Source organism: Geodermatophilus sp. SYSU D00965 (assembly GCF_054050075.1).
In genome coordinates this window covers 56,069-113,739 of sequence record NZ_JBJGYQ010000017.1, presented here as the reverse complement: position 1 = coordinate 113,739, position 57,671 = coordinate 56,069, and the positions used below count along the sequence as shown (strand labels likewise).

The 57,671-nt window shown below is 75.9% G+C and carries 46 protein-coding genes (2 of these 46 running past the window's edge); 20 read left to right on the top strand and 26 right to left on the bottom strand.

Features of this window, described 5'->3' with window-relative positions; all coding sequences use genetic code 11:
• The 6 genes in view from ACI789_RS16965 to ACI789_RS16940 are tightly spaced (at most 50 nt apart) and all read left to right on the top strand, a layout consistent with a single transcriptional unit that may run on beyond the window.
• Positions 1 to 794: the 3' portion of a 3-oxoacyl-ACP reductase family protein gene (locus ACI789_RS16965; protein ID WP_457010543.1), read on the top strand. Its footprint begins 22 nt before the window's first position; 794 of the gene's 816 nt are visible here — the last part of the coding sequence; its start codon lies off the left edge, out of view; its stop codon occupies positions 792 to 794.
• Between the two features lie 50 nt (positions 795 to 844).
• Entirely contained in the window at positions 845 to 6,346 is a 5,502-nt protein-coding gene (locus ACI789_RS16960; RefSeq protein ID WP_457010542.1) for an ATP-binding protein, read from the top strand.
• Between the two features lie 28 nt (positions 6,347 to 6,374).
• The gene (locus ACI789_RS16955; RefSeq protein ID WP_457010541.1) at positions 6,375 to 8,333 is read left to right on the top strand and encodes a 3-oxoacyl-ACP synthase III family protein; all 1,959 of its coding nucleotides are present in this window, start codon (positions 6,375 to 6,377) and stop codon (positions 8,331 to 8,333) included.
• Positions 8,334 to 8,364: 31 nt separating this feature from the next.
• Entirely contained in the window at positions 8,365 to 9,858 is a 1,494-nt protein-coding gene (locus ACI789_RS16950; RefSeq protein WP_457010540.1) for an MFS transporter, read from the top strand.
• 24 nt (positions 9,859 to 9,882) lie between these two features.
• On the top strand, positions 9,883 to 11,151 hold the full coding sequence (locus ACI789_RS16945) for an aromatic ring-hydroxylating dioxygenase subunit alpha (protein WP_457010539.1): 1,269 nt from the start codon (positions 9,883 to 9,885) through the stop codon (positions 11,149 to 11,151).
• Between the two features lie 14 nt (positions 11,152 to 11,165).
• Positions 11,166 to 12,176, top strand: coding sequence for a PDR/VanB family oxidoreductase (locus tag ACI789_RS16940; RefSeq protein WP_457010538.1), 1,011 nt, complete (start codon positions 11,166 to 11,168; stop codon positions 12,174 to 12,176).
• A 22-nt stretch (positions 12,177 to 12,198) separates the two neighbouring features.
• Here ACI789_RS16940 and ACI789_RS16935 read toward each other — a convergent pair whose 3' ends face one another.
• From ACI789_RS16935 to ACI789_RS16915, 5 genes are all read right to left on the bottom strand, one after another.
• Entirely contained in the window at positions 12,199 to 13,944 is a 1,746-nt protein-coding gene (locus tag ACI789_RS16935; RefSeq protein WP_457010537.1) for a PHA/PHB synthase family protein, read from the bottom strand.
• A gap of 142 nt (positions 13,945 to 14,086) precedes the next feature.
• A complete protein-coding gene (locus ACI789_RS16930; protein ID WP_457010536.1) occupies positions 14,087 to 14,284 on the bottom strand; it encodes a DUF6186 family protein in 198 nt (65 codons plus the stop codon).
• The gene (locus ACI789_RS16925) at positions 14,281 to 14,661 is read right to left on the bottom strand and encodes a hypothetical protein (protein ID WP_457010535.1); all 381 of its coding nucleotides are present in this window, start codon (positions 14,659 to 14,661) and stop codon (positions 14,281 to 14,283) included. Before ACI789_RS16925 ends, ACI789_RS16930 begins: the two co-directional genes overlap by 4 nt.
• A gap of 33 nt (positions 14,662 to 14,694) precedes the next feature.
• Complete coding sequence (locus ACI789_RS16920) at positions 14,695 to 14,952, bottom strand: hypothetical protein (RefSeq protein ID WP_457010534.1); 258 nt, start codon at positions 14,950 to 14,952, stop codon at positions 14,695 to 14,697.
• 26 nt (positions 14,953 to 14,978) lie between these two features.
• On the bottom strand, positions 14,979 to 15,554 hold the full coding sequence (locus tag ACI789_RS16915) for an FAD-dependent oxidoreductase (RefSeq protein ID WP_457010558.1): 576 nt from the start codon (positions 15,552 to 15,554) through the stop codon (positions 14,979 to 14,981).
• Between the two features lie 22 nt (positions 15,555 to 15,576).
• Between ACI789_RS16915 and ACI789_RS16910 the strand changes: the two genes are divergently transcribed.
• Genes ACI789_RS16910 through ACI789_RS16900 form a run of 3 tightly spaced genes read left to right on the top strand, consistent with a single transcriptional unit; the run spans position 15,577 to position 19,031 of the window.
• A complete protein-coding gene (locus tag ACI789_RS16910; protein WP_457010560.1) occupies positions 15,577 to 15,792 on the top strand; it encodes a hypothetical protein in 216 nt (71 codons plus the stop codon).
• An 11-nt stretch (positions 15,793 to 15,803) separates the two neighbouring features.
• The gene (locus ACI789_RS16905; RefSeq protein ID WP_457010533.1) at positions 15,804 to 17,759 is read left to right on the top strand and encodes a DUF7846 domain-containing protein; all 1,956 of its coding nucleotides are present in this window, start codon (positions 15,804 to 15,806) and stop codon (positions 17,757 to 17,759) included.
• A 39-nt stretch (positions 17,760 to 17,798) separates the two neighbouring features.
• Positions 17,799 to 19,031: a cation:proton antiporter gene (locus ACI789_RS16900; protein WP_457010532.1), complete on the top strand. Its 1,233-nt coding sequence runs from the start codon at positions 17,799 to 17,801 to the stop codon at positions 19,029 to 19,031.
• On the opposite strand, the gene ACI789_RS16895 is transcribed toward ACI789_RS16900, so the two are convergent.
• From ACI789_RS16895 to ACI789_RS16885, 3 genes are all read right to left on the bottom strand, one after another.
• Entirely contained in the window at positions 18,953 to 19,561 is a 609-nt protein-coding gene (locus tag ACI789_RS16895; RefSeq protein ID WP_457010531.1) for a TMEM175 family protein, read from the bottom strand. The two genes, ACI789_RS16900 and ACI789_RS16895, sit on opposite strands and share 79 nt — an antisense overlap.
• A gap of 36 nt (positions 19,562 to 19,597) precedes the next feature.
• Entirely contained in the window at positions 19,598 to 20,785 is a 1,188-nt protein-coding gene (locus tag ACI789_RS16890; RefSeq protein ID WP_457010530.1) for an alpha/beta hydrolase family protein, read from the bottom strand.
• 91 nt (positions 20,786 to 20,876) lie between these two features.
• Positions 20,877 to 21,371: a hypothetical protein gene (locus ACI789_RS16885; protein ID WP_457010529.1), complete on the bottom strand. Its 495-nt coding sequence runs from the start codon at positions 21,369 to 21,371 to the stop codon at positions 20,877 to 20,879.
• Positions 21,372 to 21,453: 82 nt separating this feature from the next.
• Between ACI789_RS16885 and ACI789_RS16880 the strand changes: the two genes are divergently transcribed.
• A complete protein-coding gene (locus tag ACI789_RS16880) occupies positions 21,454 to 22,320 on the top strand; it encodes a DMT family transporter (protein WP_457010528.1) in 867 nt (288 codons plus the stop codon).
• Positions 22,321 to 22,324: 4 nt separating this feature from the next.
• Here the strand turns inward: ACI789_RS16880 and ACI789_RS16875 are convergent, their stop codons facing one another.
• The 4 genes from ACI789_RS16875 to ACI789_RS16860 all read right to left on the bottom strand — a co-directional run bounded on the left by ACI789_RS16875 (position 22,325) and on the right by ACI789_RS16860 (position 28,518).
• The gene (locus tag ACI789_RS16875) at positions 22,325 to 23,734 is read right to left on the bottom strand and encodes an APC family permease (RefSeq protein ID WP_457010527.1); all 1,410 of its coding nucleotides are present in this window, start codon (positions 23,732 to 23,734) and stop codon (positions 22,325 to 22,327) included.
• Entirely contained in the window at positions 23,731 to 24,177 is a 447-nt protein-coding gene (locus tag ACI789_RS16870) for a hypothetical protein (protein WP_457010526.1), read from the bottom strand. The genes ACI789_RS16875 and ACI789_RS16870 overlap by 4 nt, the downstream gene beginning before the upstream one ends.
• Positions 24,178 to 24,245: 68 nt before the next feature.
• The gene (gene lysS / locus ACI789_RS16865) at positions 24,246 to 27,656 is read right to left on the bottom strand and encodes a lysine--tRNA ligase (protein ID WP_457010525.1); all 3,411 of its coding nucleotides are present in this window, start codon (positions 27,654 to 27,656) and stop codon (positions 24,246 to 24,248) included.
• 103 nt (positions 27,657 to 27,759) lie between these two features.
• Entirely contained in the window at positions 27,760 to 28,518 is a 759-nt protein-coding gene (locus ACI789_RS16860) for a hypothetical protein (protein WP_457010524.1), read from the bottom strand.
• A 154-nt stretch (positions 28,519 to 28,672) separates the two neighbouring features.
• On the opposite strand from ACI789_RS16860, the gene ACI789_RS16855 reads away from it, so the two are divergent.
• Positions 28,673 to 29,179 (top strand): copper chaperone PCu(A)C, encoded by a 507-nt coding sequence (locus ACI789_RS16855; RefSeq protein WP_457010523.1) that lies wholly within the window; start codon positions 28,673 to 28,675, stop codon positions 29,177 to 29,179.
• Here the strand turns inward: ACI789_RS16855 and ACI789_RS16850 are convergent.
• Together ACI789_RS16850 and ACI789_RS16845 are read right to left on the bottom strand one after the other, a co-directional pair.
• Positions 29,176 to 30,195, bottom strand: a complete 1,020-nt coding sequence (locus ACI789_RS16850; protein ID WP_457010522.1) for an LLM class flavin-dependent oxidoreductase — start codon at positions 30,193 to 30,195, stop codon at positions 29,176 to 29,178. The two genes, ACI789_RS16855 and ACI789_RS16850, sit on opposite strands and share 4 nt — an antisense overlap.
• Before the next feature lie 44 nt (positions 30,196 to 30,239).
• Positions 30,240 to 31,124, bottom strand: a complete 885-nt coding sequence (locus ACI789_RS16845) for a polysaccharide deacetylase family protein (protein WP_457010520.1) — start codon at positions 31,122 to 31,124, stop codon at positions 30,240 to 30,242.
• Between the two features lie 527 nt (positions 31,125 to 31,651).
• On the opposite strand from ACI789_RS16845, the gene ACI789_RS16840 reads away from it, so the two are divergent.
• Positions 31,652 to 33,046: a ferredoxin reductase family protein gene (locus ACI789_RS16840; protein ID WP_457010519.1), complete on the top strand. Its 1,395-nt coding sequence runs from the start codon at positions 31,652 to 31,654 to the stop codon at positions 33,044 to 33,046.
• Positions 33,047 to 33,249: 203 nt separating this feature from the next.
• Entirely contained in the window at positions 33,250 to 35,049 is a 1,800-nt protein-coding gene (gene ggt / locus ACI789_RS16835; protein WP_457010518.1) for a gamma-glutamyltransferase, read from the top strand.
• Between the two features lie 40 nt (positions 35,050 to 35,089).
• Here ggt and ACI789_RS16830 read toward each other — a convergent pair whose 3' ends face one another.
• The 5 genes from ACI789_RS16830 to ACI789_RS16810 form a co-directional block, all read right to left on the bottom strand.
• A complete protein-coding gene (locus ACI789_RS16830; RefSeq protein WP_457010517.1) occupies positions 35,090 to 35,557 on the bottom strand; it encodes a universal stress protein in 468 nt (155 codons plus the stop codon).
• Positions 35,550 to 36,371, bottom strand: a complete 822-nt coding sequence (locus tag ACI789_RS16825) for a hypothetical protein (protein WP_457010516.1) — start codon at positions 36,369 to 36,371, stop codon at positions 35,550 to 35,552. Before ACI789_RS16825 ends, ACI789_RS16830 begins: the two co-directional genes overlap by 8 nt.
• 21 nt (positions 36,372 to 36,392) lie before the next feature.
• Entirely contained in the window at positions 36,393 to 38,801 is a 2,409-nt protein-coding gene (locus ACI789_RS16820; RefSeq protein WP_457010515.1) for an MFS transporter, read from the bottom strand.
• A gap of 398 nt (positions 38,802 to 39,199) precedes the next feature.
• On the bottom strand, positions 39,200 to 40,807 hold the full coding sequence (locus ACI789_RS16815; protein ID WP_457010514.1) for a DUF222 domain-containing protein: 1,608 nt from the start codon (positions 40,805 to 40,807) through the stop codon (positions 39,200 to 39,202).
• A gap of 9 nt (positions 40,808 to 40,816) precedes the next feature.
• Positions 40,817 to 41,422 (bottom strand): hypothetical protein, encoded by a 606-nt coding sequence (locus ACI789_RS16810; RefSeq protein ID WP_457010513.1) that lies wholly within the window; start codon positions 41,420 to 41,422, stop codon positions 40,817 to 40,819.
• A 148-nt stretch (positions 41,423 to 41,570) separates the two neighbouring features.
• Here ACI789_RS16810 and ACI789_RS16805 point away from each other — a divergent pair, with 148 nt between their 5' ends.
• On the top strand, positions 41,571 to 41,975 hold the full coding sequence (locus tag ACI789_RS16805; protein WP_457010512.1) for a DUF6221 family protein: 405 nt from the start codon (positions 41,571 to 41,573) through the stop codon (positions 41,973 to 41,975).
• Positions 41,976 to 42,219: 244 nt separating this feature from the next.
• Positions 42,220 to 44,337 (top strand): lytic murein transglycosylase, encoded by a 2,118-nt coding sequence (locus ACI789_RS16800; RefSeq protein ID WP_457010511.1) that lies wholly within the window; start codon positions 42,220 to 42,222, stop codon positions 44,335 to 44,337.
• Between the two features lie 6 nt (positions 44,338 to 44,343).
• On the opposite strand, the gene ACI789_RS16795 is transcribed toward ACI789_RS16800, so the two are convergent.
• Positions 44,344 to 45,750 (bottom strand): amidase, encoded by a 1,407-nt coding sequence (locus tag ACI789_RS16795; RefSeq protein ID WP_457010510.1) that lies wholly within the window; start codon positions 45,748 to 45,750, stop codon positions 44,344 to 44,346.
• A gap of 56 nt (positions 45,751 to 45,806) precedes the next feature.
• Positions 45,807 to 46,553, bottom strand: coding sequence for an SDR family oxidoreductase (locus tag ACI789_RS16790; RefSeq protein ID WP_457010509.1), 747 nt, complete (start codon positions 46,551 to 46,553; stop codon positions 45,807 to 45,809).
• 103 nt (positions 46,554 to 46,656) lie between these two features.
• Here ACI789_RS16790 and ACI789_RS16785 point away from each other — a divergent pair, with 103 nt between their 5' ends.
• The gene (locus ACI789_RS16785) at positions 46,657 to 49,374 is read left to right on the top strand and encodes a PEP/pyruvate-binding domain-containing protein (protein WP_457010508.1); all 2,718 of its coding nucleotides are present in this window, start codon (positions 46,657 to 46,659) and stop codon (positions 49,372 to 49,374) included.
• Here ACI789_RS16785 and ACI789_RS16780 read toward each other — a convergent pair.
• Together ACI789_RS16780 and ACI789_RS16775 are read right to left on the bottom strand one after the other, a co-directional pair.
• Positions 49,343 to 49,582, bottom strand: a complete 240-nt coding sequence (locus ACI789_RS16780) for a hypothetical protein (protein WP_457010507.1) — start codon at positions 49,580 to 49,582, stop codon at positions 49,343 to 49,345. The genes ACI789_RS16785 and ACI789_RS16780 overlap by 32 nt on opposite strands.
• The gene (locus tag ACI789_RS16775) at positions 49,579 to 50,532 is read right to left on the bottom strand and encodes an NAD-dependent epimerase/dehydratase family protein (protein ID WP_457010506.1); all 954 of its coding nucleotides are present in this window, start codon (positions 50,530 to 50,532) and stop codon (positions 49,579 to 49,581) included. Before ACI789_RS16775 ends, ACI789_RS16780 begins: the two co-directional genes overlap by 4 nt.
• 327 nt (positions 50,533 to 50,859) lie before the next feature.
• Here ACI789_RS16775 and ACI789_RS16770 point away from each other — a divergent pair, with 327 nt between their 5' ends.
• Positions 50,860 to 53,427 carry a LuxR C-terminal-related transcriptional regulator gene (locus ACI789_RS16770; protein ID WP_457010505.1) on the top strand — a complete coding sequence of 856 codons (2,568 nt, stop codon included), beginning with the start codon at positions 50,860 to 50,862 and terminating at the stop codon, positions 53,425 to 53,427.
• A 95-nt stretch (positions 53,428 to 53,522) separates the two neighbouring features.
• On the opposite strand, the gene ACI789_RS16765 is transcribed toward ACI789_RS16770, so the two are convergent.
• Positions 53,523 to 54,755: a cytochrome P450 family protein gene (locus tag ACI789_RS16765; RefSeq protein WP_457010504.1), complete on the bottom strand. Its 1,233-nt coding sequence runs from the start codon at positions 54,753 to 54,755 to the stop codon at positions 53,523 to 53,525.
• Positions 54,748 to 55,215, bottom strand: coding sequence for a DUF5709 domain-containing protein (locus ACI789_RS16760; RefSeq protein WP_457010503.1), 468 nt, complete (start codon positions 55,213 to 55,215; stop codon positions 54,748 to 54,750). Before ACI789_RS16760 ends, ACI789_RS16765 begins: the two co-directional genes overlap by 8 nt.
• A 210-nt stretch (positions 55,216 to 55,425) precedes the next feature.
• Here ACI789_RS16760 and ACI789_RS16755 point away from each other — a divergent pair, with 210 nt between their 5' ends.
• Both ACI789_RS16755 and ACI789_RS16750 read left to right on the top strand, forming a co-directional pair.
• Positions 55,426 to 55,800 (top strand): cupin domain-containing protein, encoded by a 375-nt coding sequence (locus tag ACI789_RS16755; RefSeq protein WP_456916654.1) that lies wholly within the window; start codon positions 55,426 to 55,428, stop codon positions 55,798 to 55,800.
• A 128-nt stretch (positions 55,801 to 55,928) separates the two neighbouring features.
• Positions 55,929 to 57,077 (top strand): hypothetical protein, encoded by a 1,149-nt coding sequence (locus ACI789_RS16750; RefSeq protein WP_457010502.1) that lies wholly within the window; start codon positions 55,929 to 55,931, stop codon positions 57,075 to 57,077.
• A 16-nt stretch (positions 57,078 to 57,093) separates the two neighbouring features.
• Here ACI789_RS16750 and ACI789_RS16745 read toward each other — a convergent pair whose 3' ends face one another.
• A complete protein-coding gene (locus ACI789_RS16745) occupies positions 57,094 to 57,258 on the bottom strand; it encodes a hypothetical protein (RefSeq protein ID WP_457010501.1) in 165 nt (54 codons plus the stop codon).
• Positions 57,259 to 57,582: 324 nt separating this feature from the next.
• Here ACI789_RS16745 and ACI789_RS16740 point away from each other — a divergent pair, with 324 nt between their 5' ends.
• Positions 57,583 to 57,671, top strand: the start of a protein-coding gene (locus tag ACI789_RS16740; RefSeq protein WP_457010500.1) for a right-handed parallel beta-helix repeat-containing protein. Its footprint extends 1,465 nt past the window's final position; the window shows 89 of its 1,554 coding nt (coding positions 1-89); it begins with the start codon at positions 57,583 to 57,585; the stop codon falls past the right edge of the window.

Genomic DNA, 57,671 nt, shown 5'->3' with positions numbered 1-57,671 from the left:
CGGCGAAGACCGGCGAGAAGCTGCAGGGCCGCGTGGCCTTCGTGACCGGCGGCACCCGGGGCATCGGCGCGGCGATCTGCCGCAGCCTGGCCGCCCAGGGCGCCGACGTCGCGGCCGGCTACAGCGGCAACACCGAGCGGGCGGAGATGTTCGCCCAGGACTTCGCCGGGGCCTTCCCGGACAGCCACATGAGCGTCCACCGCGGCGACATCGGCAACCCCGACGACTGCCGCCGCACCATCGACGAGGTCATCGAGCGGCACGGCCGGCTCGACATCCTGGTGAACAACGCCGGGATCACCGCCGACCGGACGGTCATGAAGATGACCGACGACGACTGGCGGCGGGTCATCGACGTCAACCTGTCCGGGGCGTTCTACCTGTCCCAGGCGGCGCTCAAGCACATGCTCGAGCGCGGCAGCGGGCGGATCGTGATGATCTCCTCGGTCATCGGCGAGACGGGTGGCATCGGGCAGGTCAACTACGCGGCGGCCAAGTCCGGCCTGTTCGGCCTCACCAAGACCCTCGCCAGGGAGGCTGCGATGCAGCTGCAGCGCTCCGGCCGCGCCGACGGGATCGGTGTCACCGTCAACGCCGTCACCCCGGGCTACATCGCCACCGAGATGCTCGAGACGGTCCCCGAGAAGGTGCTCGACGGCCTGAAGGCCAAGATCCCGCTCGGCCGGCTCGGGCAGCCGGAGGAGATCGCCCGCGTCGTCCACTTCCTGTCCGCCGACGGGTCCGGCTACATCACCGGGCAGGTCTGGGCCGTCAACGGCGGCCTGGACATGTAGACCGACCGCCGACCCCGCAGGGCACCACCTAGACACAGGAGAGGGCTCGGGTGTTCAACCGCATCGCCGTGGTCAACCGGGGGGAGCCGGCCGTCCGGCTCATCCGCGCCGTCCGGGAGCTGGACGCCGAACACGGTTCGCGGACCTGCGTCATCGCACTGCACACCGAGGCCGAGCGGCGGGCGACGTTCGTGCGCGCCGCCGACGAGGCCGTGCAGCTGCGGGAGACGGGAAGCGGGTCCCCGTACCTCGACCACGACGAGCTCGCCCGGGCCCTGCGGGTCAGCCGCGCCGACGCCGCCTGGGTCGGGTGGGGGTTCGTGGCCGAGGACCCGGCCTTCGCCGAGCTGTGTGCCGACCTCGGCGTCGTCTTCATCGGCCCGCCGCCGGAGGCGATGCGGCTGCTCGGCGCGAAGATCGAGGCCAAGGTCCTCGCCGAGAAGGCCGGCGTCCCCGTCGCGCCGTGGAGCCGCGGCCCGGTCGAGGGCCTCGAGGACGGGCGCCGGCACGCCGACGCGATCGGCTACCCGCTGATCGTCAAGGCGCGCAGCGGCGGCGGGGGCCGCGGCATCCGCGTCGTCCGCTCCGACGCCGACCTCGCCGAGGCGCTCGAGCGGACCCGGGTCGAGGCGGAGCGCACCTTCGGCGACCCGATCGTGTTCATGGAGCGGCTGGTCGAGGGCGGCCGGCACGTCGAGGTGCAGGTCATCGCCGACAAGCACGGCACGGTGTGGGCACCGGGCGTCCGGGACTGCTCGGTGCAGCGGCGCAACCAGAAGATCATCGAGGAGTCCAGCTCCCCGGCGCTGGGCCCCGGGCAGGACACCGCCCTGCGCGAGGCGGCGATCGCGTTGGTCAAGGCGGCCGGCTACGTCGGCGCCGGCACGGTGGAGTTCCTGTACCAGCCCGAGGAGCAGCTCACCACGTTCCTCGAGGTGAACACCCGGCTGCAGGTCGAGCACCCGGTGACCGAGCTGACCACCGGCCTGGACCTGGTGAAGCTGCAGCTGCACGTCGCCGCCGGCGGCCGCCTCGACGGGCGGCCGCCCGAGGCCTTCGGGCACGCCATCGAGGCACGGCTGAACGCCGAGGACGCCGAGCAGGGGTTCGCTCCCGCGCCCGGCCGGGTCGAGCTGATGCGCCTGGCCGCCGGCCCCGGCGTCCGCGTCGACACCGGGATGAGCGTCGGCGACGTCATCCCGCCGCAGTACGACTCCATGATCGCCAAGGTGATCGCGTGGGGCCGGGACCGGCCCGAGGCGCTGGCCCGGCTGCGCTGCGCCCTGCGGGAGACCACCGTCGTCCTGCGCGGCGGGACGACGACCAAGTCCTTCCTGCTCGACCTGCTCGACCGGCCCGAGGTCGTGGCCGGCACCGCCGACACCGGCTGGCTGGACCGCACCGGCCTCGGCGGCGGGCCCCGGCCGGTGGGCAACGCGTGGGTGGCGCTGGTCCAGGTCGCCGTCGACCTGGCCGAGGCCGAGGAGGCGCGGGAGCGGCTGGCCTTCCTCGCCTCCGCCCGCGGCGGCCGCCCGCGCGCCCCGCACGAGGTCGGGCGCACCTTCGAGCTCGGCTACCAGGGGCAGGTCTACCGGCCCACGGTCGCCACGGTCGACCGCGGCCGCTACCGGGTGGACCTCGACGGCGCGGTCGTCGACGTCGAGGTCGACCGGCTCGGCCCGCTGGAGAGCCGGCTCACCGCGGCCGGCAGGCGGTTCTCGGTGGTGGCCGTGGAGGGCCCCGGCTCCGCCCTGGTCGAGGTCGACGGGGAGACCCACCGGATCGGCCGGGACGTCGGCGGGGTGGTGCGCGCGCCGGCCCCGGCGGTCGTCGTCGCCATCCGCGCGGGGGTGGGGGAGGAGGTCGAGGCCGGCCAGGCGATCGTCGTCCTGGAGAGCATGAAGATGGAGACGGCGGTGCGCGCGCCGTTCGCCGGGCGGGTGCGCGAGGTGCGCGCCGCGGTGAACGCCCAGGTGGACGCCGGCGCCCCGCTGCTGAGCCTCGAGCGGACCGGCGGCGAGGTGGAAGAGGCCACCGGCGAGCGCGTGGTGCTGCCCACCCGGGCGGAGGCCCCCGGCGGCGAGCCGCGCGAGCGGGCGCGAGCCCTGCTGCGCGCACTGCGGGCGCTGATCACCGGCTACGACGTCAGCGCCGCCCACGCCCGGCAGCTGGTGGCCGGGTACGGCGAGGCCCGCGACGCGCTGCCGATGGACGACGACGAGCTGCTGCACGGTGAGCTCGCCCTCCTCACCACCTTCGCCGACCTCGCCGAGCTGTCCCGCAACCGGCCGGCCAGCGAGGAGGAGGAGGCCGACACCCAGGTCCACAGCCCTCGCGAGTACTTCCACGCCTACCTGCACTCGCTGGACGTGGCGCGGGAGGGGCTGCCTGACAGCTTCCAGGACCGCCTGCGCCGGGCGCTGCTGCACTACGACGTGGACGACCTCGAGCCGACGCCCGCCCTGCAGGAGGCGGTGCACCGCATCTTCCTGGCCCAGCAGCGCGTCGCCGAGCAGCTGCCCGCCGTGCAGGCCCTGCTCGACCGCTGGCTGCGGGCCGGCCGCATCCCCGACGGCGACTCGCGTGCCGAGGTCGGGGAGGTGCTCGACCGGCTGGTCGTCGCCACCCAGCTGCGCTACCCGTCGGTGGGCGACCTGGCCCGCGCCGTCCGCTACCGGTACTTCGAGGAGCCGGTCGTCCAGGCGGCCCGGCAGGAGGTCCTGGACTCGGCCGCCCGGCTGCTCGACGAGCTCGACGAGGCCGCGGCGCGGGGCGACACGGGCGAGACCATGCGGCGGATGGAGGCGCTGGTCGCCAGCCCCGAGCCGCTGATCCGGCTGCTCGCCCGGCGGTTCGACCGGCCGACCGCGGTGCCCGACCCGGTCCTGGAGGTGCTCACCCGGCGCTACTACCGCAGCCGCAACCTCGAGGGCGTGCGCTCGACCCTGCTCGACGGGCGCACCTCGGTGTGGGCCGACTACGACCTCCAGGGCTCCCGGCTGCACCTGGTCGCGCTCATGGCGGAGATGGCCGACCTGCCGGCCGCCCTGTCGTCGCTGGCCGGTGCGCTGGCCGACGTCCCGGACCCCAGCCAGCTGGTCGTCGACCTCTACGTCTCCTGGCCGGACCGGCCCGACGACGACGAGGCGGTCGCCGAGCGGGTGCACGAGCTGGTCGCCGCGGTCCCGGCGCTGCACACCGGGCGCCGGGTGACGGTGACCGTGTGCACCCCCGCCGGCGAGGTCGAGACGGTGACCTTCCGCCGGTCCCCGGACGGCGGCGCGCCGGCCGAGGAGCGGATCATCCGGGGCCTGCACCCGCTGACCGCGCAGCGGTTCCAGATCTGGCGGCTCAAGGAGTTCGACGGCGAGCGCGTCCCGTCGGCCGAGGACACCTACCTGCTGCACGTCTTCGGCAAGGAGAACCCGACCGACGAGCGCTTCATCGCGATGGCCGAGGTGCGCGACCTGACCCCGGTGCGCGACGAGTCCGGCCAGGTCGTCGGCTTCCCGACGGTGGAGCGGCAGCTGACCTCCTGCCTGGACAGCCTGCGGCGGGCCCAGTCGCGGCGGCGCTCGCGGCGGCCGCTGGAGCACAACCGCGTCTACCTCTACGCCTGGCCGTCGATCGAGGTGCCGCTGGCCGAGGTGGCCGCGTTCGCCCGCAACTCCGCGCCGGTGACCGTCGGCGCCGGCCTGGACCAGATCGTGCTGCTGGCCCGCCTGCAGGAGGAGGAGGGACGCCCGCCGCGGGACGTGGCGCTGCGGTTCGCCTACCGGCCGGGCACCGGCGTGCGCATGGAGGTCACCGAGCGCCCGACCGAGCCCATGCGCCCACTCGACGCCTACACCGAGAAGGTGCTCAGCTCCCGGGCCCGCGGCGCGGTCTACCCCTACGAACTCAGCGGCCTGCTCGCCGGCCGGGACGGCTCCTGGGTCGAGCACGACCTCGACGAGAACGGCCGGCTGGTCCCGGTGGAGCGCCCGCCCGGCCAGAACCGGGCCGGGCTCGTCGTCGGCCTGATCAGCACCCCCACCCGCCGGTACCCGGAGGGCATGACGCGGGTGCTGCTGATGGGCGACCCGACCAAGCAGCTGGGCACCGTCTCCGAGCCCGAGTGCGCGCGAGTGGTCGCCGCCCTGGACCTGGCCGAGGAGCGCGGGCTGCCGGTCGAGTGGTTCGCGCTCTCCTCCGGTGCGCGCATCTCCATGGACAGCGGCACCGAGAACATGGACTGGGTGTCCCGGGCGCTGCGCCGGATCATCGAGTTCACCCAGGCCGGCGGCGAGATCAACGTCGTCGTCGCGGGGATCAACGTCGGCGCCCAGCCGTACTGGAACGCCGAGGCCACCATGCTCATGCACACCAAGGGCATCCTGGTCATGACCCCGGACAGCGCGATGGTGCTCACCGGCAAGCACTCGCTGGACTACTCCGGCGGCGTCTCGGCCGAGGACAACTTCGGCATCGGCGGCTACGACCGCGTCATGGGTCCCAACGGGCAGGCGCAGTACTGGGCGCCGAACCTGACCGCCGCGGTCGACGTGCTCTACCAGCACTACGAGTACGCCTACCACGCGCCGGGCGAGCGCTGGGCCCGGCCGGTGGAGACCACCGACCCGCGCGACCGCGACGTGCGCGCCTTCCCGCACTCGCACCCGTCGAGCGAGTTCACCACCGTCGGCGACGTCTTCTCGGCCGAGACCAACCCCGAGCGCAAGAAGGCCTTCGACATCCGCACGGTGATGCGGGCGGTCACCGACGCCGACCACCCGGTCCTGGAGCGATGGGCGGGCATGGCCGAGGCCGACACCTCCGTCGTCCTCGACGCCTACCTCGGCGGCCACCCGGTCACCGTCCTGGGCATCGAGTCCCGGCCGATCCCCCGGCGCGGGGCCTACCCGGCCGACGGCCCCGACCAGTGGACCGCCGGGACGCTGTTCCCGCGTTCGTCGAAGAAGACCGCCCGCGCGATCAACGCCGCCAGCGGCAACCGGCCCCTGGTGGTGCTGGCCAACCTCTCCGGCTTCGACGGCTCCCCGGAGTCCCTGCGCAACTGGCAGCTGGAGTTCGGCGCCGAGATCGGCCGGGCGATCGTCAACTTCGACGGCCCGATCGTCTTCTGCGTCGTCTCCCGCTACCACGGCGGCGCCTACGTCGTGTTCTCCGGCGTCCTCAACGAGAACATGGAGGTGTTCGCCGTCGAGGGGTCCTATGCCTCGGTGCTCGGCGGCGCCCCGGCCGCCGCGGTCGTGTTCACGCGTGAGGTGGACAAGCGGACCGCCGCCGATCCGCGGGTGCGCGAGCTCGAGGCGGCGATCACGTCGGCCGACGCCGTCGAGCAGGCCCGTCTGCGCGCCGAGCTGGCCGGCGTCCGCAGCGCGGTGCGCTCGGAGAAGCTCGGCGAGGTCGCCGCCGAGTTCGAGTCGGTGCACGACATCGAGCGCGCCCGCCGCGTGGGCTCGGTGCACGCGATCATCCCCGCCGCCGAGCTGCGGCCCCGCCTCATCGCCGCCGTGGAGCGGGGCATGGAACGCGCGAACCAGAGCTGAACGGCCCCGTCCGACAGAGAGGACCCCCATGAACGCCTTCGTCCTGAACCGGCACGGCCGGATGGTCTTCCCCTCGAACGTCATGCCCGAGCTGGACCTGTCGACCGTGGACACGCTGGAGCAGCTCGACAGCGTCATCCGGCGGGACTTCGAGACGAAGGCCCCGAGCGGCACCGAGATCATGGAACGGGTCCGGACCGGGGGCTACGGCGACCGGTACGAGCTCATGCGCGACGTCGCGCTCAACCTGTTCTGGGCCAACCGCTTCTCGATCACCATGTACGACAAGCGGCCGACCCGCTGGGCCGACGTCCCCCGGACCCGCGCCGACGTGTTCCTGCCGGTGCTCCAGCCGTGGGAGGACGGCGAGGAGAAGGTGCGCGCCGTCGAGGAGGCCTACCCGTCGCTGCCGGCGAAGTGGGACGACGCCTGCGAGGACCGGATCTTCGGCATCCTCTTCGACGTCTTCGCCAACCGGAAGCACCACGCGACCACGCTGCCGGCGATCAAGCCGACCGTCAGCGAGTTCCTCGAGCAGTCGGGCAACCTCACCTTCCGGCTGCCCAACTACGACCCCGACTACCCGGTCTACGACTACGACGACATCCTCGACGTCGACGAGGACGTGCCCGAGCTCGAGGCGCTGCACCGGTGGGCGATGGTGCTGCACAACCAGTACCCGTGGGAGCGCGCGCAGCTGGAGCTGGCCGAGGCCGGTCAGCTCAAGGACGACGACTACGTGGTCGCCTTCCACCCGCGGGACAAGGAGGTGCGGGCGTTCCTGCGCCGGCTGCGCACCCCCGCCCCCGCCCGGTCGGTGGCGCCGCCGCGGGAGTCGCGGCCGCCGGTGCGGCCCTACCCGGCGATCGACGTGCGCGCCGCGTTCCGGGTGATGCCGCGCCTGGAGGCGATGGCGGCCGTGCACGGCGACCAGGTCTGCAGCAACGACGACCTGATCCGCAACACCGCCTACAACTGGTCGCCGATGAGCGCCGAGGAGATCTCCGCCAAGACCGGGATCGAGGAGCGCCGGTACAGCTCCCTGCCGCTGGAGGACCTCGCGCTGCAGGCGGCCGAGGCGGCGCTGGCCAAGGCCGGGCGCGAGCCCGAGGAGATCGGCGGCGTGCTGGTCTGCACCTGCACGAGCTCGCGGCTGATCCCGTCGCTGGCGACCTACCTGTGCGGCCAGCTCGGGATGCACCAGGTGTACGCCGCGTACGACCTCATCGCGGCCTGCGCGGGGATGCCCTACGGCCTGGCCGAGGCGGCCCGCATCCTGCAGGAGGTCGAGCGGCCGGTGCTGGTCGTCTGCGTCGAGAAGTTCTCCGACAAGATCGGCAACGTCCGCACCTCGCGGATGATCTTCGGGGACGGCGCGGCGGCGATGGTGGTGGGCCCGGCGCCAGAGGGCGCGGCACCGGACTTCGACTTCATGAAGACCTACGCCAGCGGGCCGGCCAGCGAGGTCAACTCGATCCTGTGGCCCAACCCCGAGTTCGACAACAACATCACCGTGTTCGGGCCGCAGGTGAAGGCGCTGGCCGGCCGCTACCTGTCGCAGATGATCGAGGAGCTCGGGCAGCTGCCGCACCCGGACGGCGGGGAGGGCACCCTGCTCGACAGCATCGACCTGATCGTGCCGCACCAGGCGAACAAGACGATGGTGATCCAGCTGGCCGAGCGGGCCGGGCTCACCGCCGACCAGCTCTACTTCAACATCGAGAAGGTGGGCAACACGTCGTCGGCGAGCATCCCGCTGGCCATCCACGACGCGGTCCGGGACGGCGTGATCACCGAGCCGCTGCGCGTCTTCGCCCCCGGCTTCGGGGCGGGCGCGGTCGCCGGCTACGCGGTCATGCGGGTCGACCCCGCCGTCGTCGCCGTCCAGGGGCCGTCGGTCCCGCACGAGGCCGGCAGCGAGACCCCGGCCCCGGCGCAGGGTGGGGCGACGCAGGGGTCCGACGAGGTGCAGCAGGCCTTCGGCTGACCCAGCGCGGCACGGGTGGGGTGGGCACGCCATGACCGGTCGGGTCCCCGAGGGCGACACCGCCGACAACGAACTGCTGCTGGAGGGCCACCGGGACGGGCACCCCGTCACGCCCTACCGGGCGCTGTGGGCCGTCCTGCTGCTGGGCTGGGTGGTCAGCTACGCCGACCGGACGGTCACCGGCCCGGTGATCGCCTGGATGATCCAGACGGAGTCCGGGTTCATCGGCGACGCGAGCAACCCGGCGACGATCGGCGGCCTGGTCGGCTCGATGTTCTTCCTGGGCTACATGCTGACCCAGTACCCCGGCGGGCGGCTGGGGGACCGGTACGGGCACCGGGAGATGATCGTGGTCTCCCTCGTGACCGCCGCCGTCCTCACGGTCGTCTCCGGGCTGGTGACCGGCCTGGTCGCGTTCGTCGCCGCCCGCGTGCTGACCGGCCTCGGTGAGGGGGTCTTCTACTCCAACGACCGCACGCTGATCATCAACCACACCCCGGTCGCCCAGCGCACCCTGGGCCTGGGCGTGGTGATCACCGGCCTGTCGATCGGCCTGACCCTGGGCATCATCCTCACCCCGGTCCTCATCGACTGGGGCGGCTCCCTGGGCATGGGCGACGACGCCTGGCGGATGCCGTTCTTCGTCTTCGCCGCCGCCACCTTCGTGGTCGTCACGACGGCCTTCGCGTTCTTCCGGGCGAGGCTGGGCGGGGCGATGCGGCTCGGCGCGCCGTTCGTGCGGCTGGTGCTGTTCTCCGCGCCGACGTTCGTCGTCATCGTGGCCCTGTTCCTGCTGGCGGAGACCTTCGACTGGCCCGAGTGGCTGACCGCGGCCATCGCCTCGGTCATCGCGCTGCTCTACATCGCCGTCATCGTGCGGGGCGTCCAACGGTCCGGCCGCGGGGCGGCGCTGCTCGGGCGCGACATGTGGCTGATCTACGTCGCCTACATCGCCATCCTGTGGAACCTGTGGTTCTTCAGCTTCTGGTCGGTGCAGATCGTCCGGGAGGCCGCGCAGAGCAGCCTGATCGCCGCGGCCCTGACGGCGGCCTTCAACGCCGGGGCGGGGATCCTGGGCTTCCCGGTGGGCGGGTGGCTGGCCGACCGGGCCGTCCGCGCCGGCCGCGGGCGCAAGCCGCTGGCGCTGGTGTGCACCGCCGTCTACTCGGTGCTCGTCCTGGTCTTCGGCTGGAGCATCTCCGGCGGGCGGGAGCCGTCCCTGGTCCTGCTGGGCCTGCTGCTCTTCTCCTCCGGCGTCTTCTTCAACGCGCTGCAGCCGATCGTGCAGGGCATGACCGGCGACATGGTGCCGGCCGGCGAGCGCGGGGCGGCCTTCGGGATGCTCAACCTGGTCTCGGAGATCGGCGCGGTGCTCAGCCCGGTGGTGAGCGGGATCCTGCGCGATGCGACCGGCAGCTGGGCCGCCGGGGTGTACGTCGCGGCCGGGATCATGATCGTCAGCTTCTTCCTGTACGCGCTGGTGCGGGAGCGGCCCACGCACCACGAGGACCCGATCCCGGCCTGACCGCCCTTCCCCGGAGGACCCGCGATGTCGCAACCTGCCCGGCCCGGAGCGGCCACCGCCCACGCCGAGTTCCGGCACTTCCCGTCCAACGCCTGGTACGCCGCGGCGTGGGACCACGAGGTCGGCCGCAACCTGCTGCCCAAGACCGTCGCCAACCGGCCGATCGTCTTCTACCGCACCACCGGGGGCCGCGCCGTCGCCCTCGCCGACGCCTGCTGGCACCGGCTGGCGCCGCTGTCGATGGGGAAGCTGCGCGGCGACGACGAGGTCATGTGCGGCTACCACGGCATCTGCTACGACGCCGACGGCCGCGCCACCTTCATGCCGGCGCAGGAGACGATCAACCCGAGCGCGACGGTGCACTCCTACCCGGTCGTGGAGCGGCACCGCTACGTGTGGGTGTGGCCGGGCGACCCGGCGCTCGCCGACCCCGACCTCATCCCCGACCTGTACATGAACGACCACCCCGACTGGGCCGGGGACGGCAAGACGATCCACGTCAACTGCAGCTACCAGCTGATCGTCGACAACCTCATGGACCTCACGCACGAGCAGTTCGTGCACGGGTCGAGCATCGGCCACGACGCGCTCTCGGAGTCCGACTTCGAGGTCACGCACGACGACCGCACGGTCACGGTGACCAAGTGGATGCTCGGCATCGACCCGCCGCCGTTCTGGAAGCGCAACCTGCAGGACCGCTTCCCCGACTACGACGGTCCGGTCGACCGCTGGCAGATCATCCGCTACACGGCGCCGTCCACCGTGGCCATCGACGTGGGGGTGGCCAAGGCCGGCACCGGCGCCCCGGAGGGCGACCGCAGCCAGGGCGTCACCGGGACGGTCATCAACACGATGACCCCGGAGACGGACCGCACCTGCTTCTACCTGTGGGCCTTCGCCCGCGACTGGTGCCTGGACAAGCAGGTCATCACCACCCGGCTGCGCGAGGGCGTCTCCGGCGTGTTCTTCGAGGACGAGGTGATGCTCGAGGCGCAGCAGCGGGGCATCGAGGCCAACCCCGGCTACGACTTCTACAACCTCAACATCGACGCGGGCAGCATGTGGACCCGCCGGATCGTGCAGCGCATGATCGACGCGGAGCTCGGCTCGGACGCGCAGCCGCCGAGCGAGACGGCCGGCGACGCCGCGGTGGCGATGGGTGCGGTCAGCGGTGCGGTCAACGCCGGGCAGCCCCGGCCGGAGGAGGGCACCGGGATGGCGGCGGAGGTGGCCGGCGGGATCGCCGGGCACCGACAGCAGCCGACGGTGGGCCTCATGGGCCGCGGGCTGTAGCCGGGCGGCGCGCGATGGCCGCCACCAGCCACAAGAAGTGGCGCAAGGCTCGGGTGCTCGACGTCTGCGAGGTCGCGCAGCACGTGCGCCAGGTGGTGCTCGAGCCCGAGTACCTGGAGGCGCCGGCCCCGCCGGGCAGCCACGTCGACATCGGCGTCTACGTGAACGGGCGGGCCGACGTCCGCTCCTACTCGGTCGTCGGGATGGGCGCCTACGGCACCGAGATCGTCCTGGGGGTGCAGCTGGCCCGGCAGAGCCGGGGCGGGTCGGCCTACGTGCACGCGCTCCGGCGCGGCCAGGAGGTGTCGATCACCCAGCCGCTGCAGAACTTCCCGCTCAACTACGGCAAGCCCGGGTACGTGCTCGCCGCCGGCGGCATCGGCATCACCGCCCTGGTGGCGATGGGGAAGGCACTCAAGGATCGCGGCGCGGACTACCGCTTCGTCTACGGCGCCCGCACCCGCGGGCTCATGGCCTTCGCCGACGAGCTGGTCGCCGAGCACGGCGACCGGCTGGAGCTGCGCATCGACGACGAGGGCACCGGCCTGGACGTCGCCGAGCTCGTGGCGAGCGTGCCCGCCGGGGGAGAGCTCTACGTCTGCGGTCCCACGCCGATGCTCGACGCGATCAAGGCGGCCTGGGCCGCCGCCGGGCGGCGCCCGGCCGACCTGCGCTTCGAGACCTTCGGCAGCAGCGGGCGCTTCGCCCCCGAGGCCTTCACGGTGCGCATCCCGCGGCTGGGGCTGGAGACGGTCGTGCCGCACGACGTGTCGATGCTGGAGGCGCTGGAGGCCTCCGGCGCGGACATGATGTTCGACTGCCGGCGCGGCGAGTGCGGCCTGTGCCAGGTGAAGGTGCTCGAGGTCGAGGGCGTCATCGACCACCGGGACGTGTTCCTCAGCGACGCCCAGCACCAGGCCGGCGACCGGCTGCAGTGCTGCGTCTCCCGGGTGGTCAGTGCGCGCACCGGCGGGCAGGCCGGCGCTGACGGCCGGCCCGCCGGCATCACCATCGACGTGCCGTGAGCCCCGCGGGCCGCGGCCCGGCTCAGCCGGGGCCGGGACGGCGGTCGCGGACGTAGGAGCCGGGCGCGGGCTCCAGCGGCGGGTGCGCGGCGGTGCCGAGCTCCTGCGGCGCGGGCACCTCGTCGCCGGAGCGCTCCAGCGCCCACTGCGCCCACGCCTCCCACCAGCTGCCGGTGTGCTGCTGCGCGGCGGCGCGCCAGGCGTGCGGGTCCGGGCCGGGCTCGCCGCCGGTCCAGTAGTGCGCCTTGGGGTTGCCCGGCGGGTTGACCAGGCTCTGGATGTGGCCGCTGTAGCTGAGTACGAACGTGCTCGGCCCGGAGAGCAGCTGGGTGGTCCGGTAGCAGCCGACCCACGGCGTGAGGTGGTCGGTCAGCGCGCCCTGGACGAACGTCGGGATGGTGATCCGGCTCAGGTGCACCGGGGTGCCGAGCACCCGCAGCGCGCCCGGCCGGACCAGCGCGTTCGCCCCGAAGACCTCCAGGAACTGCTCGTGCAGCGCCGCCGGCAGGTTCGTGCCGTCCGCGTTCCACGACAGGATGTCGAAGGCCGGCGGGTCCTCGCCCATCAGCCACTCGGAGACCAGGTAGTTGAAGATCAGGTCGTCCGGGCGCATCCAGCTGAACACGGTGCCCATGTCACGGGCGCTGATCACCCCGCGGCGGCGGGAGGCGCGCCGCGCGCGGTCGATCAGCTTCGGGCCGGAGAACGCGCCCAGCGGCGCCCGCCGGGAGAAGTCCAGCAGCGTGACCGCGTAGCCGGCGGCGGAGACGCGCTCGTCGCCGAGGGCGGCCAGGTGGTTGAGCGCGGTCGTCATGACCTGTCCGCCGGCGCACAGCCCCAGCGTCGTGACGTCGGGGGAGCCGGTGACCTCGCGCGCCACGTCGACGGCGCGGACGACGGCGCCGGCGTAGGTGTCCAGATCCCAGTCGGCCTGCTCCGGCGTCGGGTTCCGCCAGCTGATCATGAAGACCTGCAGGCCGCGGCTGACCGCGTACTCCACGAGGCTGCGCCCGGGGCGCAGGTCCAGGAAGTAGAACCGGCCGATCGGCGGCGGGACGATCACCAGCGGGCGCGTCCGCACGCGCTCGGTCGACGGCGAGTACTGGATGACCTCGATGACCTCGTCGCGGTGGACGACGGCGCCCGGCCTGATGCCGAGGTCCTTGCCGACCACGTAGGCGTCCCGGTCCACCTGGCGCGGCAGGCCGCCGTTGTGCCGCAGGTCGGTGAGCATGTTGCGCACGCCGCGCGCCACGCTGCGGCCGCCGGTGTCGAAGGCCCGCTTGAGGGCGGCGGGGTTGCCCAGCAGCGTGTTGGTCGGCGCCATCGCGCTGGTGACCGCGGTGAGGGCGAACCGGGCCTGCTCCACCTGGCGCCAGTCGGCGCCCCCGGCCTCGTAGGCCTCGACCAGCCGGGTGAGCGCCCCGGTGGCGGCGAGGTAGCTCTGCGCCAGCCGCCGGTAGCCCGGGTTGCCGCTCCACGCCGGGTCGGCGAAGCGCTTGTCCCGCGGCGCCGGGGTGATCGTGTCGGTGCCCGCCAGGATGCGGATGGCGTCCCGGCCCAGGGCGGCGGCCTCGCGGGCGACCGGCCGGGGCTGGCTCAGCACCGACAGCACGCTGCGGGCCATGCCGCGGGGGGAGGGGAGGCCGACGTCCTCGGCGCCCTCCACCGAGCCGAGGGCCTCGGACTCGGTGCGCGGGACCGGGGGCCCGGCCTCCTGCCGCCGGGCGCCGGGAGAACCGGTCCGCTCAGGGTGGGTCGTGGCCACGAGCACCTCCGTGTGATCTGGGTCACTCCACACGCCGACCGTAGCGCGCCCGGCCAGCATGTCGGGTGCTCCCTGGGCGAGGAAGTGTGCGTCCGCCCACAGCCGGCCGGCCCGCTCGCGGCGCCCGCGAGGAGTGCCGTGGTCAGCGGGCCAGGAAGTGCACGCCGAGCCACAGCCAGACCAGCAGCACGGTCACCCGCCCGGGTGGGGTCCGCATGGCCGCGCCCACCGCGGCGGCGGCGGACGTGCCGGCCCGGCCGCGCCGCCCGGCGCCCTCCAGCGCGAGCGCGGCCACGAGCAGGACGGCGACGCCGAGGACGCCGACCGCGGTCCCGCTCACCCCGGCCGTCCCGGGCGGGAGGCCAGCCAGAGGCCGGCGGCCAGCCAGGCCACGGTCGCGGCGGCGCGGGCGCCCGGGTGGGCGAGCACCGGGTCGGCGAGGTCGCTCACCGCCGGCAGGTCGTCGTCGGCCAGCGCGGCCGCCTCCCAGGCGAGCGCCGCGACGACCCACGCGAGCCAGGGCAGGCCCCGCCGTCCGACGGGTGCGGCCCCCGCCCCGGCCCGGCGGGCCAGCGCGACCGCGCCGACGGCGAGCCCGGCCGTCCCGACGGCGAGCAGCGCCCCCGGCGACAGCTCCCCGGAGACCGCCACCGCCGCGGCGCACGCGGCGACCGCGCACGCGCACAGCAGCCGGCGGAACGGGAGCGGGGGCGCCACGGGTCCATGCTGGCCCGCCGGGCAGTGTCCGGCTCACCCCACGGGCATCCAGGCCATGTCGATGGACACCACCTCGCTGACGGCGGCCATGCGCAGGAACTCGGGCAGGTCGGCGGCCTTCGCGTTGGCCGCCTCCACCTGCTCGACGCTGCCGTAGATCCAGACGTCGGTCCACAGACCGTCCTCGCCCCTCGCGATGACCGGCGCGGCGACGAAGCCGGGGATGACGGCGGCGACGGCGGCGACCGCCCCGGGCCGGATGGAGACGAACTCGACGAGGTGCTGGGTCACGGGGTCCTCCTGCGGTCGGTCGGGGATCAGGACTGGACGAGGGCGGTCGGGTCGGCCGCGGGCAGTGCGTCGACCGAGGTGAGGAGCGCGTGCACGTCGCGGCCGGCGCGCAGGCCGCTCTCGATGGCGCCGTCGATGAACCCGGCCCAGCCGTTGGCGTAGTCCGAGCCGGCGAGCACCACGCGGCCCTCGGGGCGCTGCAGTTCGGCGAGGGCCCCGGTGAGCTGCCCGGCCCGTTGCATGGGCCAGGTCTCGCCGGCGAACTCGTCCCCCACCCAGTCGTGGCTGGCGACCTCGAGGACCTCGACGTCGGGGAGCCTGGTGCGCAGCGCCTCTTGGACGGCGACGCGGTCGGTGCCGTCGAGCCGTTCGCTGACCGAGCCGAAGGCGACGACGAGCGTCTCGCCGTCCTCGACGTGCTCGACCTGGCAGAGGGTCAGCGGCGCGGAGCCGGGGGCGAGGGCGACGAACGGCTCGTACTCCCCGCGCAGCCGCGCCCACACCTTCACCCCCTGGGAGGCCTGGCCCTGGTGGGCGGCCCGGCGCTTGCCCTCCGACAGCGGCGGGTCGAAGGTCACCGAGTCGAGCACGTCCAGGGGCAGGGTGACGACGACCGCGGCGGCCGTGAGCGTCGTGCCGTCCTGGAGGGCCGACGACGCCCTCGTGCACCTGGTCTTCGCCGCGGTCGACGGCCTGGTGTTCCAGCAGGTCTGCCTCGACGACCCCGCGGCCGCGCAGTCCGGGGTCCGGCGGCTGCGCACCCTGCTGCAGCCCCTGACCCGGCCGGGGCACCGGCCCGCCGACCGCGGTCGGGTGGGGGAGCCGGCGGTCGGCTCCTAGACTCCGACGGGATGGGGAACGCGAGGTGGCGCGCCGCCCTGGCCGTCCTCGCCGTGCTGGCCGGGGCAGCGGCGGTGCTGGTCAACCGGGAGCTGTTCCCGCTCTTCTCGCTCAACCGGGACGACTCGGTCTACGTGGCGATGGCCCGCCTGCTGGAGTCCGGCGCGGTCACCCTCCCGGCCGACTCCGACGCGTTCCGCCCCTGGGCGTCGGCGGTGGTGGGGGACCGGGTCGTCCTCAAGTACAGCCCGCCGTGGCCCGCCGTCCTCGCGGTCGGTGACCTGCTCACCGGCACGCCGCGCGCCGCCCTCGCGGGAACCGCCGCGGCCACGGTGGTGCTCACCGCGGTCCTCGCCGCCTCCGTGCTCCGCGACCGGACGGCGGGGCTGCTCGCGGGGGCGCTCCTGCTGCTGTCGCCGGTCTTCCTGGTGCAGGCCGGCACCTACCTGCCCTACGTGTTCCAGCTGGCGCTCGGCCTCGGGTTCGCCGTCCTGCTGCTGGGCGGGGTGCGCCGGCGGTCGTCGGGCCGGCTGGTCGCGGCGGGCGCGGTCTGGGGGATGGCGGCGTTCGCCCGGCCCTTCGACGCGCTGCTGTTCGCGGTCCCGTTCGTCCTCCACGCCCTCGTCGACGCCCGGCGGGCGCGCCGGGCCGGGGAGGGCGGGTGGCACGAGGCCGGCTGCGCCCTGCGCCTGGCCGCCGGCGCGGCGCCGCTGCTGGCGCTGTCGCTGGCCTACAACGCGGTGGTCGTGGGCGGGCCGTTCCGGCTGCCGTTCACCGTCACCGGGGCGCAGGACGGCTTCGGCTTCGGCGACCGGGGCGTCTTCCCGCGGTCGACGGTGCCCTTCACGCCCGCCGACGGCGTCAGCGGGCTGCTCGACAACCTGCGGTGGACGCCGAGCTGGGTCTTCGGCGGCCTCGTGCTGGTCGCGGGGGCCGTCCTCGGGCTGGCCCGGACCCGCGGGCCGCAGCGCTGGCCGGTGGCGGCGCTGGCGGTCGTCGTCCCACTGGGCTACCTGCCCTTCTGGGGGGCCTACGCGATGAGCTCGCTGTGGCCGGGGGTGGCGCTGTTCGGGCCGTACTACCACCTGCCGGTCGTGCTGCCGCTGGTCGTGTTCGGCGCCGCGGGCCTGGCCTGGCTGGGGCGCCGCGCCGGCGCGGCGCCGCGGGCGCTGACCGCCGGCGTCGTGGCGGCGATGGTGCTGCTGACCGCGCTGGCGGTGCCGGACAAGGTGGCCGGCAACGCCGCGGTGCGCGACGACCTCCGCGCCGCGCAGCGGTTCGTGGCCGGTCAGCACCTCGACTCCGCCGTCCTGCTGCTGCCCCGGCGCGGCGACCTCGGCTTCCTCGACACGATGCCGTTCCTGCAGAACGACCCCGGGCTGGAGCAGCCGGTGCTCTACGCCGAGATGCGGGGCCCCGGCGACCTCGCGCTGCTGGACCGCTTCCCCGACCGCACCCTCTACCGGCTCAACGAGGACCTGCCGCCCGGCGCCATGACCGGCGGCGAGCTGACGATCGACCGGCTCACCGTGGACGCCGGTCCGGTCGTGACCCTGCGCGCCCGGCTGACCAACCCCACCGACCGTCCGGTGGTCGTCGCCTCCCTGGCCGTCGGGGACACGCTGCTGACGCGCACCCTCGACCGCGCCTCCTCCCGCGGCCGCACCTACGAGGTCACCTGGACGGTGGCCGCGCCCGGGGCGGCCGCGCCGGGCCCCGACGGCGTGCGGCTGCCCGAGGGCGCGACCTCCGGCGAGCTGGCCGTGGGGCTGGACCTGCGGACCGCCGGGGACGGCGACCGGCCGGGCCGCCGGTGGGAGCGCCGGGTGGCCTGGCGCTGCCTGGACGAGGGGACGACGGTGCAGGTGCTCCGCCCGGGGCGCGGCTTCGCCCGCGACGACGCCCCGGGCAGCACCTGGGTCGAGGCGGGCGCCGGGAACCCCGTCGAGGAACTCCCTGCGGGATGATCCGGCCGGCCGCGGCCGAGCCGACGACGGGAGACCCGCGTGGACACAGTCCTCGTCGTCGACGACCTGGTGGCCGTGTTCGTGGTCGCGCTGCTCGCGCCGGTGGTCGTCGGGCTGCTGCCGCGGCTGCCCGTGCCCCAGGTCGTGCTCCTGCTGGCCGGCGGCATCCTCGTCGGCCCGTCGGTCCTGGGGCTGAGCTCGCCGGCCGGCGTGCAGGTGCTCTCCGACGTCGGACTCGGGTTCGTCTTCCTGCTGGCCGGCTACGAGGTCGACCTGCGGCTGTTCCGGCAGGACGCCGGACGGCGCGCGGTCCTCGCCTGGTCGGTCTCCCTGCTCCTCGCGCTCGGCGTGGTCGGCGTGCTGGCCGCCGCGGGCCTGGTGCGCGCCTTCGTGCCCGTGGCGCTGGGCCTCACCACGACCGCGCTGGGCACCCTGCTGCCGGTGCTGCGCGAGCACGGCCTGCTCACCGGCCGGCTGGGGCGGTACCTGCTGGCCGCGGGCGGGGTGGGCGAGCTGTTCCCGGTGCTGGCGATCGCGCTGTTCCTCGGCAGCCAGAACCGCTTCACCGCGCTGGCCTCGCTGGGTGCCGTCGGGGTGCTCGCGGTGCTGCTGGCGGTCGCCCGCCGCGGCGTGCGGGAGGGCGGCCGGCTGGCCCGGGTGGTGCAGCAGGGCCAGCACGAGACGGCCCAGATCACCCTCCGCGCGACGATCCTGCTGCTGATCGTGCTGATCGCCGTCACCGACGAGTTCCACCTCGACGCGGTGCTGGGTGCCTTCCTCGCCGGCGTCGTCCTGCGGCACTGGGTCGGGGGGCAGGCCCCGGTGCTGGAGTCCAAGCTCGACGCGGTCGGCTACGGCTTCTTCATCCCGGTGTTCTTCGTCTACTCGGGGATGAGCCTGGACCTGCACTCGATCGCCGAGGCGCCGCTGCGGGTGCTGCTGTTCTCCGCGCTGATGCTCGCCTGCCGGGGCCTGCCCGCCCTGGCCGTCTACCGCGGCGTGCTGCCCGCGCGCCAGCGGGTGCAGACCGCGCTGGTCACGGCGACCGCGCTGCCGGTGCTGGTGGCGCTGGCCGAGATCGGCCTGCGCAACGGCACCATGCTGCGGGAGAACGCCGCGGCGCTGGTGGGGGCCGGCGTCCTGACCGTGCTGCTGTTCCCGGCGCTGGCCGTTGCCCTGGAGCGACCGGCCGCTCAGCCGGCCGAGGCCGCGGACCGGCCGGCGAGGCGGCGTTCGAGCGGCCCGGTGAAGAAGAGCAGGAACAGCCCGTAGTAGTTGACCGCCGGGAACAGCACGCCGAGGACGAGGGCCACGACCAGCGCCGCCGTGGTCACCAGGGCCGGCGCGGGGTGCAGCGGACGCGCGCCGGAGCGGCGCAGGGACCCCCGGCGCCAGATGAGCACGGTCAGCGCCGTCAGGCAGGCCGAGCTCGCCGTGATCGTGCCGACGTAGACCGCGACGGCCAGCCGGTCCGCGCCGTACGCCGGCACCACCTGGGTGGCGAAGGGCAGCAGGACGACGGTGAGGATCCAGGCCAGGTTCAGCAGGACGAACAGCGGGTCGTAGGCGCCGACCGTCTCCACCAGCTTGTGGTGGACCAGCCACAGCCGGGCGATGACGGCGAAGCTGAGCAGGAACCCGCCGAACTGGCCCGCGTCGGCCCGCAGGACCTCGTCGAGGTCGACCTCGGGCGCCGCCTCGGCCAGGACGTCGACCAGCGGCAGCACCAGCAGGGTGATCGCGATGGCCACCACCGCATCGAGGAAGGTGATCAGCCGGTCGAGCCCGCGTTCGGTCGCCACCGGCCGGAGGCTAGGGCGTCGGGCCCCGTGGCGGGGTCACGCCGGGACCTGCTCGTCCAGCCAGTCGAACACCCGCTCGCCGCGCAGCCCGGCCGCGACCGGCTCGCAGTGCCCGTCGGCGCCCTCGGCGGCGGTGAACCGGACCAGCGCGCTCGGCCCGGGCAGCAGGTCGTGCAGCCGCTGCGACTGGCCTGGCCAGAACTGCTCGTGCTCGGGGTCGGTGACCAGGACCGGGCAGGTGATCCGGCCGACGACGTCCGCGGTCAGCGTGTACTCCCGGGCGGCGGTGAAGAAGTCGAACGGCGAGGTGGTGCCGTAGGGCCGCATCCGCCACGCCAGCACGGCCCGGGTGCGGGGGGAGACCTTCAGCCCCCAGGCGATCTCCTTGTCGAAGACCTCCCGGTTGCCGGTGTCGAGCAGCTCGACGAGGTGGTGCGGCAGGTGGGTGAGCATCGCGGCGGAGACGTCGACGACCCCCGGGTCGGCGACCGCCGCGGCGACCCGGTGCTCGAACGCCACCGCTCGCGGCACCCAGTAGCCGCCCTGGCTGACCCCGACCAGCGCCAGCTTGCCCGGGTCGACGTCCGGCCGGGCGGTGAGGGCGTCGACGACCGGGGTGACGACGTGCTCCCAGTCGGGCCGGAAGTGCAGCCCCTGGCGGACGAGGGCGGCGTTCTGGCCGGGGCCGTCGAAGGTCATCGCGTTCCAGCCGCGGGCCAGGGCGTCGGCGATCCCGTCGGTCCACGCCGCGACGGCCGACCCGTCGCTGCCGTTGTTGAAGACCAGCGTGCGGCGCGGCTCGCCGGCCGGGCCGGACCGGAACAGGTAGCCGGGCAGCGTGGTGCCCTCGTACGGGATCTGCAGCCGCTCCACGTCCAGGTCGCTGCCGTCGACGAACGCGTCCCAGGCGTCGCGGTGCCGCGCCCACAGGCGCGCGAACAGGCCGGGGTCACCGGTGCCGTCGGCCGCCTCGGTCGCGGCGGCGTAGTAGGCCGCGGCGCGCAGGGACCGCGCCGCCGCGGAGTGCGGGCGCGCCGTGCGGGCCTCCGCCACGAGCCGGTCGGCGGTGGCGGTCCACTCGTCGACCCACGACTGCGCGTGCCCGTTGCGGATCCGCTCGACGGTGCCGAGCACCTCCCCGACGTCGGCGGCGCGGGAGTACACCCGGCCGAGCACACCCCGGGCCGCGAAGTCGAAGTCCTGGTCCTCGAACAGTGCGCGCACCGCCGTCGCCTCCCTGCGTCCTCGGGGGGACGACCCTGCCGCGCCGGGCCGGCCGGCGACAGGGGCGAAGGGCGGGGCGCACGCGGGCGGATCAGCGGTTGATCTCCACGAGCAGCACCCACGCGTTGCCGGTCGCGCCGGCCAACCCGAGGACCACCGCGGCGGCCAGCCAGTACAGCCCGCCCCCGCTGCCCGCGAGCAGGGTGGCGCCGCACGCGACGAGCGCCGCGGCGGGCAGCAGCACGACGACCGCCGAGGTGACCAGCCGCAGCACCGGGGTCGCCGGGTCCGGGCGGCCGCGCAGCAGGGGCGGCAGCGCGCCGGCGGCCAGCAGCAGCCCGGCCCCGCCGATCTCGGCGGCGAGCACCGCCTCGGGCTGTCCCGGGGCGAGCACCAGCACGCCGGCCGCCAGGAGGGCGACGAGCAGGCCGAGGGTCTGCGCGGCGCGGCCCGGGAGGTAGCGGAACTCGAGGATGCGCGCGAGATTGAGCGAGACGGCCACGAAGATCAGGCCGGCGAGCGCGGCGCAGGCGCCGACCGTGGCGACGGCGAAGTCCGACCAGGCCTCCGGGCGATAGGCGTCCACAGCGTCTCGACCTCCAGTCGAGGGGAGCGGGGGCGGCCGCGGGAGGTCCCCGGACCGGGGCGGGCGCGAGCATCATGGCGCGGTGGACGGCCTCGCCGCGGCACTCGCGCTGGTCGCCGCCGTCCTGTTCGCCGTCGCCTCGGTCGTGCAGCAGCGGTCGGCGTCGGCCGTCCCCGACGACGAGGCCGGCGGCCTGCGGCTGGTGCGGTCGCTGGTCCGCCGTCCGCAGTGGTGGGCCGGGACGCTGAGCGACACCGCCGGGTACGCCGCCCAGGCGGCGGCCCTGGGTCTGGGGTCGCTGCTGCTGGTGCAGCCGCTGCTGGTCACCACGGTGCTGTTCGCCCTCCCGCTCGGCGCCCGGTGGGCCGGGCGCCGGCTGAGCCGGGCCGACTGGGCGTGGGCGCTGCTGCTCGTCCTGGCGCTGGCCGTGTTCGTCGTGGCCGGCGAGCCGACCGCGGGCGCCGACCGGGCCGGCTGGCGGCCGTGGCTGCCCGCCGGGACCGTGCTCGCCCTCGTGGCCGCCGGGTGCCTGCTGGGCGCGGCGGTCCGCCGGGGGACGGCGCGGGCGCTCCTGCTGGCGGTGACCGCCGGGGTGGCCTACGGCGTCGCGGCGGCGCTCACCAAGGGCGTGGTCAGCCTGCTCGACGACGGCCTCGGCGCCCTGGTGACCAGCTGGGAGACCTGGCTGCTCGCCGCGACCCTCGCCGGCGGCACGCTGGCGCAGCAGGCGGCCTTCCAGGCCGGTGCCCTGGGGGCGTCGCTGCCGGCGGTGACCGTCGGCGAGCCGGTGGTGGCCGCCGTGATCGGCGTCGTCGTGCTGGGGGAGCGGCTGCGCGCCGACGGGGCGGAGGAGGCGCTGGTCGCGGTGCTGGTCGTGGTGATGACCGTCGCCACCGCGGCGCTGGCCCGGTCGGCCGCGCGGGCGGTACCGGCCGGCGCGGCGGCCTGAGGCCTCACCGGGCGGGCGCGGGGACGGCGGCCCGGCGGCGGGCCAGCAGGACGAACACGAACGGCGGCAGCGACAGCACCACGGTGGCCAGCGCCAGCAGCGACACGTAGACGACCGGGTCGCCGGTCTGCAGCTGGGCGGGCGGGACGAAGCCGAGCAGGAACGACACGACGCAGCCGAGCAGCCCCACCCCGCCGACCAGCCAGACCCCGGGCAGCCCGCCGGGGATCCGGTAGGGCCGGGGGACGTCGGGCCGGGTGTACCGCAGCCGGATCACCGCGGCGAACACCAGCGCGTACATCACCACGATCACCTGGGCGGTGACCGCCGACAGCATCCAGTAGGACGTGCTGACGCTGGGCACGACGACGAACAGCAGGGCGAACAGCGAGCCCGCCACCCCCTGCACCAGCAGCAGCGCCACCGGGACGTCGGCGCGGTTGCCCCGGCCCAGCCGCTCCGGCGCCAGCCCCTCGCGGGCGACGGCGGCGACGCCCTTGGCCGGGCCGAGGACCCACGGCGTCAGGTGCGCCACGCCGCCCAGCGCGACCACGACCGCCAGCGGCGCCAGCAGCCACCCCATCGAGAACTGCTCCAGCACGCTGGAGAACAGCTCCATCGTCCCGGAGACCAGGCTGATCTCGTGCCGGGGCAGCACGAAGGCCATGAACAGCGAGCCCAGCACGGAGAACGCGACGGTCACCGCGACGGCGAGCGCGATCGCCCGGGGCACGGTCCGCCCGGGGTCGCGGGTCTCCCGGGCGTGGAAACCGGCCATCTCCATCCCGGTGAACAGCAGGATGACCCCGCCGAGGAAGGCCACGTCGTGCAGGTGCACCTCGGGCACGAGCGCGCCGGCCGAGAACGGGATCTGCGAGGGGTCGCCGCGCAGCAGGAAGGCCGCGCCGAGCGCGACGACGAGCAGCGCCGGCAGGATCGAACCCGCGACCGTGCCGACGGCGCCGGTCACCGCCGAGGTGCGCACCCCGCGCAGGGCGGCCGCGGTGGTCCCCCAGAAGAACACCAGCATGACGCCGACGAGGAAGAGCTTGTCGTCGGCCAGCGCCGGGTCGATCGCGTAGGCCAGGGACGCTGCGATGAACGACAGCACGGTGGGGAACCAGGCGACGTTCTCGGCGTAGTCGCACCACACCGCCAGCGCCCCGGTGCGCCCGCCGAAGGCCTCCCGGACCCAGGCGAACACCCCGCCCTCGCGCGGCCAGGCGGTGCCCAGCTCGGCCGCGGCCATCGAGACCGGCACCAGGAACACCGCGATGGACAGCGCGAACAGCAGCAGCATCGACCAGCCGTACTCGGCCATCACCGGCAGGTTCCGGGCGCTGACGATCGAGGCGACGTTGACCATCGCCAGCGCCAGGACGCCGAGCCGGGCGGTGCGGGCCGGGCCGCTCACCGGGCGCCCGCGGCGCGCAGCGCGGCGCCGAGCCGGTCGCGGACGCCGGTGTCCCCGCCGCGCACCAGCACGGTGGCGCTGCCCAGGGTGACCACGGCCCCGTGGCCGCGGGGGCGGACCAGCGACTCGAACCGGCGGGCGGCGGCGTCGCGACCGGCGGCGGTGGCGAACCGGTCGACGACGACGGTCACGGCGCCGTCCGGGCAGTCGGCGGCGACCGCGTAGGCGCGGGAGGCCACCGCCCGGTCGGCCGGCCCGACGGGCTCGTCGGCGACGGAGCAGACCCGCAGGCCCGCCCGCGCGACGGCGTCCTCCACCTCGGCGAACCCGCCGTCGCCGAACGGCGCCCGCTCCCGGCCGGCCCACTGCGCCAGCCCCAGCACGCCCAGCAGCACCGCGAGGGCGACGGCCGCCGCCAGCCCGGCCCGCGCCGCCTCGGTCACGCCACGTCCACTGCGCGACCTCGCGGGCTCGGTCACGCCACGTCCACTGCGCGACCTCGCGGGCTCGGTCACGCGGCGGCCCGTTCCTCCGGCGCCGACGGGGAGCGCACGCCCCCGACCGCCCTCGGCACGAGCAGCTCGCCGATCCCCGGCACGGCCAGGAACCCCTCCGCGCCGGCGTAGCGCAGCCCCACCCGCGGCAGGTCCGACCGGCGGCGGTAGGCCAGCACGCGCGGCAGCCACTCGGGGTCGAAGCGGGCGTTGAAGTCGCGCAGCGAGCGGATCTGGAAGAACGGGTTGAGCAGGCCGACGGCCCAGCGGGCCGCGCGCTGGGCCGGGGTGAACGGGACGTCGTCGGCGAACAGCCGCCCCCACATCGCGAAGTTCATCGACAGCCGGGCCACGCCGCGGGCGCCCAGCGCGCTCGCGGCCGACGCGATGAGGAACTCGGTCATCCCGTTGGGCGCGTCCGGGTCGTGGCGCATCAGGTCGAGGGTGTAGCCGAACGACGGGCCGTAGGCGGGCACCAGGCGCAGGAACCCGCCGGGCCGGCCCTCGGCGTCCAGCGCGACGCAGAGCAGGAAGCCCGGGTCGGCGCCGGCGCCGCGGACGTCCTGGGACAGCGACATGGTGAACCCGCGCTCGGGGGACTTGCCGCGCCAGCGGGCGCTGATCGCGTTGAGCTGGTCGACCAGCACCGGCGGCGCGTCGGCCTCGGCGACGAGCCGGAACCGGTGCGTGCGCCCCACCCGCCGGACGGCGGCCCGCAGCCCCTTCTTCGCCGGGCCCTCCACGGTGAACCGGCGGCAGTCGATGACCGCCTCGTCGCCCAGGTAGAACGCGGTGAACCCGCGGGAGGCGTAGAGCGGCATGCTCGCCTCGCGCACCGCGAGCAGGGCCGGTGTCCAGGCGCGCTCGTCGCAGGTCGCGAGGAACTCGTCGAGGACCCGCACCACCGACTCCCGCGCGCCGACGGGGTCGCCGGAGACCAGCGCGTAGCCGTCGAGGTAGGTGTAGGCGAGGAAGGCCTCGCCGTCGCTGGAGAAGAAGAAGCTCTTGTCGTCGCGCAGCGCGAAGTAGGCCAGGGTGTCCCAGCCGTAGGTGTGCACCAGCCGCTCGGCGTGCGCCCAGTCGTCCTCGGTGTGCGGCCGGCGGGCGGCCAGCGGCCGGAACAGCAGCACGGCGGCCACGACCAGCCCGGTGACGCCGAGGGCGAGCAGGGCCGCGGGGAAGGCGGCCGCGAAGAACGGCGACGCGTAGGTGTAGGGGCCGTCGAGCCCGACCAGCCCGGCGAACACCGTCTGCAGCGCCCCGCCGAGGGTCAGGTCCGGCTCGACGCGGGCCCGCTCGGCCCAGAGGGAGGCCAGGCCGAACAGCAGCACGCCGGCCAGGTACAGCGGCACGACCCGCGCCAGCCGCAGCAGGGACGGCGGGTCGGCCGGCGCGCGGAACGCCGTCCGGTACGCGATCAGCACCCCCAGCAGGACGGCGCAGACCGCCACCGCGACCGGGTGCGGGCCCTTGACCACGTGCAGGACCGCGCCCAGTCCGAACAGCCCGACCGCCACCCGCCAGGCCAGCACCTTGCGGCGGCCCAGCTGGCCGGCCAGCAGCAGGAGCAGCATGCCGACCACCACCGACCCGACCCAGCCGGTGACCGGCACCCACAGCGGGCCGACCGCCGCGGGCAGCCCCAGCCGGTCGTGCAGCACCGGCAGCGCGGTCAGCAGCTGCAGGACGCCGGAGAGCGCGGTCAGCGCGGCGACCAGCCGCACCGCGACCGGGTGCGGCGAGACCGGCGGCGGGGGTGCCGGCACCGCGTGCGCCGACGGCGCCATCTCCGGCAGGGCGGTGACGGAACCGCGCGGCCCGGCTGCGCCATCCGGGGAGCCCGGCCCGGCTGCGCCGCCGGCGGGGATCGGGGTGGGGGCCACCAGCGGCCGCACGGCGCCGTCCGGGCCGGTGCCCGGGGCGGCGGGGGTCTCGGGCCGGAGGGTGGGGAAGAGGATGACCTCGCGGATGGAGTCGACGCTGGCCAGCAGCATCACCAGCCGGTCGATGCCGATGCCCAGCCCGCCGGTGCACGGCATCCCGTTCTCCAGCGCGCGCACGTAGTCGGTGTCGACGTCGCCGGCCTCGGGGTCGCCGTGCGCCTTCGCCCGGGCCTCGGCCTCGAACGCGGCCAGCTGCGCGACCGGGTCGTTCTGCTCGGAGTAGGCGTTGCACAGCTCGAAGCCGGCGACGATCAGCTCGAAGCGCTCCACGTAGGCCGGGTCGTCGCGGTGCACCCGCGCCAGCGGCGAGACCTCCCGCGGGTAGTCCACGCAGAACACCGGCCCCACGACGGCGTGCTGCACCCGCTCGTCGTAGACCTCCTTCATCAGCCGCCCGGGGCCCCAACTGCGCTCGTAGGGCAGGCCCAGCCGGTCGAGCACCGCGCGGGCCTCCTCGACCGGCATCCCGGGGTGCATGGTCGCGCCGGTGGCCTCGGCGATCATGTCCGCGAACCGCGTGCGCGGCCACGGCGTCGCTGCCAGGTCGATCGCGTGCCCGGCGAAGTGCACGGTGAGGTCGTCGCCGAGGGCGGCCCGCGCCGCGGCGGTGACCAGGCCCTCGGTCAGGTCCATCATGTCGCTGTAGTCGGCGAAGGCCTGGTAGGCCTCCAGCATCGTGAACTCGGGGTTGTGCCGGGTGTCGATGCCCTCGTTGCGGAAGACCCGGCCGATCTCGAACACCCGCTCCAGCCCGCCCACGATCAGCCGCTTGAGGTGCAGCTCGAGCGCGATCCTCAGGTAGAGGTCGAGGTCGAGGGCGTTGTGGTGGGTGACGAACGGCCGCGCGCTCGCCCCGCCCTGGATGGTCTGCAGCACCGGGCCCTCGACCTCGGTGAAGCCGCGGTCCTCCAGGTGCCGGCGGATCGCGCGCACCGCCGCGTGCCGGACCCGGAAGACCTCCCGGGTGCGCTCGTTGACCTCCAGGTCGGCGTAGCGCTGCCGGTAGCGGGTCTCGACGTCGGGCAGGCCGCGGTGCTTGTCCGGCGGCTCCAGCAGCGCCTTGCCGAGGACGGCGAAGTCCTCCACGCACACCGACAGCTCGCCGCGCCGGGTGGTCATGACCGTGCCCTCGACCCCGATCCAGTCGCCGCGGTCGACGTCGTCGAACTCGGCGTGCCGGCCGGCGCCGAGCACCGAGCTGTCGGCGAACAGCTGGACGGCGCCGGTGCGGTCGCGCAGCGTGGCGAAGCTGAGCCAGCCCTGCCGGCGGATCAGCTCGACCCGGCCGGCGATCCGCACCCGGTCGGTCGTCCGGACGTCCGGGCCCAGGCCCGGGTGGGCCGCGCGGATGCCCGCGGCCGTGGCGTCGGTGGGAAAGCGGTAGGGGTAGGCCGCCACACCGCGCGCCTGCAGCGCCTGCAACTTCGCCAGGCGGTGCGCGCGCTGGTCGGCGCGGCGGCCGGCGACGTCGGCCTCGCTGACCATCCCGCCATGGTCCGGACGCGCCCGGGGGAGGCGAGCCTCACCTGCGTGCGGGCGTCCCGGCCGGCGCGGCGTGCCGGTGGGTCGCTGCGCTGGGGGTGGTCGCTCATCGCTCCGCGTGCGGTGCGCCGACCACCGCCCCGCCCCGGTGCGCGTGCGGCACGTCGGCGAACAGGTCGACCAGCGCGTCCCAGCGGGTGCGCCGTCCCGGCGGGAACCGGGCCTCCGCCCGCCGTTGCCGGGACGACCCGGCCCGGTACCACCGGCGACCCCAGAAGGAGTGCGGCCGGGCCAGCCGCACCGCGGCCACCGCCGCCACGAGCGGGACGAACACCCCCACGACACCCAGCACCGCCCGCCCCTTGAGGATCGCGACGACGGCGAAGGCGAGGTTGACCGCGACCGTGAGCGCGAGCGGGAGCTCCCCGGGCAGCTGCTGGGCGTCGAACGGGTTGGCGCCGACCAGCAGCAGCACGCCCACGACCACGGCGATGAGGACGGCGTCGATGGAGCTGCGCCCCTCCCGCGTCCAGTAGACGTCCTCCAGGTGCAGCCACAGCGCGAACTCGTCGAGGGTGAGCGCCGCGCCGACCCCGAACAGGACGGCGAGCACGTTCTGCCAGGCGCCGTCGGGCCGGTAGGTCAGCTCGACCAGGCCGGTGCCGAGCAGCAGGAAGATCCCGTACACCTCGTGGTGCACGTGGACGCCGCCGACGCTGGCGTCCCGGAACGGGCCGCGGCCGGTGCGGATGGCGCGCGTGACGAACCGGGTGGCCAGGAAGGTCACCAGGAACGCGCCGAGCATCCAGGCGACGACGATCCGCCGGCCGGTCAGCACCGGGATGAGCTCCAGCTCGATGCTCACAGCGCCACCGCCCTCTCGCCGGGCCCCGATCGTGCCGGGAGAGCCGGGCGCGGGACCAGAGGCCGTCGTCCGAGGGACCGCCGCCCCTGGCGCCCCGCACCCGGAGGCGGGAGGGTCCGCGGCGAACGCCCGACCGCTGCGGAGGGAGAGCCCCGTGCGACAGCCTCGACCGTCCCGTGCCGCCCGCTGGGCCGTGGCCGGCGCCGCCGGTGTGCTGGTGCTCGCCGGGTGCGACGCCGGGAACGACGCCGAGACCGCCCAGGAGACCCCCGACACCTCCGGCGCCGACGGGACCGTCGGGGCGATCTCCGTGGACGACGTCTTCCTGGAGGCCGAGGACACCGTCGCGGCGGGGGACTCCGTGCCGCTGCGCGGGGTGCTCACCAACGACGCCGAGGAGGCCGACCGGCTGGTCGGGGTGGCGACCCCGGCCGCGGAGTCGGTCGCGCTGCTCGACGAGTCCGGTCAGGCCAGCGCCGGGGGGATCGAGCTGCCGGCCGGTGGCCAGGTGGAGGCGGTCAGCGGCGCGGTGCGGATGCAGCTCGAGGGCGTGACCGGGCCGATCGCCCCCACCGACACCGTGCGGGTCACCTTCACCTTCGAGACCGCCGGGGAGGTCGGGCTCGACGTGCCGGTGGCCGCCGGCCCCGACCCCGACTAGGCGGTGGCCGGCTGCCAGCCCAGCGCGGGGCCCAGGCGGGTGGCGATGTCGGTGAGGATCTGCTCGTAGTCCTCGTCGGCGAAGTTGAACGGCAGCGCGAACACCACCTCGGTGACCTCCCGGAAGCCGGCGTGCGCGTACAGCTGCTCGGCGAGCTGCTCGGCGGTGCCCAGCAGGTCGCGGGCGAACAGCAACCGGGCCGGTCCCTGCGGGGTCGCCGTCCGCGGGGTGCGGGCCGCGACGTAGGCGGCGTACCGCTCCCGCTGGGCGGCGGTGGCGCCGTCGGTGGGGATGACCACCAGGCCCTGCGACACCCGCCCGGCGGGGTGCGCCGCCCGGAAGGCGCGGATCTGCGCGGCCTGGATCGCGGCGAAGTCGGACGACCCGTCCTCGGCCTTGACCACGCTGGAGGTCAGGAGGTTCATGCCCTGCTCGCCGGCCCAGCGCGCCGATCCCTGGCTGCCGCCGCCGTACCACATGCGCGACCGCAGCCCGGGCGAGTGCGGCTGCACCCGGTCGGAGAACTCCTCGACCACGCCCTCGCGGCCGGCGAAGGTGCTCGCCCGCTCGCCCCCGACCAACCGCAGCAGCCGGGACACCCGCTCGTAGGAGAAGTCCTCGGCGTCGGCGGTGTCGGGGTAGAGCGCGTCGCGGACGTCGTCCCAGTGCATCGGCGGGCCGACGCTCACGCCCGGGTTGAGCCGGCCACCGGAGAGGACGTCGACGGTGGCGAGGTCCTCGGCCAGGCGCAGCGGGTTCTCCCACGCCAGCGGGATGACCGCGGTGCCCAGCTCGATCCGCCGGGTGCGCTGGGTGGCCGCGGCCAGGACCGCGACCGGCGAGGAGATGCCGTACTGCAGGTGCCGGTTGCGCACCCAGGCGCTGTCGAAGCCGAGCCGCTCGCCGAGCTCGACGACCCGCAGCGTCGTCTCGTGCCCGGGGCCGGGGTCGGCGCCGTCGAACGTGCCGATGGTGAGGAAGCCCAGCTTCGCCAGCGGTTCGGAGGGGTGCGGCATGCCGCCGATCATGGCCGACCCGCCGCGCCGCCCGCGCCGGGGAGTCAGGCCGGGGCGGGGGAGCGGTCCCGGAAGTCGCGGGCGATCTCGTCGAAGGTCGCCCAGCGGACGCCGTCGTGCCGGTTGACCTGCTCGATGACCCGCTCCAGGGCCAGCAGCACCTGGGGGCGGCCGGACACGTCGGGGTGGACGGTCATCGTGAACACCGCGTAGTCGTACTCGCGGTGCACCCACTCGAACTGGTCCAGCCACATCTGCTCGATGTCGCGCGGGTTGACGAAGCCGTGGCTGTTCGGGCTGGACTTGACGAACATCATCGGCGGCAGGTCGTCGAGGTACCAGTTCGCCGGGATCTCCACCAGCTCGGTCTCCCGCCCGCGGACCAGGGGCTGCATCCAGGTGTCGGCGGGCGCCGAGTAGTCGATCGTCGTCCAGCGGTCGCCGACCCGGACGCGGTAGGGCTCGAAGTCGCGGTGCATGAGCGAGTGGTCGTAGGCGATGCCGCGCTCCAGCAGCAGCTCGTTGGTGACCGGGCTGAACTCCCACCACGGGGCCACGTAGCCGGTGGGCCGCCGTCCGGCCCGCTGCTCGATCAGCTCGATGCAGCGGTCGAGGACCGCCGCCTCCTGCTCCCGGCTCATCGCGATCGGGTTCTCGTGGCTGTAGCCGTGGACGCCGATCTCGTGCCCGGCCGCCACGCAGGCGTCGAACTGCTCCGGGAAGGTCTCGATCGAGTGCCCGGGCCAGAAGAAGGTCTGGGTCAGGCCGTTGCGGGCGAACAGGTCCAGCAGCCGGGGCACCCCGACCTCGCCGGCGAACACGCCGCGGGAGACGTCGCAGGGGGAGTCCGCGCCCCCGTACGACCCCAGCCAGCCGCCGACGGCGTCGACGTCCACGCCGAAGGCCACGAAGATCTCCTTGCCGCTCATCCCTGGGCTCCTTCCGGGGTGGACCGCGCACGGCGGGGAGGAGCCGTGCGCGGGGCACAGCGACCCCAGCGCACCACGGCCGGGCCGCACCCGCACCTCGCCCGCTCCTCGCCACACGCAGCCCGCGCGGCTGGCAGAAGTCGACGAACCCCGTGTCGACACCACGGCACCCCGGCCGTGCCGCCGGGTCCCGACACGCCGACGGCACGGCACGCCGGTCGTAGCGCCCTGTGACGGAACCCGCACGCGCCGCTGACCAGGCACGCTCCCCGAGACCGCTCTCCCGGCCTTGACGACCCCCGGTCACGTTCACATAACGTCCCCACCCGAACACCCCCTGTGTGCACGCCGCCGGCCGCCGGCCGGCACCCACGCGCGTGCCCCGGGACGCCCGGCGGGGGAGTGTCCGCGGCACGCGCCTGCCGCCCGGGTCGGACGGTGACCCGGGGCGCCCGCGGTTGACGCACGGGAGAACACCTCATGCACCACCCCTGCGACCGCTGCCCGACGCGACGGGCGGGCCGCCCGTGACGGCGGTCCTGGAGCGGGTCACCGCGGAGCACGCCGCGGTCCTCCCCGCCGTCCCGCGGTCCCGGCGCGCTCCGTCGGCCGAGGGCCGGGCCGTGTTCTGGCTGGCCGTGCACGTGCTGATCGCGGTGGCGCCCCTCGCGCTGTCGTTCACCGAGGTCCGGGCGGGCCGTGGCTTCGCGGTCAACCTCTCGGTGGCCCTGGGCTTCATCGCCCTGTCGGTCCTCGGCCTGCAGTTCGCCCTCGCCGCCCGCTTCTCACGGCCGACGGCGCCGATGGGGATCGACTGGGTCCTGCGCTACCACCGGCAGATCTCGTTCCTCGCCGTCGCCACGGCCTTCGGGCACCCGCTGCTGCTGTTCCTCGCCGAGGAGCGCTACCGGGTCCTGCTCGACGTGGTCCACGCGCCGATGCGGGCCAAGTGCGCGTGGATCTCGGTGGTCGCCCTGTCGCTGCTGATGGCGACCTCGATCTGGCGGCGCGCGCTGCGGCTGAGCTACCCCGTCTGGCACGTGCTGCACTCGGTCCTGGGCGTGACGATCGTGCTGGCCGGCCTCGGCCACGCCTTCCTCGTGGACTACTACCTCAGCGAGCTGTGGGTCCGGGTGGCCTGGGGCGTGTACGCCGCGGCGTTCCTGTGGCTGGCGGTGTGGGTGCGGCTGGTCAAGCCGCTGCGGCTGTGGCGGCGCCCCTGGCGGGTGGTCGAGCTGTGGCCCGAGCCGGGCGGCAGCGTCACCGTGGGCCTGGAGCCCGCGCGCCGGCACAGCGGGCGCCCGTTCAGCTTCCAGGCGGGGCAGTTCGCCTGGATCATGCCCGGCCGGATGCCCTTCCGGCCGACCTACCACCCGTTCTCGATCTCCTCGAGCGCGCTGCGTCCCCGGGTGGAGTTCACGATCAAGCAGGTCGGTGAGTTCACCCAGTCGATCCGCAAGCTCAAGGTCGGGGACACCGTCTACGTCGACGGCCCGCACGGCGGCTTCACCCTCGAGCGCCACCCGGGCATGGGCTACGTCTTCCTGGCCGCGGGGGTGGGCGTGACGCCGTTCCTCAGCATGCTGTCCACGCTCGCCGACCAGGGCGACCAGCGGCCGATCTGGCTGTTCCTCGGCAACCGGACCCAGGACCAGATCACCGGCATCCGGCAGCTGCAGAAGCTCCAGGGCCGGCTCAACCTCACGGTGGTGCACGTCATCAGCCGCCCCACCGACACCTGGCCGGGCGAGCGCGGCCGCATCGACGCCAAGGTGCTGGCCCGCCACCTGCCGCCGCACTTCCGCAACCTGCAGTACTTCATCTGCGCGCGCGAGGAGATGGTGCAAGCCGTCCGCTCCTCGCTCGGCGAGCTCTCCGTGCCCGCCGACCGCGTCCACAGCGAACACTTCGGGATGGTCTGACATGCGCTCTCTGGGAACCACCGCCGCCGCCTGGATCACCAGCTGGGTGATGCTCCTGCTCTGCGTCGTCTGGGCGGTCTTCCAGGTCTGAGCAGCCGGCGCGGTCCGGGCGCCCGGCGAGGTCCGGGCGCCCGGCGCGCGCATCCGCGGGGCAGGGAGCAGGCTGGGGCGGACGCGCCGCACCCGACCCCCGAGGAGTCCCCATGCCGCGTCGGCCGACCACGCTGCTCGCCCTGCCGTGCCTCGCCGCCGGCGTCCTCGTCGGGAGCGGGCCGGCCGCCGCCGCCCCGGTCCCCGAGCGCGCCCCGCTGGCCATCGGGACCGGCGGCGCGGTGGCCACGGTCGACCCCGACGCGACCCGGGTCGGGCTCGAGGTGCTGGCCGCCGGGGGCAACGCCGCGGACGCCGCGGTGGCCGCGGCCGCCGCGCTCGGGGTCACCGAGCCCTACTCGGCCGGCGTCGGCGGAGGCGGGTTCTTCCTCTACTACGACGCCGCCAGCGGGACGGTCTCCTCGATCGACGGACGGGAGACCGCGCCCGCGGCCATGGGCCCCGACGCCTTCCTCGACGACGGCGGCCAGCCCCTGCCGCTGCAGGAGGCGGTGCAGAGCGGGCTGTCGGTCGGCACGCCCGGGACGCCGCTGACCTGGGAGCGGGCGCTGGCGGAGTTCGGCACGCTCTCCCTCGCCGAGGCGCTGGAGGGGCCGATCGCCCTGGCCGACGACGGCTTCGTCGTCGACGAGACCTTCCGGCAGCAGACGGCGGACAACGAGGAGAAGTTCCGCCGGTTCGCCGCCAGCGCCGAGCTGTTCCTCCCGGACGGCGCGCTGCCGGAGGTCGGCTCGGTGTTCCGCAACCCGGACCTCGCCGCCACCTACGAGCTCCTCGCCGAGGACGGCGCGGCGGCCTTCGCCGACGGCGAGCTGGCCGCCGAGGTGGTGCGGACCGCGCAGGACCCGCCCGAGGCGCCCGGCGCCACGCCGGTGCGCGGCGGCCTGCTCACCGAGGCCGACCTCGCCGGCTACGTCGCCCCGGTGCGCGCGCCGACGCGCCTGGAGTACCGCGGGCTGGAGGTCGTCGGGATGGCGCCGCCGTCCAGCGGCGGGACGACGGTCGGCGAGGCGCTCAACGTGCTCGAGACCCTCCCGCTGGCGTCGCTGCCCGAGGAGACCGCGCTGCACGCCTACCTGGAGGCGGCCGCCCTGGCCTTCGCCGACCGCAACGCCTCCGTCGGGGACCCCGCCGTCGTGGCGGTGCCCACCGACGCGCTGCTCTCCGACGGCTTCGCCGCCGAGCGGGCCTGCGCCCTCGACGTCGGGCGGGCCCAGCCCAAGCCGGTCGCCCCGGGCAGCCCGGACGGCGAGTACGGCCCCTGCCCCGCACCCGCGGGCGAGCCCGTGGCCGCGGGCGCCGAGGGACCCTCCACCACCCACCTCACCGTCGCCGACGCGGCGGGCAACGTGGCCAGCTACACGCTGACCATCGAGCAGACCGGCGGGAGCGGCATCACCGTCCCCGGCCGGGGGTTCCTGCTCAACAACGAGCTGACCGACTTCACCTTCGCGCCGGCCGACCCCGCACAGCCGGAGCCCAACCTGCCCGGCCCGGGCAAGCGGCCGCGCAGCAGCATGGCCCCGACGATCGTGCTGCGGGACGGCGAGCCGCTGATGGCCCTCGGCTCGCCCGGCGGCGCCACGATCATCACCACCGTCCTGCAGACCCTCGTCAACCGCGTCGACCTCGGCATGGACCTGGCCGAGGCGATCGCCGCCCCGCGGGCCAGCTCGCGCAACGGCGCGGCGGTGGAGGCCGAGCCGGCGTTCCTCGCCGCCTCCCGGGCGCCGCTCGAGGCGCTGGGGCACACCTTCACCGAGGTGCCCGAGCTCGGGGCGGCCACCGGCGTGGAGTTCCTCCCCGGCGGGCTGCTGCTCGCCGCCGCCGAGCCCTCACGCCGGGGCGGTGGCGCCGCGGGGGTCGTCGACGACGTCCTCGTCGAGGGGTGACCCCGCTCCCTGCCGGGCGGCGAGCCGGCCGCCGACCCGGTCAGGGGACGACGACCACCGGCCAGCGGCCGGTGCGGACCAGCCGGCTGCCCACCGAGCCGGCCAGTCGGTGCGCCGCGCGGGCCGAGGCCCCGACCACCACGACGTCGGCCCGCAGGTCGGTGGCGGTCCGGGTCAGCTCGGCGGCGGGGTCGCCGCGGACGGCCAGGAACTCGGCGCGGACGCCGGCGTGCGCGGCGCTCTCCTCGACCTGGCCGCGCAGGTGCTCGCTGCGGTCGGACAGGGCCTCCTCGAGCGGCCAGGGCTGGTCGGGCACCAGCACCGCGAGCACCGGGGGCGCCATGACGTGCACGACGACCAGGCGGGCACCCTCCCGCCGGGCCAGCCCGGCGGCGTAGGCACCGGCCCGCTGCGACGTCGGGGAGCCGTCGTAGCCGACGACGACCACCTGAGCGCCGTCGGTGCCCAGCTCGAACGCCGAGTCGCGGGGGGCGGTCTCCTCAGCCACGGTCGTGTCCCCTGTGGTGGTGGCCGTCGGAGGTCCGGGCGGGGACGTCCGCCGTCGGACCGTCCGCCGTCGCGGTGCCCGGCTCGGCGGGGGTGGCGCTCGGCGTGGGCCGGGTCGACGGGGGAGTCGGCGCCGGCGTCGTCGGGCCGGCCTCGTCCGGTGTCGCCTCCTCCGGTGGCGTCTCCTCCGGGGTCGTCTCCACCGGCGTCGCCTGCTCGGTGGTCGTCCCGGTCGTGGCGTGGTCCGCGGTGGTCGTGCCCGCCGGGGTCTCCTCGCCGGTGGCTGCCGGCCCGGGCGTCGCGGGGCCGGGGGCGGTCGCCGTCCCGGGCCCCGCGGACCCGGTGCGCCGGCCCGCCGGGGGAGCGGGGGCGCCGGCCGCCGCCGGCGCCACCCGTGGGGCCGGCTCGGCGGCCGGGGCGGGCGGGACCGGGAGGTCGGCGTCGGTCGCCGCCGTGGACGGGGCAGGGGCCGCCGACGGGGTCCTCGGCGCGGTCGTGCCCGGCGCGGCGGCACCCGTCGTCCCGGCCGGCTGCGCGGACGGCCCGGCGTCCCCGCTCCCGGCGAGCGCCACCCCGGTGGCGACCACGGCCGCCGCGGCGGCGACCGCCACGGCCGCCGCCAGTCGGCGCGGCGCGCGGCGCGGGGTCCCCGGCGCGGGTGACCCGGCGGGGGGTGCGGCCGGGGCCGCCGGCTCCGCGGCGAGGATCAGCAGCGCCGCCTGCGCCGCCGGGCGCAGCGGCCGGCGCCCGGCACGCAGGTCGGCGAGCACCAGCTGGGTGAGGTCCCGCCGCAGCGCGGGGTCGACGTCCGGCATCGGTGCCTCCTCTCGGACCGGTCAGCCGCGGGCGGTGCCGAGGGTCACGTCCTGCGCGACCTCGGTCCCGGCGGGCACCCGCAGGGCCGTGGCCACCGGCGCGAACCCGGTGGCGGTGAGCGTGTAGGAGCCGGGCCGCAGGTCCTCGAACGCGTACCGGCCGGTGAGCCCGGTGTGCGTGGTGGCGAGCACGGTGCCGTCGGAGTCGAGGAGCGTCACCGTCGCCTCGGGCAGCGGCCGCTGGTCGCTGGCGGCGCGGACCACCCCGGTGAGCCGGGCGCCGCCCACCAGCACGAGGGCGCGCACCGCGGTCTCGCCGTCGGCCAGCTCGACCGGGACGGCGACCGGCTGGTGCCCCGGAGCCCGGCCGGTGAGCGTGTAGCTGCCGGGGAGCAGCTCGCCGAACGTGAAGGACCCGTCGGGGTCGGCGGCCGTGCTCGCCACCACCTCGCCGGCGGCGTCGGTGAGGGTGACCAGCGCGTCCGGCAGCGCGGCGCCGCGGCCGTCGCAGACCGTGCCGCGCAGCGATCCGCTCCCGGCCAGGACGACGTCCCGGTGCACCGGGGACTCCGCGACGGCGACCATCTCGGCGTCCGGCGCCAGGTGGGGGGCGGACGCGATGAGCAGGAAGGTGCCGCTGGTGGCCGGCCGGAGCCGGTACCCGCCGTCCGCACCGGAGACGGCGCGGTCGACCTGCCGCCCGGTGGTGTCGGTGAGGGTGATCGAGGCGCCGGCCAGCGGCCGGCCGTCGCCGCGCAGGACGCGGCCGAGGACCAGCCGGCCCTGCGCGACGTGCCCGTTCCCGACGGCGTCCCCGGTTGCCCGGACGGCACCGACGACGGGAGCGGGCCGCGTGTCGGCCGGCGCCTCGGCGCCGGGGGCGTTGGACCGCCGCAGCGGCACCTCCCGGATGAACAGGACGGCGAGCACCGCGACGGCGGAGATGACCGCCGCGATGACGAACACGTCGCCGATGACGTCGCCGTACACGCCGCGGACGAGGTCCTGCACCGGTGCCGGCAGGCCGGCCAGGTCGAGCGACTCGGAGCCGCCGCCCTGCGGCGCGGGCAGGCCCATGGCCACCAGCCCCTCGGCCACGCCGTCGCTCACCCGGTTCGCTGCGATCGAGCCGAGCACGGAGACGCCGGCCGCACCGCCCATGGAGCGGAAGAAGGTGACCACGGAGGTGGCCGCACCGATGCTGCGCAGGTCGACGGTGTTCTGCACCGCCAGCACGAGGTTCTGCATCGACATGCCGACGCCCAGACCGAGCAGCGCCATGTAGCCGGCCATGACGGCGTAGTCGGTGGTGTGGTCGATCGTGCCGAGCAGGCCCATGCCGCCGACGAGCAGCAGCGTGCCGGCCACCAGGTAGCGCTTCCACCTGCCGAACCGGGTGATCAGCTGGCCCGAGACGGTCGAGGCGACGAGCAGCGCGCCGATCATCGGGATGGTCGCCAGGCCCGCCTTCGTGGGGGACCAGCCGCGGGCGATCTGGAAGTACTGGCCGAAGAAGACCGAGGCGCCGAACATGCCGACGCCGACCGCGATCGAGGCGAGAATCGCCAACGCCGTCGTGCGGTCGCGCAGGATCGGCAGCGGGATGATCGGCTCCTCCACCCGGCTCTCGACGAGGACGACGAGCAGCAGGGCGACGACGCCGCCGCCGGCCATGGCCGCGGTCTGCCAGGACAGCCAGTCGAACTCGTTGCCGGCGAAGGTGACCCAGATCAGCAGGTCGCTGACGGCGGCGGTGATCAGGGTGGCGCCGAGCCAGTCGATGCTGACCGGCCGCCGCAGGGTCGGCAGGTGCAGGGTCTTCTGCAGCAGGACCAGCGCGACGAGGGCGAACGGGACGCAGACGTAGAAGGTCCAGCGCCAGCCCAGCCAGGAGGTGTCGACGATGACGCCGCCCAGCAGCGGGCCGCCGACCGTCGCCACGGCCATCACCGCGCCCAGGTAGCCGGAGTACTTGCCGCGCTCGCGCGGCGGGATCATCGCGCCGATCACGACCTGGGCCAGCGACTGCAGGCCGCCCATGCCGATGCCCTGCAGCACCCGGAAGCCGATGAGCATCCCCATCGACTGGGCCAGCCCGCACAGCGCCGAGCCGACGACGAACACCACGATCGCCAGCTGGACGAGCAGCTTCTTGCTGGTCAGGTCGGCCAGCTTGCCCCAGATCGGCGTGGCGGCCGTGGCCGCGAGCAGGGCGGCGGTGACCACCCAGGTGTACTGCGACTGGGTGCCCTCCAGCCGGGCGGTGATCGTGGGCAGCGCGTTGGACACGATCGTGGTGCTGAGCAGGCCGACGAACAGCGCCAGCAGCAGACCGCTGAGCGCCTCGAGGGTCTGCCGTTTGCTCATGGGGACGTCGTCGGCCTCGGGGACGTCGACCGCCGTCCGCTCGGCCCGATGGGTCGTGCTCATGCTGGGTCCTCCGCAGGTCACGGCCGGCGGCCGGTGCGCGTTAGGGAAGGGCGGGCGGGGACCGTGCTCGCCACCGCCGCAAGTTGTAGAACGCAACGATATGCGACTTCTTCCCCCGTGCGCGGAGACCACGCTCACGCCCGGTCGATCGCGTCCGGGGCGCGGCCGGCCATGGGCGGAACCGACCGGGCGCGCGCCGGGGTGGGTGTCCGGGGCCTACGACCGGCGCGGCGACACGTCACCGAGCCCCTCGGCATGCGGGACCGGGCCGGGCGGCGGGCGTGACCGGGTCCCGCGGCGTGCGGGGTCGCCGTGGGCATGCCGGGGTCGGGTCAGAACGGTGGTGGGTCGTCGGCGGGGTCGGGTCAGAAGGGTGGTGGGTCGTCGGCGGGGTCGGGTCAGAAGGGTGGTGGGTCGTCGGCGGGGTCGGGCGCCGGTGGCAGCTGTGGTGGGGGTTGGGCGAGGACGCGGGGTCCGGTGAGGGGTAGTGCTGGCCGGTCGGTGCCCGGTGGCCGGCTGGTGCGGGTCACGGCGCTGGGGGTGGTGACGGTGAGGACGCCGTCGGGGGTCAGGGCGTAGGTCCAGCCGTGGGCGAAGGTCTTGAGCCGGTGGTGGCGCCGGCACAGGCAGCACAGGTTCTCGCAGGACGTCTGCCCGCCGCAGCCGTGCGGGGTGACGTGGTCCAGGTCGGCCCAGCCGGCCTTGTTGGCACAACCCGGGTGGCGGCAGGTGCGGTCGCGGGCCTGCAGCCAGCGGCGCTGGGCGGCGGTGGGCGCGTAGCCGTCGGTCGCCGGGGGCCGGCCCAGCAGCGGGCACGCGCAGTCGCCGGTGGGGTGGGTGGGGCAGCCGCGGCGGGCCAGCCGTTCGATCTCGGCGCGGGTGGTGGTGGCCAGCAGCCCGCCGGCGGCGTCGGTGAGCGCCACGGTCAGCGCGCCGCCGGCCGGCGCCTGCAGCCCACCGGGGCAGACCGCGTCCAACTGGGCGAGCAGTGCGCGCAGGTGAGCGGCGGTGATCGGCTGCCCGTCGACCTCACTGGTCGGCGCCGCCACCGACCCCGGCCGCGCCCACGCCGCCGGCGCCGGACCGCCGTCGGCGAGGAAGCGGGCGGGGGTGAGCGCGTCGAGGGGGGCGGTGACGGTCAGCTGCGCGGTCACCGGCTCCCGCCCGGCCTCCCAGGGCCGCAGCACCAGGTCGGCCAGCGCACCCACCCGCAGCATGCCCAGTGGCCGGTCCTCGCCGGCGGTCTTGGCCGCCCGGGCCAGGCCGTCGACGGCGGCGCGGCAGGCGGTGGCCAGCTCGTGCGGCATCTTGGCCACCAGCTCCGACATGCCATCCCCGACCGGGCGCACCACCACGTTCACCCCCCGCTGCGCGTCCGTGCGGCGCCGGTCGGCCGCCGCCGCGTCGCGGGCGGCCAGCTCGGCGGCCACCACCGCCTTGAGCCGGCGGATCGACAGCTCCCCGGCCCGGGGCAGCACCGCCGCCTCCACCTCTTCGAGGATGCGCGGATCGGTGCCCCGCGCCTTCCAGCCCAGCTCGGCGGCGATCGCCCGGGCCCGCGGCCAGTCCAGCCGCCCCTCGGCCAGCGCCGCCCGCGTCCCCGGCAACGTCTGCGTCAACGCCGCCGCCTGGTCGATCAGGCAGGTGGCCGCCGCCCGGGAGGTGTTGAGCACCAACGCCAACTCGTCGGCGAAGAACTCCGACACACCCACCGGCTGCCCCGGACCCCGCTGGGCGTCCGCGGCGGCACCGGGCTGCCCGGGCCGCCGGTCGTGCGTGTCGGGCCGGTCGGCGGCCAGCCCCGCGACCAGGTCCAGCTCGTAGGCGGCCAGCATCGCCTTGAGCTGCTGGAGGCGCTGCAGCTCGGCGGCCTTCTCCTCCGGGCTGCGGGCGTGCACCGGCAACGCGTCGGACAGCTGCACCGGCACCGGATCCACCGGGATGCCGGCCGGCAGCTCGAGTGGGGCCACCGTCAGCCCCACCCCGAACCCGCTGCCACCGAACACGGCCTCAACCTAGGCCGGGGGTACGACACTTCCCGGCGCTGAGCAGGGAAAACGTGACGAGTTCAGAAGGGCACGGCCACTCCTCGCATCGAGGCGCATCGCCCTGGATGCACGCGGAGCACCGGTGCCTGCGTCGCTCGTTCGCGGAGAAGTCGAGCCACCACCGGCTCTGGTGACCGCGTCGTCCCCGGAGCTCGAAGGCTCGTCCGGTCGCGTGGCCGCGGCGCGACCGGCCACCGCAGGGGCGGCCGCGCGGCTCACCAGCGGGGCTGGGGTCGACGAGTCGCCGGGTCGGCACGTCGACGAATCGACGAGCCGACCCGGCGACCGGTCAGCGCCGCCGACGGCCGGGGCTCCGTTCGGCGCGTACTGGTGGTGGCCGACCTTGCGGAAAGCGTTGAGCTCGACACCGACCTCCAGGGCCTGGGTGAACCTCGTCGGCCCCCAGTACTTGCAGCCCAGTTCCTCACCGATCGTCGTCTTGTCGGTCTCGCCGCGCTCGGCCAGCAGGTTCTGGATGAGTGAGATCTCCCGGCGGTGCCACCACTCGTTCTCCTCGTGGTCGACCTCGGACGTGCCGAGGAAGGGCGAGTACGCCGCGCGTCGACTCGTCATCGACCTCCGGTCAGGCTGCGGGTGGTCTGGGCGGGCGTCGTCGGCAGGCGCTCGCCGTCCGTGGCCGGCGGTTCTGCGGATCTCCACCGTCCGTCGGAGCGCTGCCGCGGTCCCTGCGCGGGACCCCGGACGACGGCAGGATGGGGACGTGGACGCGGAGTCGGGCTTGGAGCCGGACCGGGAACCCAACCTGGACGAGTTCGTGCTCGCCCGGATCGCCGAGGACAAGCGGATCGCGGTGGACGCCGCCGCGGCGAGCGGGCGAGAGGACTGGGACGTCGACGACGCCGCCGGGTTCCCGCAGGGCGGAGCCGAGCACGCCGCCCGGTTCGACCCGGCGCGGGTCCTCGCCGAGTGCGCCGCCCGGCGCCGGCTCGTCCTCGCCTGCCGGGATGCCCGGCCCGACCTGCACTTCCTCGGTGCCCGGCCGCGGGGGATGGCCGACTTCCCGCTCACCCCGACCGACCAGCACCAGCTCGCAGCACTCACCCTCGCCCTGCTGGCCATGCCCTACGCGCAGCACCACGACTACCGGCCGGAGTGGCGCCCCTGAGCGGCACCTACGGCCTTCCGCAGTTCCGGCTCCGGGACGTTCAGCCCTGACGGATGCGGACCCGCGGGGGTTGGGTGACACTCGGGAGTAGCTGCCGGTGGTCGTTCCAGGACCGACCGTCGGCCGAGGAGGTGCCATGACCGGGAGCCCCAGCCCGCCCAGAGCCTCCGGCCCGCCGCGTCCGGGCCGCTGAGCCGATGCGACCGGGGCAGGTCCGCCGGAACGGTTCCACGGGGACAGCGGGATGAGCGCCGGCAGGGCGCGCAGGTTCCGCTGGGGGAGTGCTGCGGCCATCGTGGCCGCCGCGCTGGTCGTGACCCCGGCCGCCCACCCGCAGCCCTCCGCCACGCCGTCCGTGCCCGGCCCGGTCGGATCGCCCCTGGTCGCACGGATCCAGCTACTGGGCGCGCCGTCGGCCACCGCGCCGTCCGCGGTCCCGCCCCGGCCGGCTCCCGCGCCTCCGTCCGCTCCCGCCCCGCAGCCGCCCCCGGCACCGTCACCGGCCCCGTCGGTCCCGACCGCGGCGCCCGAGCAGCGGCCCGCGGCGACCGGCCCGGCGTCCCGGCTGGCGGCCGGCGGGATCCCGGCCACGGCCCTGGACGCGTACACCGCCGCGGCCGCCGCGAGCCCGGCGGCGTGCCACCTCGACTGGTCACTGGTCGCCGCCATCGGACGGGTCGAGTCCAACCACGGCCGCTTCGGCGGCGCCGTGCTGCACACCGACGGGCGCTCGACGCCGCCGATCCTCGGCCTGCGGTTGGCCGGTGGCCCCGGCATCGCGGTCGTCCTGGACACCGACGCGGGGCGGCTGGACGGCGATGCCCGCTTCGACCGCGCCGTCGGGCCGATGCAGTTCATCCCGTCCACCTGGGCGCGCTACGGCAGCGACGGTGACGGCGACGGCCGGCGCGACCCGTTCGACGTCCACGACGCCGCGGCCGCGGCCGCCCGGTACCTCTGCGCCGCGGGCGGCAACCTCTCCGGGCCCGCGGGCCAGGCCCGGGCGGTGTTCGCCTACAACCACTCGAACACCTACGTGGCCACGGTCCTGGCGCTGGCCGCCACCTACGCCGGGACGCCGGTGCCGAGCCTGCCCGTCCCGGTCCCGGAGCCCGCGCCGCCGATCGAGCCCGCGCACCCCGGCCCGCCGCCCGCCGTCGAGCCGCCGCCCGCACCCGAGGCCCCGGCACCGCCCGGGGAGGAGGCCCCGCCGCCGCCCGTGGAGGCCCCGCCGCCGGCCGAGCCGCCCGACGTGACCGTGCTCGCGGCGCCTCCGGAGGACCCGTCGGAGGACGTCGACCCGGCTCCCGACGCGGCCCCGTCGGACGCGCTGCCGGCCCCGGACGCTGACCCGTCGGACGCGGCGCCGCCGGAGGCACCGGCCCCGGACGCGGAGCCGCCGGCAGAGCCGTCCACGCCGGAGTCCGAGTCGCCCGCGGACGGTGAGCCCCCGTCCTCGGCGCCGGAGACGCCGGCGGGAGAGGCGTCGGCGGACGAGCCGTCCACGCCGGCACCCGAGACGCCGGCGGACGAGGCGGACACGCCGGCTCCTGACAGTGAGCCGTCGCAGGAGACGCCGCCGGCCGAGCCCTCGGCGGACGACCCATCAGCCCCAGCTCCTGAGACACCGGCTCCTGACGACCCGTCCATTCCTGCGCCAGAGACGCCGACGCCCGAGTCGCCGACGCCCGACTCACCGACCCCCGAGTCGCCGGCGGACGAGGCGGACACGCCGGCTCCTGACAGCGAGCCGTCCCAGGAGGCGCCCCCGGCCGAGCCGCCGACGTCGATGCCCGAGGAGGCGCCGGCCCCGGACGAGCAGTCCGTGCCCGAGGAGGCGCCGGCCCCGGACGAGCAGTCCGTGCCCGAGGAGGAGCCGGCCCCGGCTCCCCAACCGGCGCCGACGCCGGAGCCGCCGGCCGCTCCGAAGCCCGCCCCGGCCCCCGAGCCGGCGCCGACGCCCGAGCCGTCCCCGGCTCCCGAGCCCACGCCCACGCCCACGCCGACCCCCGAGACGCCGGAGATCCCCGCCACCGACTGCGCCGCTCCCGTGCCGGTCGACGTCGTCGACGCCTCGGGCACCGGGGTCGCGGACGAGGTCGCCGCCGCGCTGGCCGCGGCGGGCCAGGTCGCCGGCTCCGTCATCGAGGGCCCCGCCCTGCCGACCTCGGTCGTCCGGTACGCCGACGGTCAGGGCGACCGGGCACAGCAGGTGGCCGACGTCCTCGGCGTGCCCGCCGAGCCGGCCGCGGTCGACGGCATCACCGTCGTCCTCGGCGCCGACGACGCGGCGACCGTGCTCGCCGCCCTCCCGCAGGTGCCGCCTCCGCCTCCACCGAGCGGGTGCGAGGCTGAGGGCTGAGAGCTCTCAGCCGCCGTTGACGAAGGGGTCGACCGGCCCGAGCACACCGACCGCGGCCTGGATCGCCGCGGCGGCGTCCAGCGCGCGGTCGTCCCGGAACGGCGCGGCCATGCACTGGACACCGACCGGCATCCCGTCGGCCAGGCCGCCGGGGGTCGCCGCCGCGGGCAGCCCGAGGAGGTTGGCGGGCATCACCGGCCGCAGCAGCTCCAGGGCGGCGGGCACGTCGTCGGCGTCCCGGCCGTGCGCGAACGCCGGCTGCGACCAGATCGGCGTGAGCACCACCGGGTAGTGCTCGAAGAACTCCAGCCACGCGCGGGCCACCTGCCGGCGGCGCACGAACGACGCGACGTAGCCGTCCACGTCCAGGGGCGGTGTGGTGGCCAGGGCGTCGTCGAGGAACTGCCGGGCGACCGGCCCCATCACCTGCGACAGCACCGGGTGCAGCGTGCGCAGGTCGGTGAACAGCCAGGCGTGCCACAGCTCGACGGCGGCCTCGTAGTCCGGCGGCGTCACCTCCTCGACCTCGTAGCCGGCGGCCGCCAGGTGCGCCGCGGCCTGCCGCACCACGCCGGCGACGTCGGGGTCGGTGCTGCCGCCCGGCGGCTCGGGCACCACCGCCACCCGCACCGGGCCACCGGAGTCGGGGAAGGTCAGCGGCGCGGGCACCGACGCCGGGTCGCGGCGGTCCGGGCCGCTCATGACCTGCAGGCCCAGCCGGACGTCCGCGACGTCGCGCGCCATCGGCCCGTTGACCGCCATCAGCTGGAACGACAGCGGCCCGTCCTCGGGCGGCAGCACGGTGGCGTGCGGAACCCGGCCGCTGGTCGGCTTGAGCGAGGAGATGCCGCAGCAGTGCGCGGGGTTGCGCAGCGATCCGCCGATGTCGTTGCCGGCGCCGAGCGGGGACATGCCGGAGGCCAGCGCCGAGGCCTCACCACCCGACGAGCCGCCCGCGGTCCGGTCGGGGTGCCACGGGTTGCGGGTCAGCCCGCGCAGGCTGCAGTCGGTCGAGATGCGCAGCCCCATGTCGGGCAGGTTGGTGCGACCCAGGACGATCGCCCCGGCGCCGCGCAGCCGCTCGACGAGCGGGGCGTCCGCCGGCGGGACCGCCTCGCCGAGGGCGACCACGCCGTTGGTGGTGGGCGTCCCCGCGACGTCGATGTTCTCCTTGACCGTCACCGGGACCCCGTGCAGCGGCCCCACCTCGGCGCCGCTGCCGAGCCGCTCGTCGGCGAGCTTGGCCGCCGCCAGCGCCTCGTCGGCGAGCACCACGACCACGGCGTTGAGCGCCGGGTTGACCGCGTCGATGCGCGCCAGGTGCGCCTCGACGACCTCGACCGACGACACCTCGCCGGCGCGGATCAACCCCGCGAGCTCGCCCGCGCCCTTCGTCCACAGCGGATCGGCCATCGCACCTCCTCGGGAGTGCGCGGACCGTACTGCCCACCCGCCGCCCTGGGGGAGGCCTATCCCCGTCCGACGTAGGGCATCGCGGTGGCCAGCACGGTCAGGTTGGCGACGTTGGCGTCCAGCGGCAGGCCGGCCATGTAGACGACGGCCCGCGCCACGTCCTCGACCGCCATCCGCGGCTCGGGCCGGACGCGGCCGTCGGCCTGGCGGACGCCGGCCGCCATCCGCTCGGTCATCTCGGTCGCCGCGTTGCCCACGTCGATCTGGCCGCAGGCGATGCGGTACGGCCGCCCGTCCAGGGACGTCGACTTCGTCAGCCCGGTGACCGCGTGCTTCGTGGCCGTGTACGCCGCCGACATCGGCCGCGGCACCTGCGCGGAGATCGAGCCGTTGTTGATGATCCGGCCCCCCTGCGGCTGCTGGGCGCGCATCACGCGGAACGCCTCGCGGGTGCACAGGAACGTGCCGGTGAGGTTCACCGCCACGACCGCCTGCCACACGTCCAGGGGGACGGCGTCGACCTCGGCCTCCGGAGCCGACCGGCCGGCGTTGTTGACCAGCAGGTCCACCCGCCCGTGGTCGGCGACCGTCGCGTCGAACAGCGCCCGCACCGACCCCTCCTCGGTGACGTCGGTGGGCACCGGGTGCAGCCGCTCCGCCGGACCGCGGGCAGCCACCGCCGCCAGCGGCTCGGGCCGCCGCCCGGCCAGCACCACCCGCCAGCCCGCGTCGGCCAGGGCCAGGGCGGTGGCCGCCCCGATGCCGCTGCCCGCACCCGTCACGACCGCGATCCCGTCCTGCACCGGTCCTCCTCGCCTGGGCGTCGGGGGGATCCTGCCCGCCGGGCCGGATCCGGAGTAGCGTCCGCTCCTCGCTCCACCGGTGCGGACGGCGGGAGACGTCGCGATGGGTGCAGCACCGCAGCAGACCGGCTCCCCGGTGGTCGGCTCCCCGGTCGTCGTGCGGCTGCGGGACCTCGACGCGTCGTCGCTGTCGCTGGCCGGCGGCAAGGCGGCCAACCTCGGCGAACTCCTCCGCGCCGGGCTGCCGGTGCCCGACGGCTTCTGCGTGACCACGCACGCCTACGACGACGTGGCCGCCGCGGCGGGCCTCGCCGACGTCGTCCGCCGGCTGGCCGCCACCCCGGTCGACGACTCCGCCGCGGCGACCGCGCTGGCCCGCGAGGCGCGCGACCGCGTCCTGGCCACGCCGATGCCGCGGCCGGTGGCCGACGCGGTCACGGCCGCGCTGCGCGAGCTGGGGGAGACCGAGCCGGTGGCGGTCCGGTCGTCGGCGACCGCGGAGGACCTGCCGTCGGCCAGCGCCGCCGGCCAGCAGGACACCTACCTGGCCGTGGTCGGCACCGACGCCGTCCTCGACGCCGTCCACCGCTGCTGGGCGTCGCTGTTCACCGACCGCGCGGTCGTCTACCGGCTGCGCAACCGGGTCGACCCCGCCGGCGTGCGGCTGGCGGTCGTGGTGCAGCGGATGGTCGACGCCGCGGTGGCCGGCGTGCTGTTCACCGCCGACCCGGTGACCGGCGCGCGCGGGCACACCGTGGTCGACGCCAGCCCGGGCCTGGGCGAGGCCGTGGTCAGCGGCGCGGTCGACCCCGACCACGTCGTGCTCGACAGCGCCACCGGCACCGTCCTCGAGCAGCGGCTGGGGGACAAGCGGCTCGTGGTCCGTCCCCGGCCCGGCGGCGGCACCGAGGCCGTGGCGCGGCCGGCGGCGACGGAGGCGTGCCTGGGCGACGAGCAGCTGCGCGCGCTGGTCCGGCTGGGCAACCGCGTGCAGGAGCACTACGGCCGGCCGCAGGACACCGAGTGGGCGATCGACGCCGCGGGCACGCTCTGGCTCACCCAGGCCCGCCCGATCACGACGCTGTTCCCGGTCCCGGACGGCGGCCCGGCCGACGGCGGCCTGCGGGTGTGGTTCTGCTTCAGCCTCGCGCAGGGGCTCACCCGGCCGCTGACCCCCATGGGGCTGTCGGCGCTGCGGATCGTCGCCTCCTCCGTGGCCCGCCTCTCCGGCAACCCACCGGCCGACCCGGTCGCCGGCCCGCCGCGGGTCGGCGACGCCGCCGGCCGGCTGTTCCTCGACGTCGGCCTCGTCCTGCGCAGCTCCGCCGGGCGGGCGGTCTTCCCGCGCGTGCTCGACGTCATGGAGTCGCGCTCGGCCGCCGTCCTCCGCGGGCTGTTCGACGACCCGCGGCTGTCGGTCGTCCACGGCTGGGGGCCGGTGGTGCGTCAGCTGGCCTGGATCGCGGCGCGGTACGGCGTCCCGCTGCAGGTCGCCCAGGCCGTCGTCCGCCCGGCGGCCGCGCGCCGGCGGCTCGACCGCCTCGGCGCCCGCCTGCGGGAGCGCCCGCTGCCGGGGGAGGGCGCCCCGGCGCGGCAGCGGCTGGACGCCGTCGTCGCCCTCCTCGGCGACTCCCTCGGCACCCTGGCCCCGCGGATGGCCCCACCGGTGGCCACCGGGTTCGCGCTGCTCGGCCTGGCCGGGAAGCTGCTCGGGCCCGACGCCCGGCCCGGCGACCTCGCGACGGTCCTGCGGGGACTGCCGCACAACGTGACCACCGAGATGGACCTCGCGCTGTGGCACCTGGCGACGGCGGTCCGCGCCGACGCCGACGCCGCGGGTGCTCTGCGGGCGACATCGCCGGCCGAGCTCGCCGCCGGCTACCGGGACGGCGTCCTGCCCGCGGCGCTCCAGGAGGGGCTGCGCGGGTTCCTCGACCGCTACGGGTTCCGCGCGGTGGCCGAGATCGACCTGGGGGTGCCCCGCTGGGCCGACGACCCCACCCACGTCCTCGGGGTCCTCGCCAACTACCTGCGGCTGGAGGACCCGGCGGCCGCCCCCGACGCAGTGTTCGCCCGCAGCGCCGCGGAGGCCGAGGACACCGTCGCCACGCTCACCGCCCGGGCCCGGCAGCGCGGCCCCGTCCGCGGCCGGGTCGTCGGCCTCGCCCTGGACCGCACCCGGCAGCTGGCCGGCCTGCGCGAGCTGCCCAAGTACGACATCGTGCTGGTCCTCGGCCGGGCCCGGGAGCAGCTGCGGGCGGTCGGTGCGGAGCTGGCGGCCGGCGGGGTCCTGGACCGGGCCGACGACGTCTTCCTCCTGGGCCTGCGCGAGGTCGCCGCCGCGCTCGACGGGCGGGACGTGCGCGACCTCGTCGTCGAGCGGCGCCGCGCGTACGACCGGGAGATGACGCGGCGGCACGTGCCCCGGGTGCTGCTGGGCGACGGCAGCGAGCCGGAGGCCCGGGCGGTGCCGGTGGCCGAGGCGGACGGCGCGCTGCGCGGCACAGCGGCCTCGGCCGGGACCGCGACCGGCCCGGCGCGGGTCGTGCTCGACCCCGACGGCGCCTTCCTGGCACCCGGGGAGATCCTCGTGGCGCCCTCCACCGACCCCGGCTGGACGCCGCTGTTCCTCACCGCCGGCGGGCTGGTCATGGAGATGGGCGGGCCCAACTCGCACGGCGCGGTGGTCGCCCGCGAGTACGGGATCCCCGCGGTCGTCGGCGTCCCCGGTGCGACCGCCCGGATCACCACCGGGCAGCAGCTCACGGTCGACGGCGGCCGCGGCCTGGTCACCCCCGCGGCGCCGGAGCCCCCGACGTGACCTCGCGGGTCCGGACCGCGACGACGGCGCCGAACCCGGCACGGTCGAGCGCCTCGCGCACGGCGACGACGGCCGCCGCGGCCGGGGTCCAGCTCTCCACGCGCCAGGCCTGGTCCAGGGCGTCCACCGTGCGCTCGGCGACCCGGGCGGGGACGAACACCTCCACGGTCACCGCGTAGCCGGCCGGCTGTCCCGCGGTGCCGGTCACGCAGCGCCGCCCGTCCGGTGGGTGGGCTCCCGGGCCTCCTCGCGGAGGGCGGCGCCCGCCGCCGCGGCCCCCTCCGTGACGGTGGGGTAGCGCGGGCTCCAGCCCAGCTCCACCCGGGCCCTGCGGTTGCTGACCCGCATGGAGGTGTCCACGACGCAGGCGGCGAGGTAGGGCGCCACGAGCCGGAGCACCCACACCGGGACCGACCGCGGTGGCGGTGCCCCGATGGCGGCGGCCAGCGCGGTGAACACCTCGCGCCAGGTGGCCGCCCGGTCGTCGACGACGTTGTACGCCCGGCCGGGCAGCCCGCGCTCGAGCGCCGCGACGGTGGCCTCCGCGGCGTCCTGGTGGTGCACCCAGGCCAGCAGCCCGCTGGACACGACCGGGAGCCGCCGCCGGCGGAGGAGCGGCGCCAGGGCCGCCAGGTCACCGCCGTACAACGCGCCGTAGCGCAGGGCGATCCCCTCGGGAGCGGTGAAGGCCTGCTGCTCGGTGCCGCGCATGGCGGCCAGGTGCGGGTCGAACCGGTCGCCCCGCGGCTCCCCGAACGGGTCGTCCTCGGTGAGCGGCCGGTCGCCGTGGTCGCGGATGCCGTAGCCGAGGACGATCGACTGGGTCAGGAACCGCCTCGCGCCGAGCGCGTCGGCGGCGGCGAGCAGGTTGGCCGTGCCCTCGGTGCGCAGCCGGTCGGTCGCCGCCATGCCGGAGTGCCGGATGGGTGGCCGCCGCAGCGCGGTGAGCTCGTGGATCACGGCATCGGCGCTCAGGCCGTCGACGGCGCGCAGGAGGGCGTCCCGGTCCAGGGCGTCGGCCACGACCGACCGGACGCCGGGGCCGGGTGCCCGGGCAGGAGTGCGGCTCAGGGCGAGCACCTCGTGGCCGGCGGCGACCAGCGCCGCGGTCAGCGGGCGGCCCAGTGCGCCGGTCGCGCCGGCCAGCAGGACCCTCATCTCGGCACCTCCTCGGAGCGGGGGACGGGACGCCGACGCAGTCGACGTGACCGCCGAGCATCGGCCCCGCGGCCCGGTTCCGGCATCCGCCCTCGGTAGACCTCCGGGTGGAATCCCCGGCGTCCGGTCCAGAGCGGTGGAGGGCCCGTTCGCCCGCACCCGCGCCTACGATGACCGGTCGCAGTGTCCCGGCGCGGCGAGCGAGGGCAGGTGGGGCCGTCGGCGATGGCCGGAGCAGTCGGGCGAGTCCTCCTCCAGGCCGACCCCGTGTGGTCGGAGGAGCTGCTGGCCACGAGGACCACCCCTCCCGGGCGGGAGCGGGGGTTCGTGTCGCGCCCACGGCTGCTGGCGCAGCTCGACGCCGGTCTGGCCGGAGGGCTGACCCTCGTCTGTGCCGCCGCCGGGTCCGGCAAGACCGCCCTGCTCGCGGACTGGGCGTGCCGGCCCGGGCACCCGGTCGCGTGGCTCACCCTGGACGCCTGCGACGACGACCCCGCGCGTTTCTGGCGGTCGGTGTCCGCCGCCCTGGACCGGCTCCCGCCCGCGCGCCCGGGGCGGCCGGCCGGACGCGAGGCCGTGCTGGTCCTCGACGACTTCCAGCTGGTCACCTCCGCGCGGGTGCACGAAGCGCTCGCCGGCCTGCTGGACCACCGGCCGCCGCGGCTGCACCTGGTGGTCGCCAGCCGCGTCGACCCACCGCTGCCACTGGCCCGGCTGCGGGCGCGCGGCCAGCTCACCGAGCTGCGCGACGCCGACCTGCGGTGCACGCCCGAGGAGGCCGGCGTCCTGGTCCGCGGCGTGGGAGGAGCCGCCGCCGACGTGCCGGACGGCGCGGTGCGGCAGCTGGCGGAGCGGACCGAGGGGTGGGTCGCGGGGCTGAAGCTGGCCGCACTGTCCCTGCGGGAGCGGACCGACGTCGCGGGCTTCGTCGCCTCCTTCGACGGGACCCACCGCCACGTCCTGGACTTCCTCGCCGAGGAGGTGCTCGACCGCCAGGCCGGACCGGTGCGGCGCTTCCTCCTCGAGACCTCCCTGCTCGACCGGCTCAGCGGCGAGCTGTGCGACGCGGTGACCGGCGGCCGCGACGGCCAGCGGGTGCTCGAGTCGATCGAGGCCGCGCACCTGTTCCTCCTGCCGCTGGACGACGTCCGGGGCTGGTGGCGCTACAACCAGCTGTTCGCCGACCTGCTGCGCACCCGGCTCCGGGACGAGGAACCGGACCGGGTGCCGCGGCTGCACGCGCGGGCGGCCGACTGGTGCGCCGGCCACGGGCTGGTGGAGGAGGCGGTCGGGCACGCGCTGGCGGCCGGCTCTCCCGACCGGGCGGCCGAGCTGATCGAGCAGCACGTCGACGAGCGGGTGCTGCGCAGCGAGCGGGCCACCGTCGAACGCTGGCTGGCGGCCCTGCCCGGCGGCGTGCTGCGCGCCCGCCCTCGGCTGCTGGCCGTGCAGGCGCTTCTGGCGCTGGTGGCCGGGCGGACCGACGAGGCCGAGGCGCCGCTGACCGTCGCCGAACGGGACGTCGAGCGGGCCGAGGAGCCGTTCGAGCCGTCGGTCGGCCGGTCGAGGAGCCTGGTGGCCGACGTCGGGGCGCTGCTGGCCTTCGAACGGGGGTTCCTCGCCGAGCTGCACGGCGACGTCCCCGGCACGGTCGACGGCTGCCGGCGCGCCCTGGCCCGGCTCGGCCGGGACCGCACGACGCTGGCCGCCGTCGTCACCGGGCACCTGGGCGTGGCCGAGTGGCTCGCCGGCCGGCCCGCGGAGGCCGAGCGCGTCCTCGCGGCCAGCGTCGCCGACCTCCGGACCGCCGGGGAGACGTTCCTGGCGGTGCGGATGAGCGACTCCCTCGGCCAGGTCCAGGAGGCGCGCGGGGACCTGGACGCCGCGGCCGCCACCTACGCCCGGGCCCGCCGCACCGTCGGGCCGGCGATGGCGCCGGCGGCGGGGATCGCCGCCGTGGGCCTGGCCCGGGTCGCCTACCAGCGGGACCAGCTCGACGCCGCGCTCGGTCACCTGTCCGACGGCATCGCCGCGTGCCGCCAGCTGGTCTACAGCCAGCCGATGGCCGCGGGCCTGGCGCTGCTGGCCTGGACGCGGCAGGCGCGCGGCGACGCCGAGGGCGCCCTGGCCGCGATGGACGAGGCGGCCGGCGTGACGCCCGGGCCCCGCCGGCCCAGCGTGCTCGACCCGGTGCCGGCGCAGCGCGCGCGGCTGCTGCTGGTGCAGGGGGACGTCGCCGGTGCAGCGGAGTGGACCACCGCGAGCGGCCTGCACGCCGACGACGACCCCGCGTACCCGGACGAGCCGGGGTACCTGGTGCTCGCGCGGGTGCTGCTCGCGCAGGACCTGCCCGAGCAGGCGCTCGGCCTGCTGGACCGGCTCGAGCGGAGGGCCCGGGCGCAGGGCCGAGTGGCCGGGCTGGTCGAGATCGGGGCGCTGCGCGCCCGCGCCCTGGCCGCCGGCGGCGTCGGGCCGGAGGCGCTCCGGGTGCTGGCCGACGCGCTGTGCGCGGGCGCGCGGGCCGGTCTGGTCCGGGTGCTCGCCGACGAGGGGCCGCCGCTGCGCGCGCTGGTCCGCCGCCTGCTCGCCCGGTCCGCGGCCGGGGCCGTGCCGCCGGACCACCTCGGCAGGGTCCTGCGGGCCTTCGAGACGGCGCCGTGCCCGTCTGGCGTCGCGGTCTCGCCGGAGACGCTGAGTCCCCGCGAGGTGGAGGTGCTCCGCTGGGTCGCCGCGGGCCGGCGGAACCAGGAGATCGCCGACGCGCTCGTGGTCGAGCTCAGCACGGTGAAGAAGCACGTCACCCACATCCTGCAGAAGCTCGGCGTCGACAACCGCACGGCCGCGATCGCCCGCGCCCGCGCCCTCGGCCTGCTGCCGCAGGGACGCGAGGCCTGACGCGGACGCGGCGCTCGAGGCGTTGACCCCGGTGCCCCGCCCCGGCGACCGCGTCGTCCGCTACGCCTCCTGACCGGCGCTCCTCCCGCCGTCGGTCAGCCGTGCAGCCGCACCGGCAGCCGGGTCAGCCCGCGGATGAGCATGCTCGGCCGCCAGGCCGGCCCGTCGGGGTCGGCGGCCGGCGCCAGATCCGGGAAGCGGGCGAGCAGGGTCCGGAACGCCACGTCCCCCTCCAGCCGGGCCAGCGGAGCCCCGAGGCAGTGGTGCAGGCCGAAGCCGAAGGCCAGGTGGCCGGTGGTGTCCCGCTCCAGGTCCAGCCGGTCGGGGGCGGGGTAGTGGCCGGGGTCGCGGTTGGCCGACGCGAGCGCGACGAGGACGACCTGCCCCGCGGGGATCGTCGTGCCGGCGATCTCGACCGGCTCGGTGGTGTGCCGGAAGGTGGCCAGGTCGACCGGGCCGTCGAAGCGGAGGAACTCCTCGACCGCCCGGGGGGTCAGGTCGGGGTCGGCGCGCAGCCGGGCGAGGGCGTCGGGGGAGCGGAGCAGCCAGTACACCCCGTTGCCGATGAGGTTGACCGTCGTCTCGTGGCCGGCCACCAGCAGCAGGAAGGCCATCGACACCGTCTCCTCGGCCGACAGCCGGTCGGCGTCCTCGGAGGCGGCGACGATCGCCGACAGGACGTCGTCCCCGGGGTGGGCGCGCTTGTCGGCGACGAGGCCGGCGAGGTAGCCGGCCATCGCGACCGCGGCGGCGGTGCGCTCGTCGGTGGCGTCGTCGGAGGAGAGCAGGGTGTTCGACCACGTCCGGAACGCCGAGCGCTCCGCGTCGGGGACGCCGAGCAGCTCGCAGATCACGCTCATCGGCAGCGGGAAGGCGAAGGCGTCGAGCAGGTCGGTCTCCGCGGGCCCGGCGGCCATCGCGTCGGCCAGCTCCGTGGCGATCTGCTCGATCCGGGGGCGCAGCGCCGCGACCGCCCGCACGGTGAACGCCCGCCCGACGAGTTTGCGCAGCCGGGTGTGGTCGGGTGGGTCGGAGCTGAGCATGTGCCGGGTCAGCTCGCGGGCGAACACCGTCCGGCGCTCCGGCGGCACGGGGGAGGAGTCGAGCACCTGGGCGAACCGGGCGCCGTCCTTGGACAGCCGGGGGTCGGCGAGCGCTGCGCGGGCGTCGTCGTAGCGGGTCACCAGCCAGACCGGCAGGCCGATCGGGGTGCGGGCCCGCGCCACCGGCCGGTCCTCGCGCAGCGTCGCGAAGACCGCGTGCGGATCGGCGAAGAAGGACTCGTCGAGCTGCACGACGGTGTCCTCCGTGGTCGTCGGCTCAGGCATCGTCGCGGTCCTCCTCCGCCACCAGGTGGACGGCGGCCTCCTCCGCGGACGCCGCACCGCCGGCGCGGCCGCGGTCAGCGGCGACCAGCTCGTCCTCGGCGTCCCACGAGGTGCCCTCGCCCTCGACGAGTCGCCCGGCACGGGCACCGCCGACCTCCTCGTCGAGCAGTTCGCCGTCGGTGTCGGAGGCGTCGCCCAGCCCGTCGCCCCAGCGGTCGCCGTCCGGGTCGGCCGGTTCCGGCACCTCGCGGGCCAGCCGGCGCTCCAGGCCCTCACCGGCCGACTCCTCCTCGCCGGTGGTGCCCCAGTCGGCGACGGCCCAGGGGCGCTCGGCCGGTGACCAGCCCTCGTCGAGGGGGTCCACGCCACGGTCGTCGAGGGAGTCCTCGGGGTCGAGCACGCCGGAGTCGTTCTCGCCGTCGAGATCGTCGGGGGAGAGGTCGGGGTCGAAGGGCTGCATCCTCGCGTCTCCTGTCGTCGCGGTCCTCCGCGGCACGGCGAGCGCCGCCTGCCGCAGCGGTCGTGGAGCGGCGGAGCCCGAGTGTCGTGCGCCTCCGGGGAGGCGCACAAGGAGCCCGCGGTCTGCGGGTCGGGACGGTTCCCGTTGACCGGCGCGGGGACCGCGAGGACAACGGGGGGTGCCCGGACACGAGTCGACGGGAGGACAGCCATGGACACCACCACCCAGCCCCTGGAGCACGCCAGCTTCGACCGACCGGACGAGGTCCGGGAGGGCGACAACTGGCGGATGGAACTGGTCAACCTGTCCGGGGGCGCCCAGATCGGCCGGATCACCCTGCAGCCCGGCTGGCGCTGGTCCGAGCACGTCAAGCCCGTGGCGGGGACGGAGCTGTGCCAGGCGCCGCACCAGCAGTACCAGGTCGCGGGCCGGGTGCACGTGGTGATGGCCGACGGCACCGAACTCGACTGTGGCCCCGGGGACGTGGTCTCCCTGCCGCCGGGCCACGACGCGTGGGTCGTGGGCGACGAGACGGTCCAGGCCATCGACTGGCACGGCGCGTCCGTCTGGGCCCGTCGCGCCTAGCGGGCCGGCGGCGCATGGTCAGAACTGACCATGCGCCGCCCACGCCGAAGACGACGCGTCCTGGTCATGTGCCGCGCCCGGTCCGCGGCCACCCTGGGAGCACCACACCCGTTCCCGGAGGGACTCCCATGGCCGCGGTTCCCCGCGTCGCACCGGAGGCGGACCCACTGCTGCGGACCGGCGCCGACCCCTCGGCGTCCGACGTCCGTGCCGGCACCCGGTGGCTGTTGAGGGCGTTCACGGGGCTCACCCTGCTCGCCGTCGTCACGCTGCTGGTCTGGCCCGAGCGGGCGCGGGAGGCCTTCGCGTGGTCGATCGCCATGGAGGTGACCGCGGCGTGGCTCGGCGCGGCCTACGCGTCGGGCACGGTGCTGTCCGTGCTGGCCCTCCGGCGCCGGCGCTGGGACGAGATCCGCGTCGCCGTCGTCACCGTCGGGGTCTTCACCGCCCTCACCCTCGTGGCCACCCTGGTCCACACGCACCGGATGCACCTGGTGCACGGCGAGGAGGCCGGGCGGTTCGCCGCGTGGGTGTGGTTCGGCGTCTACCTCGTCGTGCCGGTCGCCTGCGCAGCCGTCGTCGTGCTGCAGGAGGTCGGCCGCGGGCCGGCCCGGCACGTCGGCCGGCCCCTGCCGCGGTGGCTGGCCCGCCTGCTGGCCGCCCAGGGCGCGGTGCTGGCCGCCGCCGGCGCAGTGCTGTTCCTCGGCGGGCTGACGGTGCACCACCACTCGGAGCCGGTCACGCGGTTCTGGCCGTGGGACGTGATGCCGCTGAGCAGCCAGGTGATCGGTGCCTGGCTGGTCGCGCTGGGCGTCGGCGCGGTCCTGGTCATCCGGGAGCGCGACCTGTCCCGCCTGCTGGTCCCGGCGGTGACCTACACGCTGTTCGGTGCGCTGCAACTGGTCGTGCTGGCGCGCTACCGGGCGGACCTCGACCCGGCCGACCCGTGGCTGTGGGGCTACGTCGTGGTCTGCGCCGTCGTCACCGCGACCGGTGGCTACGGCACCTGGGCGGCCCGGCGCGGAGTGATGCAGACCAGCTCGAGGTACACGTCGAGGACCGCATCGACGGCCGCGCGGCACCGGGCCACGGACGCGCGACTGTCGGGGGTGTCCTTCTCCCGCTGCCTGACCCGCGCGTCGGCGAGCTCTTCACAGGCCAAGGCGAACTCGAGGCCGAGCAGGTCCCTCGTGTCGTTGACGGCGGTGGTCACGGCTGCTCCTGGGTCGGATCCGTCGGCGGTGGGTGGAGCGGAGGTCGAGCTGCTGCGGCGCTGACGGCGCAGCACCCCGGTCACGGCAGGGGTGGCGACGCCGTCGTCGCGGGGTACGCGTGCGCCGCGGTGGCCCGGCGGCCGTCCCGGAGCGCGAGCTGGGTCCTCAGGTGCCAGTGGGTGCAGTCCGGGCAGGAGGCCAGCCAGACGTGGGTGTGCCGCCAGCAGGGCGTGGTCGTGGGCATGGGGACCTCGTCTCGGGATCGGAGGACGTCGGGTGGCGCCGCCGCCCCGGCTCCGGCGACTGCTCGGCACGGAGGGCCACGGCAACTGACCGACCCGACGACCAGATGCTCTGAGGGCGCGGACTGATACCGGGAGGCCCGTCAGCCGGCCAGGCCGGGCTCGCCATCCCCCCGAGGGCACCTGAGGTCGCCACGACCGGACCTGCCTCCCGCCGCTGCGCGACCACCCCGCTCTGCGCGGCCGGTATCTCCTCCCGCGCTCGCGGGCTCCTCCCCGCGTCGGCCGTCGGGGCGCCGTCGGCCCCGTGACCGCTCGGAGGACCCATGTCTCGACGCACCCTGCCGGGCCTGTTCATCGGGTCGTCGTCGGAGGGGAAGGGGCTCGCGGAGGAGCTCGCGGCCGAGCTCTCGGC

What these genes read in the sequence shown, in the direction of transcription:
- ACI789_RS16950 (WP_457010540.1), top strand. Translation starts at nt 8,365, where the DNA reads ATGACCGGTCGGGTCCCCGAGGGCGACACCGCCGACAACGAACTGCTG.
- ACI789_RS16845 (WP_457010520.1), bottom strand. Translation starts at nt 31,124, where the DNA reads ATGAGCGGCAAGGAGATCTTCGTGGCCTTCGGCGTGGACGTCGACGCC.
- ACI789_RS16750 (WP_457010502.1), top strand. Translation starts at nt 55,929, where the DNA reads ATGGCCGCGGTTCCCCGCGTCGCACCGGAGGCGGACCCACTGCTGCGG.
- ACI789_RS16825 (WP_457010516.1), bottom strand. Translation starts at nt 36,371, where the DNA reads ATGCCGGACGTCGACCCCGCGCTGCGGCGGGACCTCACCCAGCTGGTG.
- ACI789_RS16955 (WP_457010541.1), top strand. Translation starts at nt 6,375, where the DNA reads ATGAACGCCTTCGTCCTGAACCGGCACGGCCGGATGGTCTTCCCCTCG.
- ggt (WP_457010518.1), top strand. Translation starts at nt 33,250, where the DNA reads ATGCCGCGTCGGCCGACCACGCTGCTCGCCCTGCCGTGCCTCGCCGCC.
- ACI789_RS16765 (WP_457010504.1), bottom strand. Translation starts at nt 54,755, where the DNA reads ATGCCTGAGCCGACGACCACGGAGGACACCGTCGTGCAGCTCGACGAG.
- ACI789_RS16905 (WP_457010533.1), top strand. Translation starts at nt 15,804, where the DNA reads ATGGGGAACGCGAGGTGGCGCGCCGCCCTGGCCGTCCTCGCCGTGCTG.
- ACI789_RS16745 (WP_457010501.1), bottom strand. Translation starts at nt 57,258, where the DNA reads ATGCCCACGACCACGCCCTGCTGGCGGCACACCCACGTCTGGCTGGCC.
- ACI789_RS16800 (WP_457010511.1), top strand. Translation starts at nt 42,220, where the DNA reads ATGAGCGCCGGCAGGGCGCGCAGGTTCCGCTGGGGGAGTGCTGCGGCC.
- ACI789_RS16775 (WP_457010506.1), bottom strand. Translation starts at nt 50,532, where the DNA reads ATGAGGGTCCTGCTGGCCGGCGCGACCGGCGCACTGGGCCGCCCGCTG.
- ACI789_RS16795 (WP_457010510.1), bottom strand. Translation starts at nt 45,750, where the DNA reads ATGGCCGATCCGCTGTGGACGAAGGGCGCGGGCGAGCTCGCGGGGTTG.
- ACI789_RS16940 (WP_457010538.1), top strand. Translation starts at nt 11,166, where the DNA reads ATGGCCGCCACCAGCCACAAGAAGTGGCGCAAGGCTCGGGTGCTCGAC.
- ACI789_RS16810 (WP_457010513.1), bottom strand. Translation starts at nt 41,422, where the DNA reads ATGACGAGTCGACGCGCGGCGTACTCGCCCTTCCTCGGCACGTCCGAG.
- ACI789_RS16785 (WP_457010508.1), top strand. Translation starts at nt 46,657, where the DNA reads ATGGGTGCAGCACCGCAGCAGACCGGCTCCCCGGTGGTCGGCTCCCCG.
- ACI789_RS16945 (WP_457010539.1), top strand. Translation starts at nt 9,883, where the DNA reads ATGTCGCAACCTGCCCGGCCCGGAGCGGCCACCGCCCACGCCGAGTTC.
- ACI789_RS16755 (WP_456916654.1), top strand. Translation starts at nt 55,426, where the DNA reads ATGGACACCACCACCCAGCCCCTGGAGCACGCCAGCTTCGACCGACCG.
- ACI789_RS16820 (WP_457010515.1), bottom strand. Translation starts at nt 38,801, where the DNA reads ATGAGCACGACCCATCGGGCCGAGCGGACGGCGGTCGACGTCCCCGAG.
- lysS (WP_457010525.1), bottom strand. Translation starts at nt 27,656, where the DNA reads ATGGTCAGCGAGGCCGACGTCGCCGGCCGCCGCGCCGACCAGCGCGCG.
- ACI789_RS16760 (WP_457010503.1), bottom strand. Translation starts at nt 55,215, where the DNA reads ATGCAGCCCTTCGACCCCGACCTCTCCCCCGACGATCTCGACGGCGAG.
- ACI789_RS16850 (WP_457010522.1), bottom strand. Translation starts at nt 30,195, where the DNA reads ATGCCGCACCCCTCCGAACCGCTGGCGAAGCTGGGCTTCCTCACCATC.